General features: G+C 73.0%; 46 protein-coding genes, 4 pseudogenes and 1 riboswitch (2 of these 51 cut by a window edge). Of the genes and pseudogenes, 25 read left to right on the top strand and 25 right to left on the bottom strand.

Annotation, left to right across the window (positions count from 1 at the left end; genetic code table 11):
- On the bottom strand, positions 1–1,558 hold the 5' portion of the coding sequence (locus ACF09J_RS19690; protein WP_392306703.1) for a SpoIIE family protein phosphatase. It extends 521 nt beyond the left edge of the window; 1,558 of the gene's 2,079 nt are visible here — the first part of the coding sequence; the start codon lies at positions 1,556–1,558; its stop codon lies off the left edge, out of view.
- A gap of 294 nt (positions 1,559–1,852) precedes the next feature.
- On the opposite strand from ACF09J_RS19690, the gene ACF09J_RS19685 reads away from it, so the two are divergent.
- From ACF09J_RS19685 to ACF09J_RS19675, 3 genes are all read left to right on the top strand, one after another.
- Positions 1,853–2,224, top strand: a complete 372-nt coding sequence (locus tag ACF09J_RS19685) for a hypothetical protein (protein ID WP_392306702.1) — start codon at positions 1,853–1,855, stop codon at positions 2,222–2,224.
- A 78-nt stretch (positions 2,225–2,302) separates the two neighbouring features.
- Positions 2,303–4,318, top strand: a complete 2,016-nt coding sequence (locus ACF09J_RS19680; RefSeq protein ID WP_392306701.1) for an FAD-dependent oxidoreductase — start codon at positions 2,303–2,305, stop codon at positions 4,316–4,318.
- A 39-nt stretch (positions 4,319–4,357) separates the two neighbouring features.
- The gene (locus tag ACF09J_RS19675; protein ID WP_392306700.1) at positions 4,358–4,930 is read left to right on the top strand and encodes a PadR family transcriptional regulator; all 573 of its coding nucleotides are present in this window, start codon (positions 4,358–4,360) and stop codon (positions 4,928–4,930) included.
- Between the two features lie 24 nt (positions 4,931–4,954).
- Here ACF09J_RS19675 and ACF09J_RS19670 read toward each other — a convergent pair whose 3' ends face one another.
- Entirely contained in the window at positions 4,955–5,605 is a 651-nt protein-coding gene (locus tag ACF09J_RS19670; protein ID WP_392306699.1) for a hypothetical protein, read from the bottom strand.
- 232 nt (positions 5,606–5,837) lie between these two features.
- Complete coding sequence (locus tag ACF09J_RS19665) at positions 5,838–6,848, bottom strand: fibronectin type III domain-containing protein (RefSeq protein ID WP_392306698.1); 1,011 nt, start codon at positions 6,846–6,848, stop codon at positions 5,838–5,840.
- Positions 6,849–7,247: 399 nt separating this feature from the next.
- Here ACF09J_RS19665 and ACF09J_RS19660 point away from each other — a divergent pair, with 399 nt between their 5' ends.
- Positions 7,248–8,066 (top strand): glycoside hydrolase family 75 protein, encoded by an 819-nt coding sequence (locus ACF09J_RS19660; protein WP_392306697.1) that lies wholly within the window; start codon positions 7,248–7,250, stop codon positions 8,064–8,066.
- A 124-nt stretch (positions 8,067–8,190) separates the two neighbouring features.
- Here ACF09J_RS19660 and ACF09J_RS19655 read toward each other — a convergent pair whose 3' ends face one another.
- The 9 genes and pseudogenes from ACF09J_RS19655 to ACF09J_RS19615 all read right to left on the bottom strand — a co-directional run bounded on the left by ACF09J_RS19655 (position 8,191) and on the right by ACF09J_RS19615 (position 17,760).
- Complete coding sequence (locus ACF09J_RS19655) at positions 8,191–8,601, bottom strand: PTS-dependent dihydroxyacetone kinase phosphotransferase subunit DhaM (protein WP_392306696.1); 411 nt, start codon at positions 8,599–8,601, stop codon at positions 8,191–8,193.
- A gap of 1 nt (position 8,602) precedes the next feature.
- Entirely contained in the window at positions 8,603–9,208 is a 606-nt protein-coding gene (gene dhaL / locus ACF09J_RS19650) for a dihydroxyacetone kinase subunit DhaL (protein ID WP_392306695.1), read from the bottom strand.
- A gap of 44 nt (positions 9,209–9,252) precedes the next feature.
- Positions 9,253–10,245 (bottom strand): dihydroxyacetone kinase subunit DhaK, encoded by a 993-nt coding sequence (dhaK, locus tag ACF09J_RS19645; RefSeq protein ID WP_392306694.1) that lies wholly within the window; start codon positions 10,243–10,245, stop codon positions 9,253–9,255.
- Between the two features lie 343 nt (positions 10,246–10,588).
- Entirely contained in the window at positions 10,589–11,365 is a 777-nt protein-coding gene (locus ACF09J_RS19640; RefSeq protein ID WP_392306911.1) for a ferredoxin, read from the bottom strand.
- Entirely contained in the window at positions 11,362–12,177 is an 816-nt protein-coding gene (locus tag ACF09J_RS19635) for an ABC transporter ATP-binding protein (protein ID WP_392306693.1), read from the bottom strand. Before ACF09J_RS19635 ends, ACF09J_RS19640 begins: the two co-directional genes overlap by 4 nt.
- A 94-nt stretch (positions 12,178–12,271) precedes the next feature.
- A pseudogene (locus ACF09J_RS19630) lies at positions 12,272–13,261 on the bottom strand (iron chelate uptake ABC transporter family permease subunit); the annotation flags it as partial.
- Positions 13,258–14,250, bottom strand: a complete 993-nt coding sequence (locus tag ACF09J_RS19625) for an ABC transporter substrate-binding protein (protein WP_392306692.1) — start codon at positions 14,248–14,250, stop codon at positions 13,258–13,260. The pseudogene ACF09J_RS19630 and the gene ACF09J_RS19625, both read right to left, overlap by 4 nt.
- Before the next feature lie 77 nt (positions 14,251–14,327).
- Positions 14,328–14,553, bottom strand: a riboswitch (cobalamin riboswitch).
- 58 nt (positions 14,554–14,611) lie between these two features.
- Positions 14,612–15,400 (bottom strand): OBAP family protein, encoded by a 789-nt coding sequence (locus ACF09J_RS19620; protein WP_392306691.1) that lies wholly within the window; start codon positions 15,398–15,400, stop codon positions 14,612–14,614.
- A gap of 348 nt (positions 15,401–15,748) precedes the next feature.
- A pseudogene (locus ACF09J_RS19615) lies at positions 15,749–17,760 on the bottom strand (SMI1/KNR4 family protein).
- A 178-nt stretch (positions 17,761–17,938) separates the two neighbouring features.
- Between ACF09J_RS19615 and ACF09J_RS19610 the strand changes: the two are divergent.
- The 8 genes and pseudogenes from ACF09J_RS19610 to ACF09J_RS19575 all read left to right on the top strand — a co-directional run bounded on the left by ACF09J_RS19610 (position 17,939) and on the right by ACF09J_RS19575 (position 23,578).
- On the top strand, positions 17,939–18,730 hold the full coding sequence (locus ACF09J_RS19610; protein ID WP_392306690.1) for an SAM-dependent methyltransferase: 792 nt from the start codon (positions 17,939–17,941) through the stop codon (positions 18,728–18,730).
- Between the two features lie 33 nt (positions 18,731–18,763).
- Positions 18,764–19,134 (top strand): annotated as a pseudogene (locus tag ACF09J_RS19605) (SMI1/KNR4 family protein).
- 144 nt (positions 19,135–19,278) lie between these two features.
- Positions 19,279–19,827 carry a DinB family protein gene (locus ACF09J_RS19600; protein ID WP_392306689.1) on the top strand — a complete coding sequence of 183 codons (549 nt, stop codon included), beginning with the start codon at positions 19,279–19,281 and terminating at the stop codon, positions 19,825–19,827.
- Between the two features lie 25 nt (positions 19,828–19,852).
- On the top strand, positions 19,853–20,494 hold the full coding sequence (locus ACF09J_RS19595) for a PadR family transcriptional regulator (protein WP_392306688.1): 642 nt from the start codon (positions 19,853–19,855) through the stop codon (positions 20,492–20,494).
- Positions 20,495–20,593: 99 nt separating this feature from the next.
- Positions 20,594–21,568, top strand: coding sequence for an ATP-binding cassette domain-containing protein (locus ACF09J_RS19590; protein WP_392306687.1), 975 nt, complete (start codon positions 20,594–20,596; stop codon positions 21,566–21,568).
- Positions 21,565–22,326, top strand: a complete 762-nt coding sequence (locus ACF09J_RS19585) for an ABC transporter permease (protein ID WP_392306686.1) — start codon at positions 21,565–21,567, stop codon at positions 22,324–22,326. Before ACF09J_RS19590 ends, ACF09J_RS19585 begins: the two co-directional genes overlap by 4 nt.
- Positions 22,327–22,399: 73 nt before the next feature.
- Positions 22,400–22,870, top strand: a complete 471-nt coding sequence (locus tag ACF09J_RS19580) for a GNAT family N-acetyltransferase (protein WP_392306685.1) — start codon at positions 22,400–22,402, stop codon at positions 22,868–22,870.
- A gap of 390 nt (positions 22,871–23,260) precedes the next feature.
- Entirely contained in the window at positions 23,261–23,578 is a 318-nt protein-coding gene (locus tag ACF09J_RS19575; RefSeq protein ID WP_392306684.1) for a hypothetical protein, read from the top strand.
- Between the two features lie 115 nt (positions 23,579–23,693).
- Here the strand turns inward: ACF09J_RS19575 and ACF09J_RS19570 are convergent, their stop codons facing one another.
- Both ACF09J_RS19570 and ACF09J_RS19565 read right to left on the bottom strand, forming a co-directional pair.
- A complete protein-coding gene (locus tag ACF09J_RS19570; protein ID WP_392306683.1) occupies positions 23,694–25,070 on the bottom strand; it encodes a glycosyltransferase in 1,377 nt (458 codons plus the stop codon).
- A gap of 185 nt (positions 25,071–25,255) precedes the next feature.
- The gene (locus tag ACF09J_RS19565) at positions 25,256–27,469 is read right to left on the bottom strand and encodes a chorismate-binding protein (protein ID WP_392306682.1); all 2,214 of its coding nucleotides are present in this window, start codon (positions 27,467–27,469) and stop codon (positions 25,256–25,258) included.
- An 851-nt stretch (positions 27,470–28,320) separates the two neighbouring features.
- Between ACF09J_RS19565 and ACF09J_RS19560 the strand changes: the two genes are divergently transcribed.
- From ACF09J_RS19560 to ACF09J_RS19535, 6 genes are all read left to right on the top strand, one after another.
- Positions 28,321–28,767, top strand: a complete 447-nt coding sequence (locus ACF09J_RS19560; RefSeq protein WP_392306681.1) for a MarR family winged helix-turn-helix transcriptional regulator — start codon at positions 28,321–28,323, stop codon at positions 28,765–28,767.
- On the top strand, positions 28,767–31,604 hold the full coding sequence (locus tag ACF09J_RS19555) for an AAA family ATPase (RefSeq protein WP_392306910.1): 2,838 nt from the start codon (positions 28,767–28,769) through the stop codon (positions 31,602–31,604). Before ACF09J_RS19560 ends, ACF09J_RS19555 begins: the two co-directional genes overlap by 1 nt.
- 70 nt (positions 31,605–31,674) lie before the next feature.
- Positions 31,675–34,449 carry an AAA family ATPase gene (locus tag ACF09J_RS19550; protein WP_392306680.1) on the top strand — a complete coding sequence of 925 codons (2,775 nt, stop codon included), beginning with the start codon at positions 31,675–31,677 and terminating at the stop codon, positions 34,447–34,449.
- A 5-nt stretch (positions 34,450–34,454) separates the two neighbouring features.
- Complete coding sequence (locus ACF09J_RS19545) at positions 34,455–37,244, top strand: ATP-binding protein (protein ID WP_392306679.1); 2,790 nt, start codon at positions 34,455–34,457, stop codon at positions 37,242–37,244.
- A 698-nt stretch (positions 37,245–37,942) separates the two neighbouring features.
- Positions 37,943–38,527 (top strand): LuxR C-terminal-related transcriptional regulator, encoded by a 585-nt coding sequence (locus tag ACF09J_RS19540; protein WP_392306909.1) that lies wholly within the window; start codon positions 37,943–37,945, stop codon positions 38,525–38,527.
- 241 nt (positions 38,528–38,768) lie between these two features.
- Complete coding sequence (locus ACF09J_RS19535) at positions 38,769–40,124, top strand: beta-1,3-glucanase family protein (protein ID WP_392306678.1); 1,356 nt, start codon at positions 38,769–38,771, stop codon at positions 40,122–40,124.
- 88 nt (positions 40,125–40,212) lie between these two features.
- Here ACF09J_RS19535 and ACF09J_RS19530 read toward each other — a convergent pair whose 3' ends face one another.
- The 4 genes from ACF09J_RS19530 to ACF09J_RS19515 form a co-directional block, all read right to left on the bottom strand.
- Positions 40,213–40,716: a hypothetical protein gene (locus tag ACF09J_RS19530; RefSeq protein ID WP_392306677.1), complete on the bottom strand. Its 504-nt coding sequence runs from the start codon at positions 40,714–40,716 to the stop codon at positions 40,213–40,215.
- Positions 40,700–41,191: an RNA polymerase sigma factor gene (locus tag ACF09J_RS19525; protein WP_100571186.1), complete on the bottom strand. Its 492-nt coding sequence runs from the start codon at positions 41,189–41,191 to the stop codon at positions 40,700–40,702. The genes ACF09J_RS19530 and ACF09J_RS19525 overlap by 17 nt, the downstream gene beginning before the upstream one ends.
- A 174-nt stretch (positions 41,192–41,365) precedes the next feature.
- A complete protein-coding gene (locus ACF09J_RS19520; RefSeq protein WP_392306676.1) occupies positions 41,366–42,007 on the bottom strand; it encodes a class F sortase in 642 nt (213 codons plus the stop codon).
- Positions 42,004–42,357 (bottom strand): sortase-dependent protein, encoded by a 354-nt coding sequence (locus ACF09J_RS19515; protein ID WP_392306675.1) that lies wholly within the window; start codon positions 42,355–42,357, stop codon positions 42,004–42,006. The genes ACF09J_RS19520 and ACF09J_RS19515 overlap by 4 nt, the downstream gene beginning before the upstream one ends.
- Before the next feature lie 221 nt (positions 42,358–42,578).
- Between ACF09J_RS19515 and ACF09J_RS19510 the strand changes: the two genes are divergently transcribed.
- Together ACF09J_RS19510 and ACF09J_RS19505 are read left to right on the top strand one after the other, a co-directional pair.
- On the top strand, positions 42,579–43,868 hold the full coding sequence (locus ACF09J_RS19510; RefSeq protein ID WP_392306674.1) for a zinc-dependent alcohol dehydrogenase: 1,290 nt from the start codon (positions 42,579–42,581) through the stop codon (positions 43,866–43,868).
- Between the two features lie 11 nt (positions 43,869–43,879).
- Complete coding sequence (locus ACF09J_RS19505) at positions 43,880–44,224, top strand: hypothetical protein (protein ID WP_392306673.1); 345 nt, start codon at positions 43,880–43,882, stop codon at positions 44,222–44,224.
- Positions 44,225–44,242: 18 nt separating this feature from the next.
- Here the strand turns inward: ACF09J_RS19505 and ACF09J_RS19500 are convergent, their stop codons facing one another.
- Positions 44,243–45,358, bottom strand: coding sequence for an amidohydrolase (locus tag ACF09J_RS19500; protein WP_392306908.1), 1,116 nt, complete (start codon positions 45,356–45,358; stop codon positions 44,243–44,245).
- A 217-nt stretch (positions 45,359–45,575) separates the two neighbouring features.
- On the opposite strand from ACF09J_RS19500, the gene ACF09J_RS19495 reads away from it, so the two are divergent.
- Entirely contained in the window at positions 45,576–47,039 is a 1,464-nt protein-coding gene (locus tag ACF09J_RS19495; protein WP_392306672.1) for an aminotransferase class I/II-fold pyridoxal phosphate-dependent enzyme, read from the top strand.
- Positions 47,040–47,063: 24 nt separating this feature from the next.
- On the opposite strand, the gene ACF09J_RS19490 is transcribed toward ACF09J_RS19495, so the two are convergent.
- Together ACF09J_RS19490 and ACF09J_RS19485 are read right to left on the bottom strand one after the other, a co-directional pair.
- Positions 47,064–48,203, bottom strand: a complete 1,140-nt coding sequence (locus tag ACF09J_RS19490) for a PP2C family protein-serine/threonine phosphatase (protein ID WP_392306671.1) — start codon at positions 48,201–48,203, stop codon at positions 47,064–47,066.
- A gap of 155 nt (positions 48,204–48,358) precedes the next feature.
- A complete protein-coding gene (locus ACF09J_RS19485; protein ID WP_392306670.1) occupies positions 48,359–49,522 on the bottom strand; it encodes a hypothetical protein in 1,164 nt (387 codons plus the stop codon).
- 144 nt (positions 49,523–49,666) lie between these two features.
- Here ACF09J_RS19485 and ACF09J_RS19480 point away from each other — a divergent pair, with 144 nt between their 5' ends.
- Positions 49,667–50,695, top strand: a complete 1,029-nt coding sequence (locus tag ACF09J_RS19480; RefSeq protein ID WP_392306669.1) for a 6-phosphofructokinase — start codon at positions 49,667–49,669, stop codon at positions 50,693–50,695.
- A 22-nt stretch (positions 50,696–50,717) separates the two neighbouring features.
- Here the strand turns inward: ACF09J_RS19480 and ACF09J_RS19475 are convergent, their stop codons facing one another.
- The gene (locus ACF09J_RS19475; RefSeq protein ID WP_392306668.1) at positions 50,718–51,578 is read right to left on the bottom strand and encodes a universal stress protein; all 861 of its coding nucleotides are present in this window, start codon (positions 51,576–51,578) and stop codon (positions 50,718–50,720) included.
- A gap of 186 nt (positions 51,579–51,764) precedes the next feature.
- Between ACF09J_RS19475 and ACF09J_RS19470 the strand changes: the two genes are divergently transcribed.
- Positions 51,765–53,498: a GAF domain-containing protein gene (locus ACF09J_RS19470; protein ID WP_392306907.1), complete on the top strand. Its 1,734-nt coding sequence runs from the start codon at positions 51,765–51,767 to the stop codon at positions 53,496–53,498.
- An 82-nt stretch (positions 53,499–53,580) separates the two neighbouring features.
- On the opposite strand, the gene ACF09J_RS19465 is transcribed toward ACF09J_RS19470, so the two are convergent.
- The gene (locus tag ACF09J_RS19465) at positions 53,581–54,033 is read right to left on the bottom strand and encodes a universal stress protein (RefSeq protein ID WP_392306667.1); all 453 of its coding nucleotides are present in this window, start codon (positions 54,031–54,033) and stop codon (positions 53,581–53,583) included.
- A gap of 310 nt (positions 54,034–54,343) precedes the next feature.
- Between ACF09J_RS19465 and ACF09J_RS19460 the strand changes: the two are divergent.
- Together ACF09J_RS19460 and ACF09J_RS19455 are read left to right on the top strand one after the other, a co-directional pair.
- Positions 54,344–54,568, top strand: a pseudogene (locus ACF09J_RS19460) (zinc-dependent alcohol dehydrogenase); the annotation flags it as partial.
- Between the two features lie 5 nt (positions 54,569–54,573).
- On the top strand, positions 54,574–55,440 hold the full coding sequence (locus ACF09J_RS19455) for a universal stress protein (protein ID WP_392306666.1): 867 nt from the start codon (positions 54,574–54,576) through the stop codon (positions 55,438–55,440).
- 2 nt (positions 55,441–55,442) lie between these two features.
- Here ACF09J_RS19455 and ppk2 read toward each other — a convergent pair whose 3' ends face one another.
- Both ppk2 and ACF09J_RS19445 read right to left on the bottom strand, forming a co-directional pair.
- Entirely contained in the window at positions 55,443–56,246 is an 804-nt protein-coding gene (gene ppk2 / locus ACF09J_RS19450) for a polyphosphate kinase 2 (protein ID WP_392306665.1), read from the bottom strand.
- Between the two features lie 67 nt (positions 56,247–56,313).
- Positions 56,314–57,178, bottom strand: the 3' portion of a protein-coding gene (locus ACF09J_RS19445) for a phosphoribosyltransferase family protein (RefSeq protein ID WP_392306664.1). Its footprint extends 476 nt past the window's final position; the window shows 865 of its 1,341 coding nt (coding positions 477–1,341); its start codon lies beyond the right edge, outside the window; its stop codon occupies positions 56,314–56,316.

Below are 57,178 nucleotides of genomic sequence, written 5' to 3'. Positions count from 1 at the left end.
TGCCCATGACGTCGCCGACGACGAGGGCCGTCCTGTCGCGCTCAAGCGGGATCACGTCGAACCAGTCGCCGCCCACCTCGACGGTGGCGCCCGCCGGCTGGTACCGGGAGGCGACCTCCAGGCCGCCCGTGACCGACGGATGCCGGGGCAGCAGGCTGCGCTGGAGGGTGAGGGCGGCGTCGCGGGCGTTCTGGTACCAGCGGGCGTTGTCGATCTGCACGGCCGCGCGGGCGGCCAGCTCCCCGGCCAGCAGCACGTCGTCCGCGCTGAACGGCTCCGGATTGCGGGTGCGCTTGAGGTCCAGCGCCCCCAGCACCTCGCCCCGCGCGGTCAGCGGCACGGCCAGGTACGAGTGCACGCCCGCGAGGCCCAGCAGCACGGCCGCCTCCGGTGACCGGGCGATCCTGGGCAGGTCCTCGTCCCTGACCCGCGCGACCAGCACCGGGCGGCCGGTACGCACACACAGCGTCACCAGGCGTTCGGGGCCGTAGCGGGCGATGTGACCGGGCGGATCGGCCGCCTCCAGGGCGTCCGCCGCGCGGTCGGCCCGTACCGCCAGGGCCCGGATCACCGCCGGTTCGGCCGGTCCGAGGCTGCTGCGGCGCCCCTCCACCACGGGCTCCAGCAGATCCACCGCGGCCACGTCGGCCAGCTCCGGTACGGCGACCTCGGCCAGCTCCCGGGAGGTGCGCTCCAGATCCAGCGTGGTGCCGATACGGGCCGAGGCGTCGGCGATCAGGGCCAGGCGGCGGCGCGCGGCCTCCGCCTCGACGCCCGCCCGGTACTGCTCGGTGATGTCGACGACCGACACGGCCACGCCCAGCACGGTGCCGGAAGCGTCCTCGAGCCGGTACAGGGAGAACGACCAGGCACGGTCCTCGTCGGGGGCGGCCGGGGTCCGGCCCACCGTGGACAGGTCGACCAGCGGCTGCCCGGTCTCCAGCACCCGGCGCGCCGCGGACTCCAGGGCCTCGGCGCCCCACTCGGGCAGCAGCTCGACCGCCGTGCGGCCGACGTGCGCCTCGGCGGGCAGGCCGTTGATCCGCTCCAGGGCCGGGTTGACCGAGACGTACCGCAGCCGGTTGTCCAGCACGGCCAGGCCGATCGGGGACTGCGAGACGATCCGTTCCGACAGCGCCACGTCCCGCTCCAGCCGCCGTACGGTCGACTGGTCGGCGGCGAGCCCGAGCGCGTAGGCCTCCCCGCGGTCGTCCAGCAGCCGCATGTTGCGGAACTCCACCAGCCGGGTACTGCCGTCCTTGTGCCGGACGGGAAACGCGCCCGCCCAGCCCCGACCGGTCCGCAGCACCTCCGAGAACAGCTCGATCACCAGGTCGAGGTGGCGCTCGTGGACCATGAGCTGGGCCGCGTTCCTCCCCAGCGCCTCCCGCGCCGAGTAGCCGAAGAGCTCCGCGGCCTGCGGACTCCACAGCACGATGCGTCCCCGGGCGTCGAGGACCACCGAGGCGACGCCCAGCACGTCGAGCAGCCCGCTCGGCCGTGCCGGGCGTCCCGCCGGTTCCTCGCCCTCGGCCGGGGAAGCCCCGGAAGCAGTCATCCCACGCACCGCCTTCACCGTCCGCGGCGGCCCGTCGTCCCGGTGCGGGCACCCCTGCCGTACCGTGCCGCACCCGTCTTCGAGGCGGTCCGTCGCTTCCCTCCACCATCCCGCACCGCGGGGGCACCTTCGCGCCGAATCGGCAGAAGGACCGATGCCCCCGGCCGGAGGGCGAGCGGGCAGTCGGCGGCGGTGGTGTTCCGCCGGGAAACGGTGCTTTGCTGGATTCTGCGAGTGGAGCGCCGCGCGGAGGGAACTTCGTTCGGTACCCAGGCCACGAGAGGAGTGATCGCGATGGCGAGCGAGCCGGAGCACCCCGAATCCGTCTCGGTGGAGCTGAGCGGATGCACCAAGGAAGACGCCCGGACCGTGTTCGACGCCCTGTGTGCCTGCTTCTCCTCCGACCGGTGCGCGGACGACGTGCCCCGGGACTACCACGAGGTGCGCCCGACCGTGTGGCTCGGCACGTTCGACGTGGCCGAGGAGCACGGGGCGGACTGCCGGCCCACCCGGCTCGGCGCGTCCGTCACGGCCGACGTACAGGGCGGCTACTGGGCGATCGACCGTTTCCGCACCACCCTGGGCTCCCTGTTCACCGTGGACGACCTGAGCATGGCCTCCGGAGACCAGGAGCGCGAACTCCACGTCCGTCTGCAGAGCGGCTGACACCGGACGCCGAGAGGACCCGGGGCCGTTTATGCAACTAGTTGCATAAACGGCCCCGGGTCCTCTACAACTACAGACATGAGCCGTTACCCCCATCTGCTGCGCCCGCTCGACCTGGGCTTCACCACGCTGCCCAACCGCGTCCTCATGGGCTCGATGCACGTCGGCCTGGAGGAGGCCGAGCGCGGCTTCGAGCGGATGGCGGAGTTCTACGCGGCCCGCGCCCGCGGCGGAGTGGGACTCATCGTCACCGGCGGCATCGCCCCCAACGAGGAGGGGAGGCCGTACGAGGGCGGCGCGAAGCTCACCACCGAGCAGGAGGCCGAGCGGCACACGACCGTCACCGCCGCGGTGCACCGCGAGGGCGGCCGGATCGCCCTGCAGATCCTGCACTTCGGCCGCTACGCCTACCACCGCGACCTGGTCGCCCCCAGCCCCCTCAAGGCGCCCATCAGCCGGTTCGAGCCCCGCGAACTCACCGACGCCGACATCGAGCGGACCATCGACGACTACACCCGCACCGCCCTCCTCGCCCGCCGGGCCGGCTACGACGGCGTCGAGATCATGGGCTCCGAGGGCTACCTCGTCAACGAGTTCATCGCCGCGCGGACCAACCACCGCACCGACCGCTGGGGCGGCTCCTACGAGAACCGGACGCGCTTCCCGGTCGAGATCGTGCGCCGGGTCCGCGAGGCCGTCGGCGAGGACTTCATCATCATCTACCGGCTGTCCATGCTGGACCTGGTGCCCGACGGCTCGACCCTGGACGAGGTCGTCACACTCGCCCGGGCGGTCGAGGCCGCCGGGGCTACCCTCATCAACACCGGCATCGGCTGGCACGAGGCCCGCATCCCCACCATCGCCACCTCCGTACCGCGCGGCGCCTACGCGTTCGCCACCAAGAAGCTGATGGGCCGGGTCTCCCTCCCCCTCGTCACCACCAACCGCATCAACACCCCGGAAGTCGCGGAGCAGTTGCTCGCCGACGGGTACGCCGACATGGTGTCCGTGGCCCGCCCGATGCTCGCCGACCCCGACTTCGTCGCCAAGGCCGCCGCCGGCCGCCCCGAGGCCATCAACACGTGCATCGGCTGCAACCAGGCCTGCCTCGACCACACCTTCAGCGGGCAGATCACCTCCTGCCTGGTCAACCCGCGCGCCTGCCACGAGACCGAGCTGGTCCTGTCCCCGACCCGGCGGCGCAAGCGGGTCGCCGTCGTCGGCGCCGGACCCGCCGGGCTCGCCTGCGCGGTCTCGGCCGCCGAACGCGGCCACCAGGTCACCCTGTTCGACGCGGCGGGCGAGATCGGCGGCCAGCTCGACGTGGCCCGCAAGGTCCCCGGCAAGCAGGAGTTCGGCGAGACCCTGCGCTACTTCCGCCACCGGCTCGACGCGCACGGCGTGGACGTACGGCTGAACACCCGGGTGAGCGCCGGTGACCTCGCGGACTACGACGAGACCGTGGTCGCCACCGGCGTCACCCCGCGCATCCCCGACATCCCCGGAGTCGGCCACCCGAGCGTCCTCGGCTACCTCGACGTCCTGCGGGACGGCGCACCCGTCGGCGAGACGGTGGCGATCCTCGGCGCCGGCGGCATCGGCTTCGACGTGGCCGAGTACCTCACCGACGGCGGTGACGGGGCGAGCGAGGACCCGGCGGCGTACTTCCGGCTCTGGGGAGTCGACATGGACCAGCGCGAGCCCGGCGGACTCACCGCGCCGCGGCGGCCCGCGCCGCCGCGCACGGTGCACCTGCTCCAGCGCAGGACCACCAAGGTCGGCGCCGGACTGGGCAGGACGACCGGCTGGATCCACCGCACCGGACTCCGCCGGCGCGGGGTCACCATGGTGCCCGGCGTGCGCTACGACCGGATCGACGACCAGGGCCTGCACATCACCGTCGACGGCACGAGCACGGTCCTGAAGGTCGACACGATCGTGCTGTGCACCGGGCAGGAGCCCCGGCGCGACCTCTACGAGGAACTGGTCGCCGCCGGGCGCCGCGCGCATCTGATCGGCGGCGCGGACGAAGCCGCCGAACTCGACGCCAAGCGCGCCATCAAACAGGGCACCGAACTGGCGGCGGCGCTCTAGGGACGGGCCGGCGTGCGGGCCGTCCCTAGGATGATCCCCATGTCACTTCCGCACGCGATCCTCACCGCGCTGCTCGAAAAGCCGTCGTCGGGGCTCGAACTGACGCGCCGCTTCGACAAGTCCATCGGCTACTTCTGGTCGGCGACGCATCAGCAGATCTATCGCGAGCTGGGAAGGCTGGAGGCCGGCGGCCTGATCCGCGGCCTGCCGGCGAAGGAGCCGGCCCGCGGGCAGAAGAAGGACTACGAGGTGCTGCCCGCGGGCCGCGCGGAACTGGCCCGCTGGACCGCCGCCTCCCAGGAGCCGAAGCCGTACCGCGACGCCCTGCTGCTGCGGATGCGCGCGGCGGCCGTTGTGGGCACCGCGGGCCTTCGCGCCGACCTGGAGCGCCATCTGGAACTGCACGAACGGCAGTTGGCGGAGTACCGGGAGATCGAGGAACGTGACTTCCCGCCCGGCAAGGACAGTCCCGAGGACCGGCTGCGGCACCTGGTCCTGCGGGGCGGTGTCGACCTGGAGACCTTCTGGATCCAATGGCTCCGGCGCGCGCTGGAGGGGTTCGCCGAAGTGCCGGGCCGGGCAGCGGAATTGCCCGGCCAGGATCCGGAATGAGGACAGCGGGGCCCGGAGGCGCGGTCAGTACCGGTGCGCCTTCGCACGCGAACGGCGGCGCAGCACCCACCCGGTGGCGACCACAGCCGCCCCGACCAGCGTCCCGCCGGCCGCGAGCGTGAGAGTTCCGTAGTCCTTGACGCCCCCGCCCAGGCCGCCCAGCACACCGCGGGTCGGCGCCGCCGTGGGCACGCCGTTCGGTACGTAGGTGGGTACACCGTTGGGCGCGTAAGTGCGTACGCCGTTCGGTGCGTATGTGGGAGCGACGTTCGGCGCGGGCGTCTGCCGGTACGTGGCCGCCGCCGTCGGAGTGGCGCGGCCGCCGGAGACGACGACGGACTGCGTGCCCGCCGTGATGTTGTTCGCGCAGACGACGGCCACCGTGTAGGTGCCCGGGCTCACGCTCTGCCAGGCGGCGGACTGGCCACTGGCCGTCCCGGTGAGCGCCACCTGGCGTCCTTGGGTGAAGCTCGTCTGGCCGGCGGAGAGCAGCGAGGCCGTGCCCCAACTGCCGTTGACCTGGCTGCAGACGCTGGTCGTCACGGACACGGTCGAACCGTTGGCGGTCACGGAGATACCGGCGGCCTCGGCCGTACCGGTGGCGAGACCGAGTGAGAGCGCGGCGGCCGTAGCGGCCACGGCTATGGAGCGGGAGGGTGGCTGAGTGTGGCGCATGGGACTGTCCTCCGGCGGCACGGTCGGCGGACCATCCCATGTGCCGCCGGAGATAGGGGAATCGCCCGTGCTGCCTCGGAGCCAGCCAACGTCTCCCGGCCGCCGCCCGCATGCGGTGCGCGGCCGTACGGGTGGGCACCGCCCGGGCGGCCGACACCCGGTCGGGTGCACGGGGCGTCCGCGCCCGACCGGGTGCGCGGGGCCGCCCGGTTCGTCGCCGCCCTGTCCGTGCTCAGGGCTTGCCGGTCGTCATCGACCGTTCGGGTGAGAAGCCGCCCCAGGTGCCGTCCGGGAGCATCGCCCGGATCCGCACCCGGTGGCCCACCCCGGCCTCGCGCCCCAGGTAGAAGCTGTACGAGGCCTTTTCACGCGGTGCCGTGCCGCCCCAGACGAGCGAGGTGGCCGGCTGTCCGTCCAACTGGATCTGGTACTGCGTCACCACACCGTCCGTGTGCGGCGGGACCCAGCTCAGGTCCAGGTAGTACGCTCCGTCCGCCCGGTGGGTCGTGGCGCGGAAGGAGGACGGCGCGGTGGCCCGGCCGTCGTCGGAGCCCGGCGCGGTGGTGAGCCGGACGGCGGAACCGGCGGGGGAGAGGTTGTCGGCCGCGTCGCGGGCGCGCACGGTGAACGCATAGGAGGTGCCCGGCCGCAGGCCGGTGACCACGGTGGCGGTCTGGCTGCCGCCGACACTGTGGATCTTCGTACCGCCCTGGTAGACGTCGTACGACGCCACGCCCCGGTCGTCCGCCGAGGGGGACCAGGTCAACTGGACGGCCCGGCTGCCCACCACCCGGCCGCGCACGTCGAGCGGGCGGCTGGGAGCCGAGCGGTCGGCCGCGACGGCGGCCGGTGTCGTCGCCCGCACCGGTCGGCTGCGAGGGCCGAGCCGGCCGTCGGTGCCGCGCGCCCGGACGGTGAAGACGTACGTGGTCGACGGACTGAGCCGGGTGATGTCCACCATGCGCTCACGGGCCGGTACGGCCGTCACCTTCGTGGCGTCGCGGTACACCTCGTACCCGCCGATGCCCGAGGCCGCGGGCATCGCGTGCCACATCACGTGCACACTGGTCGCGCTCCCCGCGGCGGCGGTGACGCCGGTCGGCGCGCCGGGCAGCCGGCCTCCCTCCCCGTCGTCCGCGGCGCTCCGGCCGCAGGCGGCGAGCAGCGCCGCCGCCGCGCACAGGGCCACGACACGCCCGGGCGCGCGGAGACGGCGGGTAGCGGGGGCGGGAACGCGTCGCACGGGTCTGCCTCCCCAGGAGCTGCGGCGTGGGCGGCCCCGCACACCGCACGGACAATGGTCCGGACCAATATGGCGTGTTGACGGGGGCGCATCAAGAGGGCCGGGGTTGGTGGGAGGCCCGGGGCGTTACGTATGCTGAAGTTCCTTCCGGGCTGAACTCCCCTGTGTCTCAGGTGAGTTCACGCTGTGGCGCGGGTAGCTGTCGTCGCTGTCTCCCGCGTCGCCACGGGCGGTCCGGGGGCCGGTCCGGTAGGGGACCGGGCCCCCGGCCGTCCGATGGGCGGTGCGGGCCATGCGCCCTCCGTTTCCCCTAACGTGGGCCGCGCGACCGATTGCTCCGCAATTCACCTCACGTGGGGTGAATGCCCGTCATGTCCCCGAGGAGAGGGGCCCCTCATCGTGCGTGCCCAGTCGCTGACGCTCGTCGCGGCGAGCGCCGCCCTGCTCGCTCCCACGACGCTGCCGACGCCCACCGTGCCGTACGCGTACCGCACCCGCGGGGAGCCCGCGGCCCACGGCGACGGTGCTGTCCAGGCCGCCGACCTGCTGGCCAGGGTGCGTGACTGCAGACCGGTCTCCCGCGGCCGCTACCGCCCCGACGCCGGGCACCCGGCCACCGTCCCGGTGTGCGGACTGCCCGGCGCCGTCTTCTGGAAGGCCGACATGGACATCGACTGCGACGGACAGCCCACGGTGCGCTGCAACCGCCGCACCGATCCGCAGTTCTCCCCGACCGCGGCCTATGAGCAGTCCAACGGCCACCGCCTGGACGCCGCACGGCTGCCGTACGTCGTCCTGCCCGCCCCGAGCCGCATCTGGGACCACCGCGCCCACGGCGTGGGCGGGGGATCGGTCGCGGCCGTCGTCTACCGGGACCGCGTGCAGTACGCGGTCGTCGGCGACATCGGGCCGCGCGAGCTGATCGGCGAGGCCTCCTACGCCACCGCCCGGCGCCTCGGCATCCCCGCCGACCCGCACGGCGGCGGTGTCCGCTCCGGCGTCACCTACATCGTCTTCCAGCACTCCCGGATCAGCGCCATCGAGGACCACGCGGCCGCCGTCGCCACCGGCGAGCGGCTGGCACGCCGACTGGTGAACGGCGGGACGGCGACGGGGCAGGCGGACGACCCGCCGCGCCCGCCTGTGGCGAACGGCGGGACGGCGGGGCCGCGGGCGGACGACCGGCCTCTGGTGAGCGGCGGGACGGCGACGCCGTAAGCGGGCGACCCGCGACGGCCCCCTGTGGTGAGCGGCGGAAGGGCGAAGCCGTAGGCGGGCGGCCTGCCCGGCCCGCCGGCCTGCCTCGCACCGCCCGGGCCTCTCACACGGCCCTGCCCGCCCCTCACACCTTCCGGTAGCCGTACGCCTCCGAGGCCGCCGCCTCCACGGCGTCCAGGTCGGCTCCCGCCGCCGCCGTGACCACCGCGGCGACCGCGCCCTCGACGAACGGGGCGTCCAGCAGCCGTGTGTTCTCGGGCAGTTCGTCACCCTCGGCCAGCAGCGCCTTCACGGTGAGCACCGCGCTGCCCAGGTCGGTGAGCAGGGCCACCCCGGCACCCCGGTCCACGGCCGCCGCGGCCGCGGCGACCAGTTCGGCACTGGTGCCCAGCCCGCCGTCCTCCCGGCCCCCGGCGGCGGCCACCGGCACGCCCGCCGCCCCGCCCGCCAGTCCCTTCGCCAACTCGACCACCGAGGACGCCACCTCGGCGCTGTGCGACACCAGCACGATCCCGACCGCCTTCTCACCACTCATGTCACGCCTCCGCCGCGGCGGATTCGGCCAGTGCGGCGATCAGCAGGGCGGACGAGGTGGCCCCCGGATCCTGGTGCCCGATGCTGCGCTCGCCCAGATAACTCGCCCGGCCCTTGCGGGCCAGCAGCGGTGTGGTCGCCTCGGCGCCCGCCTCGGCGGCGGCGCGGGCCGCCGCGAAGCCGTCACCGAGCGCGTCCACCGCCGGCACCAGCGCGTCGATCATGGTCTTGTCGCCCGGGGCGGCCCCGCCCAGCGTCATGACCCCGTCCACCCCGGCCCGCAGCGCCTCGGCGAGCTGCTCCTCGCTCACCTCGGCGGCGTCCCCGAGCGCCTTGCCGGTGCGCCGCAGCAGCGTCCCGTACAGCGGCCCCGACGCGCCGCCGACCGTGGAGATCAGCTGCCGCCCGGCGAGGACCAGCACCGCGCCGGGCGTCCGCGGGTCCTCCTTCTCCAGCGCGGTCCGTACGGCCGTGAACCCGCGCTGAAGGTTGCTGCCGTGGTCGGCGTCCCCGATGGGCGAGTCGAGGGCGGTGAGCCATTCCGCCTCGCGGGCCACGGACACGGCGGTCGCCGTCATCCAGCGGCGGAAGAAGTCGGCGTCGAGCACTGGATCTCCCTTGCGTGGTAGGTACGGTCGAGGCGCTCGCTGACTCACCTGCCCCAGCGCAGGCCCGGTGTGCTCACCGGTGCGTCCCACAGCCGCAGCAGTTCCTCGTCGATCTGGCACAGGGTGACCGAGGCGCCCGCCATGTCCAGGGAGGTGACGTAGTTGCCCACCAGCGTGCGGGCGACCGGCACGCCCCGCTCGGCGAGCACCCGGTGCACCTCCGCGTTGAAGCCGTACAGCTCCAGCAGCGGGGTCGCGCCCATCCCGTTGACCAGCAGCAGAACGGGGTTGCGCGGGCTCATGTCCTCCAGGATCGCGTGCACCGCGAAGTCGGCGATCTCACGCGAGGTCATCATCGGCCGCCGTTCCCGGCCGGGCTCGCCGTGGATGCCGATGCCGAGCTCCAGCTCACCGGCCGGCAGGTCGAAGGTGGGGCTGCCCTTGGCCGGGGTGGTGCAGGCGCTCAGCGCGACGCCGAAGCTGCGGGAGCTCTCGTTGACCTGCCGGCCGATCGACTCCACCCGCTCCAGCGGCTGCCCCTCGTCGGCCGCGGCGCCCGCGATCTTCTCCAGGAACAGGGTCGCGCCGGTACCGCGCCGCCCGGCCGTGTACAGGCTGTCGGTCACCGCCACGTCATCGTTGACCAGCACCTTCGCGATCTGGATGCCCTCGTCCTCGGCGAGTTCGGCGGCCATGTCGAAGTTGAGCACGTCGCCGGTGTAGTTCTTCACGATGAACAGCACACCCGCCCCGCTGTCCACGGCCGCCGCGGCCCGCAGCATCTGGTCCGGCACCGGCGAGGTGAAGACCTCCCCCGGACAGGCCGCCGAGAGCATCCCGGGCCCGACGAACCCGCCGTGCAGCGGCTCGTGCCCGGATCCGCCGCCGGAGACCAGCGCGACCTTCCCCGCCACCGGCGCGTCCCTCCGCACGATCACCCGGTTCTCCACGTCGACCGTCAGCTCGGGGTGGGCCGCCGCCATACCACGCAGCGCGTCCGCCACGACGGTCTCGGCGACATTGATGAGCATTTTCATCGATACCTCCTGCAGAGCTTGAAAGCGGCTTCCGGCGGTACTGGTGACGGGGCGGCCAAGGTCGGGGAGCTGCGACCCGGGGCGGCCGCAAGGCTCCTATCGGCAGTATCGGCCCTACCCCGGCGATGGTCACCTGTGGCGACCAGTCAGGCGAACGAGGGAATGCGCACCCACGGGCTCCCGGCCGTTCCGCTTGGCCGGCCCGCACCTGTCATACCGGCACAGGGGGAGGCTGGTCGAGTGGTGGATCCGGGCGCAGTGGAGGGGGCTCTTTCGCGCTGGACCACCGCAAGCGGCTGCCGAAGCGGCCTGGCAGAAGGTGTGGACGTGGCGGTGGCCGTGCTCAGTCCTCCTCGCGGTCAGTGCGGTCCTTCCGGCGCCGCGGGAGCCGGTGCGCCGCGACCGGCCGGCCGGCTACGAGGTGGTCGGCCACGATCGTGGCGGCCGCCGCCGGGTCCACGTGCCCGTACCAGACGTCGTCGGGCTGCACGCTGACCACCGGCGCCTGGTTGCAGGGGAACTGGCACCCCGTCTGCACCACGAGGACGTCGTCGTCGCCGAGCCCGTGCTCCGCCAGCCGCCGCGCCAGCGCGCGCACGCTGTCGTCCGCGCCCTTGGCCGTGCAGCGCGGCCCGCGGCACACCATGACCTGGTGCCGGTGGCCGGTGACCTCCTCCCAGGCCGGGGAGGTGAGGCCGGGTTCCTCGCCGCTGATCGGCTTGACGGACTCCGCGGCCGCGGCCACGGAGTCGGCAGAGTCGGCGAGCCGGGTGGCGACGAGCAGCGCGGGGCGGTGGCCGGCGCGCTCCCGCCACCAGTACGCCGCGATCCGCCGCAGCCAGGAGTGGCCCGGACCCGAGGCCCCGAGGCGGACGCCGATCAGGACGACGGTCTCCGTGCCAGCGTCGGCCAGCCTGGTCAGCTCGGCGGACAGGGACGGCTCGCCCTGCTGCAGGAACGCCGTCGTGGCACCCGACGGCGCGGCAGCTCCGAGCAGTTCGGCCCGGCGGTTGGCCTCCGTGAGGGACATGCCGACCAGCACCGTGGCACGGCCCGCGACTCGCGCCGGGAGGGCTGCCGCAGGGGCCGCCGAGGGGGCGCCCGTACGGTTCTGGCTCATGACGCGGGCCCCTCGGGAAGCAGTCCGTTCCACCGGATGTGCGGCCTGTCGTGCCGGGGGTGCCGCTCCACGGTCGCGTCGACTCCGTAGGCGCGCGCGATGGTGGCCGAGGTGAGCACCTCGGAGGCGGGTCCGTGGGCCACCAGGCGGCCGTCGAGCAGTACCGCGACGTCGTCGCAGTAGGCGGCTGCGAGTTCGAGGTCGTGCAGGGCCGCGACGGTGGTGACACCGAGCCCGCGTACGGTTTCGAGGAAGCCGAGCTGGTAGCGCAGGTCCAGGTGGTTGGTGGGCTCGTCCAGCAGGAGCACCCCGGGCTCCTGTGCCAGGGCCCGCGCGAGCTGGACCCGCTGGCGCTCGCCGCCGGACAGGGACGACCAGGCCCTGTCGAGCAGCCCGCCCACGTCGGTGGCGGCGACGGCTTCGGCGAGCACGGACTGCTCGTGGTCGGCCACGGCGCCCGCCAGAACGGGCCACCGGCCGCGGTGGGGCGTGCGCCCCAGGTCGACGACCTGGCGGGCCGTCAGCGGCAGCGCTGTGTCGGCCTGCTGCTCCATGAAGGCCAGCTGCCGCGCGCGTTGGCGGGCCGTCAGGGCGTACAGGTCGCCGCCGTCCAGGAGGACCCGGCCCGTCTGCGGCCGGCGCAGTCCCGCCAGCGCCCGCAGCAGCGTCGTCTTGCCGGCCCCGTTCGGCCCGAGCAGGCCGGTCGTCCTGCCGGGGGCGAAGCCGAGCGTCACGTCCGTCAGCAACGTGGCGCCGTCGACACGCACGCCGACGCCCTCGGCACGCAGCCCCACCGGGCTCGCGGCGATCACGCCGGCCTCGCGTGGCCGACCTGCCGTCTGCCCGGCGCCACAGCAGCCACGCGAAGAACGGCGCGCCGAGCCCGGCGGTGACGACGCCGACGGGGATCTCCTGGTTCGGGAGCATCGAGCGCGCCACGATGTCACTGCCCACCAGCAGCGACGCACCGAGGAGTGCGGACAGGGGCAGCAGGAGGGCGTGGCGCGGGCCGCAGATCAGACGGACGACGTGCGGCACCACCAGGCCGACGAACCCGATGACGCCGGTGTGGGCGACCAGGCACGCGGTCACCAGCGCGGCCGCGGCGACCAGGGCCCAGCGGGTGCGTTCGACGTGGACGCCGAAGGAGCGGGCCGCGGTCTCGCCGAACGCGAACGCGTCCAGGTCCCGGGCGGCCGCGACCATGACCACCGTGCCGACGACGGTCACGGCGCTCAGGAAGACGGCCGTGTCCCACCGGACCCCGGCCACCGAGCCCAGCGTCCACTCCATGACACCTCGGGCGGCGTTGCGGTCGCCGAGGACGAGCACGACGAACGACGTGTACGCGCCGCACATCTGCCCCACCGCGATGCCGGCCAGCACGGTCCGCGCGGCCGGCAGGGACCGGGTGCGCGCGGCGGCCAGTGCCAGTACGACGACCACGGCGAGCAGGGCGCCGGCGAAAGCGGCCGCCGGGAGCGCGCTGATCGCCGCGGCGCCGGTGGCTCCGACGCCGAGGACGATCACGGTGACCGCGCCGACGGCGGCACCGTTGGAGATCCCGAGCAGGTAGGGGTCGGCCAGGTCGTTCCCCGTCAGGGTCTGCAGCACCGCGCCGCAGACCGCGAGCCCGGCGCCGGTCGCGGCGGCTCCCAGGACCCGGGGCAGCCGCAACTGCCAGACGATCTGGTCGTCCAGCAGCGTGACATGGGAGCCGCCGAGGCCGAGCCGGCGCAGAACGACGCCGGCCACGACGTGCGGCGGCTCGTGGACCGAACCCACGGCGAGGCCGAGCAGGACGGTGACCAGCAGCAGGACCGCGGCAACGGTCAGGCCCGCCGCCGCGCGACTCGCTCCCGCGGGCCGTGCGGCGGGACGATCCGCCACGGTCATGAACGCGGGCGCAGCTTGCTCAGGCCTGCCGAGACCAGGGCGGCACCGTCGGCGAGGCGCACGCCGGGCGTCGTCTCGGAGAACGGCACGACCACGAAAGCCCGGTGCCGGACGGCGGTGAGCTTGCTGAGCACCGGGTCGTGCTCCAGGTAGTCGATCCTGGACTGCGCGGTGTCCCAGCTGGCGTCCGCGAGCACGATGACGTCCGGGTCCGCCGCGGTCACCTTCTCCCAGCTCACGGTCTTCCAGCCACCGGGCAGCGCGCCGAAGACGTTGTGGGCGCCGACGGCGTCGAGCACGAGCTGGGGTCCGCCGTGGCCGGCGCCGACGAACGGGGCCTTGGTGTTCGAGTCGTACCAGAGCACGTTCAGGCCCTTGCCCGCCGCCTTGGCCTCGAGGTCGGCAAGCTGATGCTTCTGCTCCTTCTGGAGGGCGGCGGCACGCGGTCCGACACCGAACACCTCGGCGATGTCGCCCACTTCGTCCCACACCGCCTGGAAGGACACCGGCGGCACCTGCTTGCTGTCGGCGCAGCCGAACGGCGACAGGTAGGACTCGATGCCCTTGGAGCTCAGCTCCGCCTGCGTGCCCGCCACCTTGCCGCTGAACGCGCTGGAGTAGGAGGCGTAGAGGAAATCCGGACGCGACGCGAGGAGCTTCTCCGCGGTCGGGTACTCCTTGGAGAGCACCGGGACGGCGTCGTAGGCCGCCGTCCACTTCGCCGGGACCGCGTCGTCGAGGAACGCCGTTCCGGCCATCCGGGACTGCAGACCGAGGGCCAGGGCCACCTCGGTGGCGCCCTGGTTGAGGGTGATCAGCCGGCTCGGCGGTGCGCTGACGGTCGTGGTGACGCCGCAACTGCTGACGCTCACCGGCGCGGGGCGGCTGCTCCCGGTCGCCGCGGCGGGCTTGTCGGCCGCGGGCGCACCCGTACAGGCGCCGAGCGCACCGACGAGCAGGAGTGCCGTGGCGGCGAGGCTGGAGCGCACGGCACGCGCGCGGCGTATGGAACGCTGAGATCGAAACGGACGCAGGGGACCGCGGGGCATGTGCTCTCCAACCCTCGTGGAACATGTCGCGCCGTGGCCGGTCTCCTGGCTTCCGCATCAACGTCACGAGGCCGGCCTTCCCAGGTGGTTCGTTCCCGATCCACCCAGTGGCCCTGACCGCTCCGGGAGCCGTCAGCGAGGGCCGCGGGACTCCGCGACTACAGTGGCGAGGGCCGCACCGGCTTCCCACCGGTTTCCCGTACACCACGGCAGCCACACGGTACCAAGCCGCTGGTGGCGCAGCCGCGAGGAGCGTCCCGCAGGAGAGGCGGTCCGGAGTCCCGGAGTTCAGCCGTGACGGTCAGCGCTTGAACTGCGTCTCCTCGATGCGTGTCTGCACCGTCCGGCCGCTCTCCCACGCGTTGGCGCCCGGCGCCACTTCCGGCATGGGGATGTCCGCCCGGTTCTGCCGCTTGTGCGAGGTCGAGATGCCGAGCCGCTCGTCGCGGGCCTGGATCATCTCGTCCGCGGCCTGCCCGTCCTGGGTGAAGCCCATCATCAGTTGCGGGATCCCGTAGGGGAAGTCGTCGCGGTCGTACTGCCACGTGTGGAACGTCTTCCCGTAGGTGGTCACGAGGTCCTCGAAGTAGGCGTGTTCGGCCAGGTCGGGAATACCGGGGGCGGTGAGGCTGCCGGACTTGACCTCGTAGTGGTGGCTGTGCCACAGCCGCTTCTCGTCCTCGGGCAGGTCGCGGAAACGCTCCTCGCTGATGATGTACTCGATGCCGATCAGACGGGCGTCGGGCGCGTTGCGGTCGAAGATCACGCACTGGTGCAGGTCGTGCTGGAGATGGATGCAGAAGTGCGTGGCTTCCACCTGCCGGCCCATGTCGTCGGCGTACAGGTGGAAGCCGTTGAGATACGTGCTCATCGCATCGAGCGGATACTTCGGCTGCATCGCGCCGGCCGCCAGATCCAGCGCGCGGTGCTTGAGCGGGTGCCCCTTGCCGACCTTGCTGATCGTCGCCACCTTGCGGCCGAACAGCAGGCCGGCCGCGGCCGTCACCCCTGCCGCGACCCCGATGCCGAGGGACGCGGCCGATCCCCGGCCAGAACCGCGCGTGCGCTGCATGCCCTGCACGAGTGCCATGCCTGGCGAGTGCCCTGTGCCCGGTGGCTGTAACGGGGCACCGGTGGTGCTCCGAAACGGGCGATCCCCTGTCCCAGCGCGCGGCTAGCCCGGGGGCCGAGACCCAGGGCCGATGACGTCCCCGGCCTTTGCCGAAGAGAGCCCGAGCGCAGTCAGACGTGCCGCGCCCACGGACAGGACGCCCTGGGGTGTCGTACACGGTGAACGCCCCGGAGGCCGAGACCCGCTGCGCCACCATGTGCAGCAGCGCTTCCGCTTACGAGGCCGGAGCCCAACCGCGGCCGGACACGAGACACGTGAACGCCGACCGCGGTGACCCATGCCGCTGCCTCCGACTGCACCCCGGGATTACGACTCCGGGACTGCGGGGCTGAGCGGTCCTGGAGGGTCTGTGCGCGGCCCAGCAGGCCTCCAGCCGCTTTCCGGCCCCTCGTCCTCCGCCCGCCCGCCGCCCGGCGGGCGGACGGCGCCATGGTGCTTGCGGATCACCACGTATGTCTCGCCGTCCCCCGGCGGCCGCCTCCAGGAACGGGTGGTCAACGTGTGCAGCCGCCCGTTCACGATGGCGTGACGCGGCAGATGGGCACCGAACTCCCCGGTCACCGCTTTCAGCAGCGACCGTTCCGCCTCGGCGCCGTCCCTCAGGTCGCCGAAGAACCGGCTCGGGTCCAGCGTCCGCGGTATCTCTCCGCTTCTCCGGATCTCTCCGTCCGCGTAGGTGAACGCGTACTGCTCGGCACCCTCTCGCGCCACGGAAAGGTGGAAGAACGGCTCCCCGTGCCGTGTCCGCAGGCCGCTCCACACCACTACCGCGCGGGTGCCCGCGGCGGCCGCGGCCGGGGAGACGAACCGCTCCCGGTGGAACGGGCCAGGGTCGCCCTCGAAGGCGAAGCTCCAACCGGCGCCGGCCCGGCCGACCGTCATGAGAGCCCTGTCGTCGTAGGAGGAGAACTCCCTCTGGGGGTGCAGCGACTTCTGGCGCGCCTCCCAGAAGGTCATCGGTTCGTTCAGCACGGTGCCGTCCCCGTCCGCGAGATGTCCGGGCAACTCCTGCGGCGCCACCCCCTCCACCAGGACGAACCGGTAGGACGTGCGATGGTTGCCCGGGTCCGGCTCCGCGAGCCACGCCAGGTCGCCCGGGTCGAGCGAGGCCGTCGGGCTCGGTGCCTCACCCGTCTGCCCGCCCCGTGGCGTGGACAGCAGTTCGCGGCCCCGCTCCGGGGTCAGCAGTGGCCCGAGCACGGGGTCGGCCACCCACCCCAGCGGCGCCAGGTGGTCCGGTCCCAGCGGCTCCCACAGGGGCAGAGCGTTCATCAGTGTCAGCCATGCCCCGTCGGTGTCTCCCCACCGCGCCAGCTCCCGCGCCCGCTCGACCGCCTCCCCGAACGGTCCGTCGGCCGTGTACCGGTACGTGCCCTTCCGCACCTGATCCAGCGTCGCGTAGGCCAGTTCCACCAAGTCGTCGTCGGCGCCCCGCAGATGGAACGTCAGCGTGGAGTCGTCCCGGTACGAGTGCGCCGCGTGCTCGGCGACCAGTGGTGGCAGCAGCTCGGGCGCGTACCGCGGGTCCGTCACCAGACCGTCGAAGTACACCATGGAGGTCTGTCCGAGCAGGCGGCGTATCTGGTCGCCCAGCCCGGCGGCCCGCGGCCTGCCGTACCCCTTGGCCTCGTCCAGCGCCGTCCCGGCCCGTTCCCAGCCGCCGCGCAGCGCCTCCAGCCGGGCCTCCGCCACCTGGGCGTCCAGCTTTCGCGTCGTGTCGTTGACGAACACCGGCTCCGCGTCGCGCGGGTGCGCCCGCAGGCTGTGGAACTCCCGGTACATGTCCCGCATGAACTCGAGGAAGTTCGCGTGCCGTTCGGGCGGCGCGGCCCGCCAGCTCGCCCATGTGTACACGGCCCACTCACCGTCCTCGTCCACGTCCTCGGGATCCATGAGGACGTGGGTGATGTCGGACTCGACGTCCAGCTGCAGCCCGCGCCGCCAGATGTCCGCCTCCCGCCGCTCCTCGGGCCCGGCGTCCTCGTCCAGGTATTCCTCGAAGACGTCCGCGAGTCCCGACTCGTCGTTGTGCCAGTGCGCGTCCGCGGTCCCCGCCAGCAGCCACACGAACCCGCCCGCGTGCCGCCACCCGTCGCTGACTTCGAGGAACTTCCGGTACGACGCGGCATTCGCCGGCCGAGACGCTCCTCCATGGCCGCGATCCGCTCTTCGGACGCGGGCGGGAGCCCCAGCCACCGTGCCCGCCGCGCGGCCTCGTCGTCACCGCCCCGCGTCTCGTCCTCCGGCAGGGAGTCCGCCCACTCCCCGCTCCACCTGAGCAGGAAGGACCGCCAGTCGAATGCCGTTGTGTCCGTCATGAGTCCGATGCTGCCACCCGCCACTGACAGCGCCCCCGCTCCGGCCCGCACGCGGAACGCGGTCCCGGCCTCCGAAGTGCCCGCCGTCGCCGCCCCGTTCGGCAGATGGCTCGGAACGCCACCGAGTACGATGATCAAAAGGCGGCCGAGCTTCAACTCCCGGACGACGGAGTCTGCTATGACGACGGACCAATCGCAGCCTCATCGCATCGACACCAGCCGGGCTCACCCCGCGCGGGTCTACGACTGGCTGCTGGGCGGCAAGGACAACTACCCCGTCGACGAGGCGGTCGGTGAGACGCTGCCGCCCGAAGCGCGCGACGCGGCGCGGCAGAACCGCGCGTTCATGCACCGGGCGGCGGCCTACCTGGCCGCACAGGGCCTCGACCAGTTCCTCGACATCGGCACCGGCATCCCGACCGAGCCGAACCTTCACCAGATCGTGCAACGGACGGTGCCCACCGCCCGGATCGTCTACGCCGACAACGACCCGATCGTGCTGCGGCACGCGGAGGCCCTGCTGGTCAGCTGCCCCGAGGGCGCCACGGACTACATCCAGGCCGATGTGCGCGATCCGGACGAGATAGTGCGGCACGCCCGGCAAGTGCTGGACTTCGACCGGCCGATCGCCCTCTCGCTGATCGCCCTGATGCACTTCATCCGCGACGACCAGAACGCCCACGGAATCGTCAAGGGCCTGGTCGACACCCTCCCGTCCGGCAGCCACCTGGTCCTCTCGCACGCCGCGATCGACCTCTTCCCCGATCTCGCGGAGCAGGTGATCGCCCAGTACGCCAAGGGCGGCATCCGCCTCAGCTTCCGCACCCGGGAGGAGGTGGCCCGCTTCTTCGACGGACTGGAACTGGTGCCGCCCGGCCTGGTCACCGCCACCGAGTGGCACGGCGCCGACCAGGAGCTGCCCTCGCCGGAGGAGAGCGGAATCTACGCGGCTGTGGCCCGCATTCCCTGACCGGATGTCGGCAGGCGGTGGTACCTGTGTCGTATGAATATCGATCAAGCCGATCCTGCTGATCTGGCGGCGCTTCGAGCGGCGTTCGACGTCGATGGCGGTGGTGGGTCGGCTCTCGGCTGGGAGGCGGTCCGCGCCTTCGAGGCAGACCACGGGATCGTGCTGCCTGAGCCGTATCGAACCTTCGTCGCCGAGCTGACGGACGGCTCGTACTCCGGGCCGCCGGAGTACGGACTGCTGCCGGTGACGGAGCTGCCGGACGACTGGGGCGGTGATGAGCGGGATCGTGATCTGAGCGAGCCGTTCCCTTCGGAGCGCGGTTCGGCTTCACCACCGGTGCACCTGGCTTTGCCGGCTGGGTCCGGCACTGGGCGGCGAACAAGCCCTGGCACGACGCTGAGTGACCACGTCACCCGTCCCGGGCCGGGCCGGTCCGCGGGAATTCTCCTGTGCCGGGCTATTGAGGACAGAAGCTGTCCTCAATGGCCCGTAGCGTCGTTCGGGTCGGGGCAGAAGTCCCGGTGTGAATCGACGAAAGGCGGCCGGAAATGGTCACTCACGTTTCAGCAGAAGCGCACGGTGACGAGCGGGGAGCGCTGCTGGCGTTCATCGAGGAGCAGCGCGGCGGTATCCGCCGGTCGGTGCTCGGCCTCACGGAGGAGCAGGCCGCGGCGCGGCCCACGGCCGGCGAGCTGTCGCTGGGAGGGCTGGTCAAGCACGTCGCCGAGGTCGAGCAGAGCTGGATCGCGCGCGCCCGGGAGGAGGCGCCGGCGGTCGAGCGGGACGCGTCGAACTGGCACGAGTGTTTCCAGTTGGTCGGTGACGAGACCGTCGCCTCGCAACTGGCGTACTGGGAGAAGGTCGCCGCCGAGACCGAGGCGTTCTTCCGCGCGGTGCCCAGTCTCGACGACACCTTCCCGCTGCCGGACCAGCCCTGGTTCCCGCCCGAGGGACGTGTCTCCATGCGCTGGCTGGCCCTGCATCTGATCCGCGAGTTCGCGCGGCACGCCGGCCACGCCGACATCATCCGCGAATCCCTCGACGGGGCCACGGCCTTCGAACTGGTCGCCAAGGAGCAGGGCGGTTCCGGCGGGTGAGCCGTGGCGACCTAGGCTGGACCGCATGTCAGCGATCCGTCTCCTCGTGCTCGGCGCGGTGCGCCAGCACGGGCGGGCCCACGGCTACCAGGTGCGCAACGACCTGGAGTACTGGGGCGCGCACGAGTGGTCCAACGCCAAGCCCGGCTCGATCTACCACGCCCTGAAGCAGATGGCGAAGCAAGGGCTGCTGCTCGCGCACGAGATCGCGCCCTCGACGGCCGGCGGCCCCCCGCGCACCGAGTACGAGCTCACCGCGGCGGGCGACGAGGAGTACTTCACGCTGCTGCGCGAGGCCCTCGTCGCCTACGACCAGAAGATGGACGTGAAGTCGGCGGCCATCGGCTTCGTCGTGGATCTGCCGCGGCAGGAGGCGACGGCGCTGCTCAGGGAGCGGACCCGGCGCATCGAGGAGTGGCGGGCCACGGTCACCGAGCACTACGTGCCCGAGGGCGGCCCCGAGCCGCTGGGCCACATCGGCGAGATCATGAACCTGTGGGTGCACACGGCCGACGCCGAGGCCGAGTGGACCAGGGGGCTGATCGGGCGGATCGAGGCCGGCGCCTACACCTTCGCCGGGGAGGGCGAGCCGTTCGTCGGCGTCCTGGCCGACGGCGAGGAGAACCCGTACGCGACGGGGGAGCGGCACCCGGGCGACGAGCGCTGAGGGGCTCGCCCCGGGGTGTTAATCAAGTTTGACTAATGGGCTCGGGGGTGCTTATCTTTCGCAGGCCTGTAGTCAAGTTTGACTAGCGAGGGGGTTTCAGTGGCCGACGCGGCGATCGTCGTCGAGGAAGCACGCAAGACATACGGCGGGAAGAACACGAAGAACGGCAGGCCCGCGCTGGACGGGCTCGACCTCACGGTCGCGCGCGGCACGGTGCACGGAGTGCTCGGCCCGAACGGCGCGGGCAAGACCACCCTGGTGCGGATCCTGGCCACCCTGCTGCGGCCCGACGCGGGCCGGATCGAGGTGGCGGGCCACGACGTGGTGCGCGAGGCGTATGCGGTACGCCTGCGCATCGGCCTGCTCGGCCAGCACGCGGCACTCGACGAGGAACTCGGCGGCCGGCAGAACCTGGAACTCTTCGGCCGCCTGCATCACCTGGGCGGGCGACGCGCACGCGCGCGTGCCGACGAACTCCTGGTGCGCTTCGACCTCGCCGAAGCCGGCCGCAAAGCGGTACGGCAGTACAGCGGAGGCATGCGGCGCCGCCTGGACCTCGCCGCCTCCCTGATCACCGAACCGGAGGTGCTCTTCCTGGACGAACCGACCACCGGTCTCGACCCGCGCGGCCGCGCGGAGGTATGGGACTCGGTCCGTTCCCTGGTCGACGGCGGTACCACCGTCCTGCTCACCACCCAGTACCTGGACGAGGCCGACCAACTCGCCGATCGCATCTCGGTCGTGGACGCCGGCCGGGTCATCGCCGACGGCACGGCGGACGAGCTCAAGGCGGCCACCGGCGGCGACCGCGTCGACGTGGTCCTGCGCGACGCCGGGCAGTTGGGCGCGGCCGCGGCGCTGCTGCCCGTACCGGAGGAGCTGATCACCGTGGACGCCGACCGCCGGCTGCTGAGCGCTCCGGTCGCCGACCGTATGGCGGCGCTGGCCGGGATCGTCCGCGCCCTGGAGGGGGCGGGCATCCAGGCCGAGGACATCGCGCTCAGGCGTCCGACGCTCGACGAGGTGTTCCTGCGCCTCACCGGACACGACGACCGAGTGGAGGAGACCGCGTGACCACCTACGCACTGACCGACTCCTGGACCATGACCCGCCGCGAACTCGCCCGCTGGCGGCGGCAGCCGGTGGCGGTGGTGGTGAACCTGGTCTTCCCCGTGATGCTGCTGCTGATGTTCGGCTACCTGGTCGGCGGCGGCCGGGGCGTGAGCGGCGACTACCTCGACTACCTGGTCCCCGGCATGCTCGCGCTCACCATGGCCTTCGGTCTTGAGGGCACGATGATCGCCGTGACCCAGGATCTGAACAAGGGCGTCGTCGACCGTTTCCGCTCGATGCCCATGGCCAACGGCGCGGTCCTGGTGGGACGTTGTGCCGCCGACATGCTGCAGTCGGCGATCGGCCTGGCGGTGCTCCTGGCCGTCGCCGCCGCGCTCGGCTGGCGCGGCGCCGGCGGGCCGGCCGGATTCCTGGGCGCCGTGGGACTGCTCCTGCTGTTCCGGTTCGCGATGCTGTGGATCGGCATCCACCTGGCACTGGTCGCGGGAAAGCCCGAGCTGGTGCAGGCGGTGCAGATCCTGGTCTGGCCGGTGGGTTTCCTGTCCAACGCCTTCGCCGCGCCCGAGTCCATGCCGGGCTGGCTCGGCACGGTCGTCCAGTGGAACCCGATGTCCCACACGGCCACGGCCGTACGCGACCTGTTCGGCGGCCCCGGCGGAGAGCCGGGGCACGCGTGGGCGGCAATCGCCTGGCCCCTGGCACTGCTGGCCGTGTTCTTCCCCCTGGCGGTACGGAGATTCGCGCGGCTGAGCCGCTAGGCCGGCCGCGGGCGCGGCCTTGGCGGTGATCCGGTTGTAGCGGGGGAGCGCAGGGCGGTGTGAGGATGGCGCGATGTTGATGGTTTCTTCCTGTGTGGCGGATGACCCCGCTCTGCGCGCATTGGTCGACGCGATGACGGCGGAACTGATTGCCGTGTACGGGCTTCCTTCCGATGCCCGGCCCGCTCCGTTGGCATCGGATAGCCGGTATCTGCTGGCTCGGAAGGACGACCGGGCGGTGGGCTGTTGCGCGGTGCAGCCGATCGGTTCGGAGACCTGGGAGCTCAAGCGGATGTTCGTGTCCCCGGCCGTCCGGGGAACGGGAGTCGCCGACCTGCTGCTGACCGAGGCCGAGCAGCTCGCCCTGGAGCTCGGCGGCCGGACGTTGCGCTTGGAGACGGGCGTGCGGCAGCCCGCCGCGATCCGCCTGTACGAGCGGACCGGGTACCGCAAGATCGCGAACTATGCGCCGCACGACCAGGATCCGCTGTCGGTGTGCTACGAGAAGGCGTTGCCCGCCCGGCCGGAGCTGATGCGCCTGTGACGGTGGAGACTGCCGGACGCCCCTCCGCGTAACGCGATCCGGTTCGTTCACGGGGAACGCGCCCAGAACCCCTCCCGGTGTCTGGCCCCGGGCGACCGTGCCGCACGGTTTTTTCCGTCAGAACCGCAATCCGAATGGGCCCTGCTCACGTACCCGATGTAACGGCTGCAATCTGGGCATGTGTCCCTGGTCGGCCCGCTCCCGTGCAAGCGGGATCCTGGATGCGAGACGTGCTCCTCGAACACGCGGAGTGACGCCTCCGGCCGTGCCGCTCCCCTGCGGCCGCGGTCCTCCATTTCGTGCCGCCAATACCGCCCAGGCCCGGGCACGGGCCGACGCGGCAGAAGGAAGAGTGCATTCACCATGCGAGTAGAAGTGGCCAGGCGTCTCATGGCGACGTCGGCCGCCGTTCTGATCGCCGGCGGCGCTTCGATCGGCGTAGCCGGTACGGCCGCGGCAGCAGCCCCTGCCGCGCACACTCATGTGACCACCAGCCGGTGCTTCGGCGACGACTGGCGGTGCTTCGACCATGGCGGGTTCCGCTTCGACCATGGCGGGTTCCGTGACCATGGCGGGTTCCGCTTCGACCATGGCGGGTTCCGTGACCATGGCGGGTTCCGCTTCGACCATGGCCGGTTCCGCGACCATGGCGGATTCCGCTTCGACCACCGATTCGACGGCGGACCCGTCGTGATCGTCGTGCGCTAGTAGCGGGCGCCGCTGGACCCGAAGGGGGCGCGCGCATCGCCGGCGTGCCCCCTTGCCGGACCCGCTGACGGCCGAAGGCGCCGCACCCCGGACGGCCTGTCCGGGGCGCTGTCCGTCAGACGAGGGCCGGCAGGCCGAGGATCAGGTCGGCGGCGGCCGTGCGGCCGCCCGCGGCACGTTGCAGCGCGCCGATCCGTTCCGCGTTCTCGTGGAAGCACGGCTCGGTCAGCACCCGGGTGAGCTTGTCCACGACGTCGTCGACGACGATGGTCTCCGGGTGGTCCAGGGTCAGGCTCACCCTGGAGTCCCGGCCGCGTACCGCCTGGTCGTAGCAGTTCACCCACAGGGGGCGTACGACCAGCGGCTTGCCGAAGTAGAGGCCCTCGTGGAAGCCGTTGCCGCCGCCGTGGGTGAAGAACGCCTTGACCGCCGGGTGGGCGAGGACGTCGAGTTGGGAGGGCACCCAGCTCTCGATGCGCAGGTTGTGCGGCAGTTCACCGGCCGACGGCAGCAGGTGCTGCTGTTCGGCGGGCAGCTTCCACAGCACCTGGTGCTCGTCCGCGAGCCGGCGGGCCACCTCCACCAGGGAGCCGGCCTGCTCCCGGGTCAGCCGGGTGATGGTGCCGAAACCCATGTAGACGACGGACGACTGGTCGTCGAGCCACTTGCGCACCGGATCGTCTCCGTCGGTCTCCGGCAGGGGCGGCAGCACCGCGCCGACGAGCCGCACCTTCTCCGGGATGTCGAACGGATAGTCCAGCTCCGCGACCGAGTTGCACAGCACCAGCTCGGCCCTGTCGATCCGGGTCATCGGGTTGGGCGGTGGAAGCCCCAGCTTCTTGCGGATACGGGCGTCCTCCTGGAGCACCCTGCCCATGGCCGGGTTGAGGAACATGGCCAGGGTGCGGAACTTGAAAAGCTGGTTGGCCACCCGCTGCGCCAGGTTCATCCGGCGCGGAAGCCCCGAGTGCGGGACGGGGAAGTCGCGCGGGGTGTGCCCCTTGGTGAGGGGATGGTGCGAGGTCAGCACGTTGCTGGGCAGGAACGGCACGCTCAGCACGAAAGGGATGTCACGTGCCACCGCCAGGTCCACGGCGAAACCGCTCATGCAGTCGACGACCATGAGCGTCGGCCGGACCTCGTCGACGATCTTCCGGAGCCGACGGAACTTCTCCGCCTGGAGGACGGGCTTGTAGGACTGCCTGATGACGGCGCGGTGGGCCCGGAAGCGGGAGGGCTGCGTGACCTCACGGTAGACGTCGTCGGGCCAGGTCACGGCCGACAGCTCCGGCATCACCTCGCCGAGGGAGGCGAACCGGACCGGTGTGCGGTGCGCCGTCCCGCGCACGTCCTCCCTGCGGGGCTCGTCGGTGGCGAACCACAGGTCCTCCACGCCCTGGCGGGAGAGCTCACCTGCCAGGACCAGCAGCGGGTTCAGCAGACCGCTCTCGGGGAGACTGACGAAGAGGATCGGCCGTCGGGCAGATTCCATCAAGTGCCTTGTACCTTTCGTCGGTGACCGCAGGTCGGGGAGCACCTCCCCGGGCGATCCGCATCGCCCGGCACTGTGATCTCATGCCGGATGCCGGAAGATCCTTAGACCTCCCGGCGGGCGTCGGACGGGGGTTGTCGCCGGAGCCCGCGCCCGTGCTCAGCGCCCGTCCTCGGCGCCCGTGTTCAGGAAGCGGCGCCCGGAAAAGCCCTGGAGACGACGCCGCGCGGGCCGACGCCCGAGGGCTCCGGTGTGCCATGGCCGGGGAACCGGGCACCCAGGAGCGACAGCAGCGGCCCGGCCTCGCGTGCCGTCTCCTCGAACACGGCGTCCGGGTCGCACGGCGCGGTGACGGCGGCGCCGACTCCGTAGCGCAGCCGGTGGCCGTTGAACACCGCGGTGCGGGTGGCGAGGCCGAAGTCGGCGGCTCCCGAAAGGGAGAAGTAGCCGATCGCCCCGGTGTGGAGGCCGCGCGGCCCGCTCTCCAGCCGGTCCAGGACCCGTGTCGTCCCCGGCTTGGGAACACCGGTCACCGCGCCGCCCGGGAACGCCGAACGCAACGCCGCCACGGCCGTGGTGTCCTGGCGCAGCCGCGCCCTGACCGTGCTCACCAGACGGTGCCCCTCGGGGCACGTCACCACGTCGAACAGCGGATCGACGGTGACGGCGCCGGCCTCGGCGCGGGAACCCAGATCGTGCCGCGCCAGGTCGACGAGGGTCAGATGCGCGGCCCGTTCCGGTTCGCTGGTGGCGAGGTCCGCGATCAGCAGGGCGTCCTCCTCCGGCGTACTCCCGCGCGGACGGGAGCCGTTGGTGACCGTGGACTCCGCCCACCCCTGCCGGTCGACGCGCAGGAGACGCTCCCGGGCGGAACTGAGCACGGACAGCGCGCCGAACCCGAGGAACGCCCCGAAGGGTGCCGGGGCGAGCCGCCTCAGGAGGCGGTACGCCTGCCACGGGTCGAGGTCCGTCCTGGCCTCGACCATATTGGCGAGATACAGCCCATGGGCGTGCCCTGAGGTCAGCTCCTCCTGGCAGGCGGCGACGAGCTTGAGGTACCTCTCGCGCTCATGACGCAGCCGCAGACGCTGCCGTGGCTGCCGGACCGGCGACGCGATACGGGCGGCCGGAAGGGCCGGAACGGGCGCCGGGGGCGGGACGGCGAGCCGCGCCGAGGCGGTGGTGAGCCAGGAGCGGGCCGGGCCCTCGTCCCCCTCCTCGGCCAGGGCGAGCAGATGCGTGGTGTCGGTGCCGTGGTCGAGCACGACGGCGCGGTCGGCGAAGACCATGACGGCGTCCGGGGCCGGCGAGCGGTGTGCCCGTGTGCCGCCGCACTCGGCCTTCAACTCGTGGCCCAGGCAGCCGACCCAGCCGAGCGCGAAGTCGAACGGCAGGTCCGGGGTCTCCACCGTCAGGGACCGCAGATCCTCGTCGAGCAGGTGCAGGAAGGGACTGCGGACCACTTCCGGTGCCGTCCCGGCGGCCCGCACGGACACGGTGCCCCTGACCACGTTCGCGGTGGCGACCCGGGCGAGCGGCCCGTCCGCGTTGCCGAGGACGGACACCCGGCCACGTCCGCCGTCCGCCCTGCCGCTGTCCAGCCAGAAGGGATGGTCACCGGAGCGGAACAGGTGGTCGAAGACTGTCTCCGCCTCCCAGCGTGTGTCCAGCCGTTCGGCCAGGACCCGCAGCCGGCGGCGTGGCCGCCCCGGCCGGTCGGCGCCGGGGAGCCGCGCCGGCGCCTTCGCGGGACTTGTGGTGATCCCCGGTGTGCCGCGTGTTCCGGCGGTGAACAGGGACGGCCCGGTGCGTGAGGCGTGGTGCCGTTCGGTCAGTTCGCGGAACCCGGTCAGCAGTTGATGACCCGTGTCCGTCCCGGCTGACTCCGGATGGAACTGCACTCCCCACAGCGGCAGGTTCCGGTGGCGCAGCGCCATGACCACGCCGTCGTCCGTCGCCCAGGCGGTGGGCTCCAGGGCGGGGGAGAGACCGGTGACCGCGAACGAGTGGTAGCGGACGACCTCGACGGGGTTGGGGAGCTGCCGGAGGAGCCCGGCACCGGTGTGCCGCACGGGTGAGATCCGTCCGTGGCACGGCCAGGGAGCCCGGCCCACCGCACCGCCGTGCAGCAGCGCGATCGTCTGGTGGCCGAGCCCCACGCCGAGCACGGGCAGCCGGCCCTGACGGCAGACCTCGGCACTGACCGCGTTGCCCACGCGGTGGTGCGGGGTGCCGGGGCCCGGGCAGAGCACCACGTTGTCGAAGCCCCTCAGCAGTCCGGGGCGCCAGGAGGGGTCGTCGAAGCGGACGACCTCGGGCTCCCGGCCGTTCACCTCGGCGAGGCGGTGGAACAGGTTCTGGGTGAAGGAATCGTCGTTGTCGACGAGCAGAGTGCGCATCGCGGGTCCTCGCTCCATGTGTGCGGGACCGGGACCAGGGCGTCGGAGGAGGAGCGTCGTCAGCCGGAACACGGGCAGGCGTCGGTCCCCGTGCTGCGGATTGGGTGGCTCGGTTTCCGAAAGGTGGGAGAAGTGCGCTGATTCCGGCCGTGGCAATTCGGTCATGAAGCGGGCGTCGCTCGGGCAGTCCCTATTCTTGACACCAGGACAAGGCGGTTCCTCTGCCTGAGAGGAACCGGGTGGGCGAAATTGCGCTGTTCAAGCGCGGTTCATCCGAAGGTATTTGCTGTCGAGAACGAACGTGCCTATCCGGGGTCGGGATTCAGGGTGTGGAGGCGCACGCAAACCCGAGTGCGGCAGGGGTGGGCCGACGGCCTTGTGATTGTCATCAAACTCCCGCTCCTTCCGGTCCGGGTGTACATCGCCCTCCTATGTGATCTCATGCGCGCCGCCGGAAATTCCCTAGTGTCGAGCGTGGGACGGGGCAGGTGAGGGGGTGTGCGGGCGACGCGTGCGAGGGGTGGGGCGGCCGGCGGGTTCCGGCCCGGCCGCCGCCGGCGCACCGTCGGGGCGTTCATGCCGCCGCCGGGCCGCGGTCCTCCGTGGGCGGCGGGCCCGGTACACATGGTCCGATCGGTCTCGGCGACCCGTGAGTACCGCACGACATACCGCCGCAGAGCGAGCGCGCGACCGTTGACTGTCGCAAAGCAGGCCATGGGACATGAGGGTTGGACTCGTGCGAACACAGACATCGGCGCGTAATGCTGTTCGGCCGGACATTCGCACGTGAACCGCATGCCTCTGACTTGGCAATAGCTGACTGCACAACTGTTCTGGCATAGAATCTTTGAGTGCCTTCCTCGGACCTGATCGACCACCCGCTCATCACCACGTTCGGCCGCCTGGTGGAGACCCACAGTCACCTCGAGCGGCGGCTGGGTACGGCCATGCAGACGGAAGTCGGCCTGCCCCACCTCTGGTTCGAGGTGCTGATACGGCTCGCCCGCGCGGAGAGAGGGCAGTTGACCATGAGCACGCTGGCCGACCAGATCGCCCTGACCACCAGCGGGGTCACCAGGCTGATCGACCGGATCCAGGCGGCCGGCTACGTCGAGCGCTGCCCCTGCCTCAGTGACCGGCGGATCGCCTACGCCGCCATCACCGACGCCGGGCACGAGATCCTCGCCCGCGCCGCGGTCGGACACGTACGCAACCTGCTGGCCTCCTTCGCGAAGTTCAGCGAGGACGACCTGGCCATCCTGGACGATCTGCTCGACCGCCTCCGGAGTACGACGTGATGCACGGCCGCGACAACGAGCTGACCGCCCTCGGCGCCAGAGCGGCCGCCGCGCGCGGTGGCGAGACGGGGTGCGTGGTCCTGACCGCACCGCCCGGCTACGGCAAGAGCGTTCTCCTCGACGCCCTGCTGCGTGCTCCCGCCTGCCGGGACATGACGGTGCTGCGGGCGCACTGCGGCGAGGCGGCCGGCGGCGCCGGGGCCTACGCGGGCCTGAGGGCGCTGTTCACGCCGGCGGGCACCCCTGCCCCGGACCGCCAGGAGCCGGAACCGGGCACGGACAGCCCGGCCATGTTCCTGCCCGGCCCCGGGGACGCCCAGCAGTTCGCCCTCGCCCCCGCCTATCCGGTGTTCCGCCGGCTCGTCGGGCACGTGCTGCGGCTCACGGCGGAGCGGCCGCTGCTGCTGGCCCTCGACGACGCCCACCACTGCGACGAACACTCCCTGCGCTGGCTGGAGTTCCTGATGCGGCGGGCGGCCGGACAACCGCTGCTCGTGGTCCTCGCCCGCAGCTCCGGCACCGAACCGAGCGCTCCCCGGGCCTGGGTCGACCTTCTCGCCCACCCCGCCGTGTCGGTGACGCCCCTCAGGCCGCTCGGCGCCGACGCGGTCGGCGCCCTCGCCGAAGAGGTCTTCGGCCGGCCGGTGCACCCCCGGCTCGCCGAGCGCGTCGCCACGGTCACCGGCGGCAGCCCCCGCACCGCCGTAGGACTGCTGCGCGAGCTGAGGAGACGCGGCGCGGCTCCGGACGAGGCCGGGGCGCACCAGGCGTGGGACCTCGGCGGAGGCATGGCCGCCCGGGCGGTGCGGCGGGTGCTCGACCGCGAGTCGCCCGCGGTCCGCAGCGTCGCCACGGCGATCGCGTTGCTCGGCGGCACCCGGCCGCCGGAGTGCGTCGCGGTGCTGGCGGCGGTGGACCGCGCGCAGGCCGACGAGGCGATCGCCGTGCTGCGCCGGGCGGGAGCTTTCACCTCCGACGGCACGGCGCTGGTGCACGAGGCCGTACGCTCCGCGCTGCGCGAACCGCTCGGCACCGAGCGGACCGCCGAGCTGCACGCCCGTGCCGCGCTGCTGCTCAGCGACGCCGGCCGGCCCGCCGAGGAGGTGGCCCGGCATCTGATGCGGATGCCGGGCGCCCTGGAGCCGTGGATGACCGCGGTCCTGCGGGACGCCGCCGCCCGCGCCGAGCAGCGCGGCGCCTTCGCCGACGCCGCCGACTGCCTGCGCCGGGTCCTGGACGCCGAGCCCGACGACACCGAGACACGGTTGAGGCTGGCACTCGCCGTGGCGCCCGGCGACCCCCTGAGCGCCGTTCCGATGTTCCGCGCGGCACTCGCCGGCACGGCCGACGCACGCGCGCGTGCCGGCATCGCGGTCCAGTACGCCATGGCCTGCCTGTCCGTACCGCTCCCGGCGGTCTGCCGGGCGGAGATCCTGGGGGCCCTGGAGACCGCCTGGGACACCCTGACGACCGGCCCCGAGCGCGCCCCGCACCTGCGCGACCAGGTGGCGGCCGTGCTGCTGTTCATGGGACGGCGCGGGACCGGTGTGGCGGCGCGGGAGCACCGCAGTACGGTGACGGCCTCGTACCGGCTGCGCACCGACCGGCACCAGACGGAGGCCCTGGCCGCGCTGCGCACCGCGCTGGCCGGCCACTCCCGGGAGGAGGCCCTGAAAGGCGCACGGAGCGCGCTGGGGACGACCTCCCTCCAGCAGCCGCCCTGGCTGCGGTTCACGGCCGCCGCCACACTCGTCCTCGCGGACGAGACCACCGAGGCGCACGCCGCGCTGGACACCATGCTGCGAGGCGCCGGCGACGAACCGACGACCTGGGTCCGGGTGCTCGCCGGCTCCCTGAGGTCCCATCTGCTGCACCGTGACGGAGCCCTCGTCGACGCCGCCGCGGAAGCCCGCGCGACGATCGACGCGGTGGGCCGGACGAACTGCGAGGCACGGCTGGTGACGGCACGGGCGGTGCTGGCGTCGGTGCTCGTCGACCGCGGCGAGCCGCAGCAGGCCGAGCGGCTGCTGGACCGGATCGGACGCGGCGAGGCGACCGGCTCGGCCCTCGCCTACCTGGTGTATCTGCACACCCGCGCCCGCACCCGCTGGGCCACCGGCCACCCCCGCCAGGCGCTGCGGCTGATGCGCGAGTGCGGCGCGGTGCAGGAGACCGCCGGTGTGCTGAACCCGGTGCTCACCCCCTGGTGGGTGGACACCTGCCTGATCCTCGCGGCCATCCGGCCCACGGAAGGCAGGGAACTGGCCGAACAAGGGGCTGAACGCGCCCGGCGCTGGGGAACGCCGCGCGCTCTCGGCCTCGCCGCGCTCGCGGAAGGCGTCCTGACACCGGGCAGCGCCGGGCTCGACCTGCTCGCCGAGTCGGCTCACGAACTGTCCCGGTCGCCCGCGGTGTCCGCGTACGCCCGCGCCGAATACGCGCTGGGCCGGGCCCTGTTGGTGCACGGCGACGAGACCGGCGCCCGGGAGCGGCTGCGCAAGGCGGCCGGTATCGCGGGGGGTTGCGGGGCGCTCGCGCTGGCGGAGGCGGCCCGCAGTCTGCTGGTCTCCGCCGGGGGCCGTATGGGCCACGCCGCCGACGCGCCGACCGGAGGCCTGCTCACCACCACGGAGCTCAAAGTGGCCGGTCTCGCGGTGTCCGGGGCCAGCAACCGCCAGATCGCGCAACGGCTGTTCGTCACGGTGCGCACGGTGGAGTCCCATCTGACCAACGTCTACCGCAAGCTCGGGGTCCGTCGACGGGACCAGCTCATGGACGCCCTGCGCGCCGTGCACGGCGGCTCATGGCCGGGCCGGCCGGTGCTGGAAGGGGCGTGAGGATCCGTCCTGCCGGGGACTCAGGCGCCGCAGAAATGGACCGGGGGAAGGAAGACGGGGTGATGGACGGATGACGGGGTGGACCCCCTCTCCCCACGTGTGGGACCGCACACGGTCGGCGGCGGCCGTCGAGGACCCGCCGTCCCGCGTCCGGGCGCGCGAGCGGACGATGATGGCGGCCGTCCTCGACGGGCTCGGCACCTCGGGCCCGGTGCTCGTCACGCTGTCGGGCAGGAGCGGCCTCGGCCAGTCCGCCCTGGTGCGCTGGGCCGCCGACCGGGCCCGCGCGTCGGGCCACCGCGTGCTGCGCGCCCGAGCGGCGCTGTCGGAGTCCGAGCTGCCGTACGGAGTGGTCACCCAACTGCTCGAACCGCTCGACGTCCCGTCCGTGACACCCCCGGGGCCGACCCGGCGCGAGCCCTTTCCGGGGCTGGCCGGGCTGCTGCGCGCCGCGCGCGCGTGTCCCACCGTCCTGGCCGTCGAGGACGCGCACTGGCTCGACCGGGAGTCGCGGCACTGGCTCCAGGCGCTGCTGCGACGATGCGCCGGGACGCCGCTCGCGGTCGTGTGCGGCGGCGACGACGCGGCGGCGGCCGATACCGGATGGTCCGGTGAACTCGGCTCCGCGCCCGGCCCGACCGCCCACCACCTGACCCTGGCGCCGCTGCCCCCGGACGAGGTCGCCGCCGAGGTGGCCCGGGTCTGCGGACGCGCGGACGACGCGTTCACGGCCGAGGCCGGCCGGATCAGCGGCGGACATCCCGCGGTGCTGCACGATCTGCTGCAGCGGTTCGCCGCGCTCGGCCACCGGCCCGCCGCGGCCCAGGTGCCGGTGCTGCGTGCGGCCGGCTCCGCCGTGCTCGGCGACCACCTGATGAGCGCCGTGCGGGCACTCGGCGCCGAAGCGGGCGAGGTGGTGCGGGTGCTGGCGGTCTGCGGAGACCTGCTCGACTTTCCTCTCGTGCGCACGCTCGCCCGCGCGGGCTCGCTCAACGAACGCCGGCTGCGGGCGGCCCTGGCCCGGACCACCGGAATCCGCGCCCTGCCGGACGGCCGCCTGACGGTCGACCCGGTCCTGCGCGTCCGCGTGCTGGAGGAGATGACCACCGACGACCGCACCGATCTGCACGTCCGGGCCGCCGAACTCGCCCATCGCGCCGGAGCCGAGGACCGTGCCGTGGCCGACCTGCTGCTGGCCGCGCGCCAGGCCGGGGCGCCCTGGGCGATCCACACGCTGCGACGCGACGCGGACCACGCCGTACGGGAGGGCGAGCACGACCGCGCCGCCGCGCTCCTCGCCCGCGCGGCGGAGGAGGAACAGGACCCCGCGGAGCGCGCCCGCCTCGGCCTCGAAGTGGCCGCCGTCCACCTGGTCACCGAACCCGAGGCGGGCGACCTGCGGATCGAGCGGCTGATCCGCACCCCGCAGACTCCCGCCGCCGTACGCCTGCACGCCGCCGACCTCGGCCTCACCGGCGGCGGAGCCGACGTGGTGCGCCGCTCGCTCGCGGACGCGCTGACGACCGCGGACGGGGCCGAACGGGACGACCTGCTCGCGCTCTTCTGGGCCGCCGACCCGACCGGCCAGGCGATCGGCGCACCGTCCGTACCCGCGGTGCCGCCCCTGCCGCAGCGCCCGGCCACACCCGCGCAGGCCGCCGTGCGCGCCTGGCAACTCGCGCTGTACGGCGAGAGCCTGGACGAGGTCGGGAGCCTGGCCAGGGCCGCCCTCGCCGACGACCGGCGGCCGGACGGCCCGCTCATCCAGCCCGCCCTGGCGGCCTGCGGGGCCCTGTGCCTCACCGACGCGCTGGACGACGCCGAGTCCGGCCTGAACCGGCTGCTCGGCGCACTCGACGGCAGCCGGCTCCGGCTCGCCGCCCCCCAGATCCTCGCCCTGCGCGGCGAACTCAACACCCGCCGCGGCCGGCACGCCCAGGCCGAGCGGGACCTGGAGGCCGCCGAGCAGGGGGCGGGCGCGCTCGCCAGGTCGGACGCCCTCCTGCCCCATCTGTACGGCATCCGCATCATCGTGGACGTGGAGAGCGGCCACGAGGACGCCGCACGCGAACGCGCCGCCACCCCCCTGCCGCCCGCGGCGGAGGACAGCGAGCACTGGCCCCGTCTGCTGTTCGCGCGGGGCGTGATCGCGCTGCGCGCCGGCAACCCCGTTGAAGCACGTGACCAGTTCCGGGAGTGCGGCCGTCGGCTGCTGAGCCGTCATCACCTCAACTCCGCACTGGTACCGTGGCGTTCGCTGACGGCACTGACCTGCCACACCCTGGGCGAGTCGGTCGAGGCGCGGCGGCTGAGCGAACAGGAACTGGCGCTCGCCCGGCGCTGGGGAGCGGGCAGCACCCTCGCCTGGGCCCAGCTGACGGCTGTGCTGGTGGCAGGACGGGAGGACCGTCTGAACGGCGTCCGCTCGGCCATGGGAGCGGTGCGCTCGGCGCCCACCGGCCCGGAGTACGCCCGGGTCCTCGCGGAGTACACCGCCCTGGAGATGACCGAGAGCGGCGGCGACCGGCGGATGGCCGCACGGTCGCTCGCCGAACTGTGCGCGCTCACCGCCGCTCACCCGGCCGCCCCCATGGCGGTCAGGGCCCGAGCGCTGGCCCGAGCGGCCACCGGCACGGTGGCGGTTCCGGGCTGGGACGCCCTCTCGGAGGCCGAGCAGCAGTCGGCGCTCCTCGCCGGCCGCGGCCGCAGCAACCGCGACATCGCCGCGCTGCTGGAGATCTCCAGCCGAGCGGTCGAACTCCGGCTCGCCCGCGTCTACCGCAAGCTGCGGATCAACGGGCGCCAGGAACTGCGGGAACTGGTCCGCGCGATGGAAGGACACTGAACGGGATGCTGCTCGAACGAGGTGTCGAGCTCGCGGCGGTGCGACAGGCCCTGCGCGCCGCCGCCGGGGGACGCTCCTCCTTCATGGTGCTGGCCGGCCCCCTCGGCATCGGCCGCTCGGCGCTGCTGCACGAACTGCCGCGCTGCGCCGGCGAGGACATCGTGCATGTGCTGCGGGCCAGCGCCGCGCCGACGGAACAAGGGCTCGCCCACGGTGTGGTGCGTCAGCTCTTCGACAGCCTGCTCACCACCGCGTCCGGGCCGGACCGGGAACGGCTGCTCGCCGGCGCTGGAGCCGCCCGGCAGGTGCTCGGCGACGACGTGGCGCCCGACAGCGACGCCTCGGACGGAACGGTTCTGCGTGATCTGCGGGCCCTGCTGGCCACGTTGAGCGCCACGGCGCCCCTGCTCGTCCTCGTCGACGACCTCCAGTGGGCGGACTCCTGGTCGCTGCGCTGGCTCGCCCGGCTCGCGCCCCGGCTGGACGGACTGCGGCTGCTCCTCGTATGCAGCCTGCGCGACGGGGACCCCGGCTCGCGCGACCCCCTGGTGCAGGAAGTGGTCAGCGCGTCGGCCCGCATCCTGCGTCCCGCGCCCCTGTCCCCGGCCGCCACCGGGGAACTCGTCCGCACGCACCTGGGGGAGCCCGCCGACGAGGACTTCGTCCACGCCTGCCACGACCTGTCCCGGGGCCGACCGCTGTTCCTCCGGTCCGTGCTGTCCGAAGCCGCGCTCACGGGCTGCCCGCCCGCGGCCGCGAGCATCGGCCTCCTCCCCACGATCCACCCCGCGCAACTGCGCGACCGGTTACTGAACTGCCTGCTGCTCCAGCCGCCGCCGGTCCGGGACACGGCGGCCGCGATCGCCACGCTGGCCGGGCACGAGGACCCCGCGCTTCTCGGCCGCATCGCCGGACTCGACGACGTCGACCTCACGACGGCGCTGCGGGTCCTGCGCGAACTGGGGCTGACCACCGAGGAGGACGACACGCGCTTCGTCCATCCGTCCGTCCGGGAGGCCGTCGAATGCTCGTTGAGCGCCACCGAACGTCAGCGCCGGCAGGAGGCCGCCGCGGGGGTCCTGTACGACAGCGGGCTCCCGGCGGAGCAGGTCGCCGACCAGCTGATGGCGATCCCGACGCCCCGGTACGCGTGGGCCGTACCGGTGCTGCGCAGCGCGGCGGACAGCGCACGGCGCAAAGGGAGGCCGGAGTCGGCCGCCCGGTATCTGCGGCGCGCGTTGCTGGAGGCCGTCGAGCAGGACCGCACCAGGGCCCAACTGCTGGTCGAACTGGCCTCTGTGGAGCTGTCCTTCGACCCGCCGGCCGCCGAATCCCACGTTGCGCAGGCGCTTCCCCTGCTCCCCACGGTCCGTGACCGGGCCGCCGCCGTGCTGCGGCTCTCGCCCAGTGTGACCAGCCCCATGACCCCGTCGGCCGCCGCCCTGCTCAGGCGCGCCGCCGACGACCTTCTGGACCCGTACGCGGGCGACGACTTCGGCGGCGAAGAGGCGCTGAGCCTGGAGGCGAGGCTGCGGTACACGGGGCTCGACGACTACGCCCAACTCGCCGACGCCGTCAGCAGACTGCGCGTCCTCGACCCCCCGGTCCGGTCGCGCGGCGGCAGGGAACTGCTGGCCGTGCTCCTGCACGCGACGACGCTCAACGCCGACGGCGAGGCGTCCGAGGTCGTGCGTCAGGCCCGCGCCGTCCTCGACTGGGAACCGGCGACCACCTCGGGAGGTGGTTCGGTGATGCAACTGGTGATGTTCTCCCTGGTGGGCGCCGACGCCCTGCAGGCCGCCGAGTCCTGGCTGAACGCCGCGGAACGCGGCGGCCCCGGAGACGACGGCGGGGCCGATGCCGTGACGCACGCGCGGCGCGCCCTGTTCCACATCGCGCGCGGCCGGCTTCCCCAGGCCCGGGAGCAGGCGGAACGCATCGTCGAACTGGCCGGCACGATCGGCGAGGAGAGCCGCTGCTTCGTCTACGGTGTGCTGGGCGCACTGGCGCTGTCGGCGCGCGACGCGCAACTGGGTTCCCGCATCGTGGGCGACGCGGCCGACCGGTCGCTCCCGCCCATCCCGGCCGCACTGCTGAGCCTGCTCCGGATGGCGGAACAGGCCCAGGAGGGCGACGCCGACACGGCCCTGGAGACGGCCATGGAATGCGGTCGGCAACTGGAGTGCGCGGGCTGGCGCAACCCCGTTCTGTTCCCCTGGCGCCCCTGGGCGGTCTCCCTCTCCCACCAACTGGGCGACCACCACCTGGCCCGGACCCTGGCGGCGGAGGAGTACGCGCGGGCGAAGGAATGGGGAGCGCCGGTGGCCATCGGCCGGGCACTGCGGCTGCGCGCCCGCACCGACGGGGCGGACGAGCGGGTCGATCTGCTGAGGGAGGCCGTGGGAACACTCCGCGACTCCGTCAACGAACTCGAACTCTTCATGGCCGTAAGAGACTTGGGGCGGCTGCTGGGTGACGGCGCCGAGGCCCGGGAGTCCTTGCGCGAGGCCGGTGAACTGGCGGAGTCCTGCGGCGTTCCCTGGCTGCCCGGGCCGGTCACCGCGGAGGGCCGGCCTCTCGCCCCGGCCGCACGGACGGCACTCACCCGTACCGAGAGCCGGGTGGCATCACTGGTTGTCAGCGGCCTCACCAATCAGGAAATTGCAGCTGAACTTCAAGTGAGTGCCCGCGCCGTGGAAAAGCACCTGACTAACTCCTATCGTAAACTCGGCATTACGGGCAGGCGAGAGCTGGCCGCAGTTCTGCAGGAAACCGGGGTGCACGCCGCCGGCTGAACGGGCATTCGGTCCCCGTGTTCCGGCAATGTGCCCTCTGACCTGGGGTTTAGCAACCGTACCGAACCTTTGGACCGGTGCCCGGGCGAGAGACCGAACCTTCCCCCGCAACTCCACAGAATCGGCGGGATCGGGCCGGTTCACGTTGACCCGGTCGCCGTCAACTCTCTAGAGTTCATGGTGTGGTTCCAGTGGTAATGGAGAATTGAATGGTCAGGAAAACCGAGTTCTTCTCGGCTTTCCTCTTCCGTGAGGGAGGAGAGAGGGAAGCCCTGGAGGGCCGGTGAGTTTCCCGACCGGCAAGGCAATGGAACCCGCTACCTGTTCACCCATCTCATGAGTACCAACCGCTGCGCAGACCGACGGTCCGGTGACGGCGACGAGAGGTCGCTGCCCGGCAACGTTGTCAGACGCGTGAGGCACTGCACGCCGCCATCATCGCCGGCGTGCGCCCCCACGCAGGGACGCCCGGGCGCCCTTGTGCCGAGCCGTCCTGCCGGGCCCGAAGCCATCGGGTCCACCGCGCGCGGCGTACACCCCCCACCGCACGAAGGGCGATTATGCCGCAGGTCACCAACTCACGACGTGTGACGAGTCAGTTCACGTCCACCCTTGCCGCTTCCGGCAAGGGACACGCCCGCGAACTTCCGGAGGACGGCCGATCGCCGCAGACCACGCTCGACGAGGGACGCCTCAACATGGCCCGTCTCGACCGGGCCCTGACCATCCAGCAGGCCAGTGAGGGGTTCTTCTGGCAGTTCGGAGGCTCCTCCGCGGATCTGTGCGGCCGGACCTTCAGCGATCTCGTCCACCCCAGTGTCCAGCAGCCGCTGATGCGGCAGTTCACGGGTCTCATCGAGGGCCGGCGTGACCGCTTCGCCACCGACGTCATCGCGGTGGGACGGGACGACGCCACGTTCACCGTCCCGTTGACCGCACTCATGGTGCGCGGCGGTCTCCCGGACGAGTCCTCGATCCTGGTCATGATGCCCAGCGCGCAGAACGACCCGGCGGACTCGGAGGTCGTCGGCGGGCGCGGCAAGAAGCTCCTGAGCCAGATCGACGCCCGGATACTCGAGGGCATAGCCTCGGGACTCTCCACGATCCCGCTCGCCTCACGGCTGCACCTGAGCCGGCAGGGCATCGAGTACCACGTGACCTGTCTGCTGCGGAAGCTCCGGGTGCCCAACCGGGCGGCGCTGGTCTCCCGCGCGTACTCCATGGGGGTGCTGAAGGTGGGCGTCTGGCCGCCGAAGGTGGTCCCGGACTTCATCAAGGACTGACGGCACGGAACGCACCGGCGGCCGGCCAGGTTCCGGCCGGCCGCCGGTGCGGGCTCGCAGGAGCCGTCCACGGGATCGGGACGGCTCGTGTCGAGTAGTGAAGGCATGCATCGGCAACTCTCGGGATTCCGGCTTCAGTTGTTGACGCCGGCCGGTGGTGGGGATACAACCCGGAGAGAGCGCTCTCACGTCTGCTGCCGCTCCACCCCCACGCTCGCCGAACCGGCTTGAGGAGACCTGTATGCAGCCCTTCCCCGGCGCACTCACCCGCAGACCGGCGACCACCGCCCGTGCCCGCACGGCATTCGGACTCGTCGTCGTCCTGCTCGCCGCCTGCTTCGCCGCTCTGACACCGTCGTCCGCGCACGCCGCGGACCAACTGCTGTCCCAGGGACGCCCCGCCGTGGCGTCCTCGGTCGAGAACGACACCTTCCCGGCCGCCGCCGCGGTGGACGGCAACACCGGCACCCGCTGGTCGTCCGCCTTCTCCGACCCGCAGTGGCTCCGGGTGGACCTCGGATCCGTCCAGCAGTTGACCCGCGTCACCCTCGACTGGGAGGCCGCGTACGCCAAGTCCTTCCAGATCCAGACCTCCACCGACGCGAACACCTGGACCACGGTCTACTCCACCACCAACGCCACCGGCGGCACTCAGAACCTCGCCGTCACGGGCAGCGGCCGCTACGTACGCGTGAACGGAACCGAGCGAGCCACCCCGTACGGCTACTCCCTGTGGGAGTTCCAGGTCTACGGGCCCGGCGGCACCACCACCCCGCCGGACGACTTCTGGGGCGGCACGAGCGACATACCCGCCGCGAAGAACGCCGTCGAGGTGAAGATCCTCAACCACACCAACGGCAAGTACCCCGACAGCCAGGTGTACTGGAGCTTCAACGGCCAGGTCCACTCCATCGCCGAGCAGCCCTACCTCGACATGCCGGCCAACTCGGCGGGCCGCATGTACTTCTACCTCGGCTCGCCGAACGGCCCCTACTACGACTTCATCGAGTTCACCGTCGGCAACACCGTCTTCAACGGCAACACCACTCGCGTCGACGCCTTCGGCCTGAAGCTCGCCATGCGCCTGCACACCAAGGACGGCTACGACGCCGAGGTCGGTGAGAACCGGCAGACCTTCGCCGAGGACCGCGCCACCACGTTCCAGCGCTTCACCAGCGCCGTTCCCGACCAGTTCAAGGTGCTGGCCCAGACCCGGGCCCCGTACCGGATCATCGCCCCCGGCAGCGACCCCAGCTTCCGCTCGGGCGGCGCGAACGCCAACTACTTCACGTCCTACGCCCAGTCCGTCGGCGTCGACGCGGCCACCTCCGACATCTTCGGCTGCGCCGCCTCCCTGGCCGGCAACCCCGACATGTGCGCCGCTCTGAACCGTCATGTCGCCACCCTGCCGGCCTCCCAGCGGTCCGACCCGGCGCAGTACTACAAGGCGGCACCCGCGAACTACTACGCCAAGTTCTGGCACGACAACGCCATCAACCGGCTCGCCTACGGCTTCCCCTACGACGACGTGGCGGGCCAGTCCTCGTTCATCTCCCACGGCAACCCGCAGTGGTTGCTGGTGGCCGTCGGCTGGTAGCCGATGACGAGAGGGTGTCCTGGACCGTCGTGACGGACGGCCGCGGGCACCCTCTCCGCGCGTCCGAGGTCCTGTGAACCGGCAGGCGTCAGCGAGGAGTCGCCGTTTCGGGTGTGGGCACGACCCGGGACCGTTGCGGGGCGGCCGGAATCGTGCGCGCCGGGTCGGGCCCGGCCGCTCCGCGCGTGCCGGCCACCGCGGTGCGGCCCGGCGCGCTGGGGGTACCCCTGGTCGCGGTGTCCTCGCGGGCGTGGGGGGTGGCGGGGTCGGAGGAGCGAGCCGTCCGTGCCGTCGAGGGAGTGGGGGCCGGTGTGGTCGCGGAGGGCGGCGGAGGCGGCGGAGCCAGGGGGACCGTGCGCGTGACGGGATCGGAAGGGGCCGACGGATGCAGCGGCAGTACGACGATGGCGGCCGCCGCGCAGGTCACCACCGCTCCGGCCGCGGCCCGCAGCAGCCTGCGGCGGCCGGCCGCGCGGCGGATCGCCTCGTAGCGGCCGGGGGGCGGGCCGAGACGGTCGGCGGGGGGCCGCAGGATCACCGCCAGCGGGTCGTCGGGCGCGAACTCCGGGTCGTTGTCAAAGCGAGTGGTCAAGGCTTCTCCTGAGGTGGACGCGGAGCAGTTCTCGGGCCGCATGGAGGTCGGCTTTGACGGTTCCTTCCTTGCGTCCGGTCAGCACGGACACCTCCCGGATCGGCATGTCAGCGTAGTAGTGGAGCAGGATCGGGACGCGCAGCCGTTCCGGCAGGGACTGCACGAGCAGGCGTACCGACGGGTCCGTCTGCTCGCTGTGGGGGCGGATCGCGGCCTCGGTGGTGGCGCGGCGCACGGCGCGGCGCTCACGTTCCTGCTTGCGCCAGTGGTCGCGGACGATGTTGGCCGCGGTCACATAGAGGAACCCGTGCGGCTCCTCCACGGACGTCCAGCGGGCCCAGAGCCGGGTGAACGCCTCGGAGGCGATCTCGTGGGCCGTCTCGTCGTCGTCGACGAGCCGGCGGCACCAGCCGGCGAGGCGCGGGTACAGGGCGGCGAACAGTTCGGCCGCTGCCTTGTCGCGGGACCGTTTCAACGCTCTCCAGGGTCGGGGTGCCGTTTCCGGCACGAGTGTGTCGGACGAGGGGCTGCGGGCGGGCGGCGGCTCCTGCGGGAGGATGCCGGGCCGGCGGTATGGCGTTCCGCCGGCCCGGCCACCGTCGCCGTACGGCCCTCGCAGTACGGGCTTTGGCAGGACGGGCCGTCGCCGTCAGCGGAAGACGGCGCCGAGGACGGCGAACACGATCACGTTGTCGCGGTAGCCGTCACCGTCGCGCGGGCCGCCGCAGGTGATGAGCCGCAGCTCCGGGCGGTCCACGTCCCCGTAGACGTCGTCGGTCGGGAAGCGCGCCTTGGCCACCGTCCGGGTGGACGTGACGGCGAACTGCGCCTGTGTGCCGTTCTCCAGGCGGGCGGTGATCGTCTCGCCGGTCCGCAGCCGGTCCAGGTGACGGAAGACCCCGTCGCCGTAGGGGCCGACCGTGACATGGCCGAGGACGACCGACGGCCCGAGCTGGCCCGGCGTGGGGGAGTTCCGGTACCAGCCCGCCCGGTCGTGTGCGGTGACCGGGGGGACCTGCACGGTGCCGTCCTGTTCCAGCCCGAGGCTCAGCAGCGGGGTGTCGACCCCGATGGCCGGGATACGGAGCCGGACCGGGACCGAGCGCGGCAGGGGGCGCGGGGAGACGGCCGCGCCCGGGGCGGCCGGCGTGGTGCCGGCCGGGTCCGGGGTGCCGCCGCGGGCGGCTGCGGGGTGGGAGGTCACGGACCGGTCCCTCCCCGCGCCGCCGCAGCCCGCGAGGAGCCCGGCCAACGCCGCGGTGCCGAACGCGCGCCTGGAGAGCGGTGTCATGCGCCGGTCGTCCGGCGCTTGCGGACGACGAGGACGGCCCCGCCGGCCACGACGAGCGCCATGCCGGCGCCGCCGCCGATCAGGCCGTCCCGGGAGCCGGAGTCCTGGGCCGGGGTGGTGACACCGGTGTCGGGCGCGCCCGCCGGCACCGCGCGGACCTGGCCGCGGGCCGGGGCACGGGTCGGCTCGGCGGCCGGAGCGGGCGTGGCCGCCCTGGTGGGAACCGGGGACGGGGTGGCGGCCCGGGTGGGGACCGGGGAGGGAGCGTCCCCCGCGGCGAAAGCGGGCGCGGTTCCCGCCAGCACGGCGGTACAGGCGACTGCCGCGGCAGTGAGGATGGTTCGGCGCATCGATTCGCTCTCTTTCGTCGGCGCCCGCCGGTCGGCGGGCGGTTGCGGATCGAGCGGAGAGACGAGGCGGGACGGGACCGGGTTGTAAAGGGATGGCAAAGTCGTGAACGTCGGGCCGGCCGGCGCGCGACCACCGGGGCCGCAGGCCGCCGTTTCAGCGGCGTCCGGAGAGGAAACTCCGACCTGAACGCCGAGTCGCCGAGTCGCCGAGGGAGCACCGTATGAAGGCCGTCGTCTGGCACGGACTCGGGAACATCGGTCTCGATGACGTGCCCGAACCAGTGATCAAGGACCCGTACGACGCGATCGTGCGGATCACGACCTCCGCCATCTGCGGCACCGACCTCCACTTCGTCCGCGGCACCATGCCCGGCATGCGGGAGGGCCGCATCCTGGGCCACGAGGCGGTGGGCGTCGTGGCGGAAGTGGGGACGGGGGTGACCAATCTCCGCCCCGGCGACCGGGTGGTCGTGCCCTCCACCGTCGCCTGCGGGACGTGCAGTTACTGCCGCGCGGGCTACTACGCGCAGTGCGACAACGCCAATCCCGGGGGACCGCTGGCGGGAACCGTGTTCTTCGGCGGCCCGCAGGCCGCGGGCGGCCTCGACGGGCTGCAGGCCGAGTACGCCCGTGTCCCGTTCGCCCATGTCGGTCTCGTGCCCCTGCCGGACACCGTGGACGACGCGCAGGCGATCCTGCTGTCGGACGTGTACCCCACCGCATGGTTCGGCGCGCGGCTGGCCGAGGTCGGCGACGGCGACACCGTGGCGATCCTCGGGGCGGGTCCCGTCGGACAGGCCGCCGTGGCCTGCGCGCGCCTCAAGGGTGCCGGGCGGATCATCGTCGTGGACGGCGTCGGCGACCGGCTGGACGTGGCCCGCAGCCAGCACGCGGAGACCGTCGACTTCAACGCCGAGGACCCGGTCGAGGCGGTACGCGACCTGACCGGCGGCATCGGCGTGGACCGGGTGATCGACGCGGTGGGCGTGGACGCGCAGCAGCCGTCCCGGGGCCCGGCCGCCGAGGCCCTGGGCGAGCAGGCACAGGAGTTCGCCCACGAGCGCTCCGAGGCGGCGCCGGAGCAGAACCCCGACGGCGGGACATGGGTACCGGGCGACGCCCCCACGCTGGCGGCGCGCTGGGCGGTGCGGATGGTGGCGAAGGCCGGCACTGTCGGAACGGTCGGCGTGTATCCGCCCCAGGTGCAGCACTACCCGTTCGGTGAGGCGTTCATGAAGAACCTCACCCTGAAGATGGGCAACTGCAACCACCGCCGCTACGTGCCCGATCTGGTCTCGCTGGTCGCCTCGGGGAGCCTGGACCCCACCCCGCTGGTCACGCGCTGGGCGGTCACGGAGGACGCCGTCGAGGCGTACCGCCGCTTCGACCGCAGGGAGACGGGCTGGACCAAGGTGGCCCTCGGCATCTCGGACGACGGAGCGGTGGCTCCCGGCCTCGGCGACGCGGCGGGCACCGGCACGGCCACCACCGCCGGATCGCCGAAACCCTGAGGGACGACGTCATGAGCGGAACGAATCCGGGCCGTCACGAGGAGCGGACGACCCGCAAGGACTCCGGAACGATCGGCCGGCGCTCCCCGCGCACCGGCACGGAACCGGTCACCGCGCAGAGCCCCCTCGGACTGCGCCTGCTCCTGTCCGCCGTGTTCGTCCCGGTCTTCGCCGCGGCGACCGCGTACTTCGCGGTGTGGGCGGCGGACTCGGGCTCCGGGGACAGCCCCGGACCCGGCCCGCTGACCACCATCGCCGTCGTGTACGGCGTGCTCACCCTCCTGGCGGCGATCGACCTGACGGTCGTCGCACGCCGCCTCAGGCGCGAACGAGGCCCCACGCCTGCCGGGCACTGAGCCGCAGGTCCGCGTGGGTCAGTGGTCCTCCTGCCGGTGGCGGGTCCACGCCCTCTCGCGCAGGTCCGCGTTCGACAGTACGTCCGCCGCCGTGCAGGCCAGGGCGCCGGTCACGGCGACGAGGGTGTCGCGGGCGCGGGGGGAGGCGGCGGCCGCGGCGAACTCGGGGGTGTGGTCGGACCCTTCGTCGGTGATGGCCACGAAGGGGTGGATGGCGGGCACGCGCGTGCTGACGTTGCCGATGTCGGACGAGCCCAGGTAGACCCCCGGCACGGGTGGCGTCAGTGCGATCCCGGTCCGTGACAGGTGCTCGGCGAACCGTTCGGACAGGACGCCGCTGTCACGGAAGTGCTCGTAGCGGAGCGTCGTGCGTTCCACCTCGGCCCTGGTGTCCGTGGCCAGCGCGACGCCCTCGGTGCACGCGCGGAGCTGCCCGGTCAGGTCCCCCAGCGCACGGCTCGTCTCCGCGCGCAGGCCGAACAGTCCCTCCGCGTAGTCCGGGACGATGTTGGTGGCCGTGCCGCCGGCCGTGATGATGCCCTGGATGTGGGAGGCCTCCGGGAGGCGCCGGCCCAGGGCGGTCAGCACGTTGAACAGTTCCACGAGTGCCAGGAGCGCGTCGTTGCCTTCGGCCGGGTTGCCGGTGGGGTGCGCGGCGCGGCCGTGGAAGGCCACCCGGTACTGCACCGACGCGGTCAGCGGCGCCCGCGTCCAGCTGCACACCCCCGGATGGAACATCAGCGCGGCGTCGACGCCGTCGAACACACCGGCCTCCACCTCCACGACCTTCCCGCCGCCGCCCTCCTCGGCGGGTGAGCCCACCGCCATCACACACCCGGCCGAGCCGTCGAGCACCGTGTTCAGCGCGAGCGCCGCGCCCAGGCCGGCGGCGGCGATGAGGTTGTGCCCGCAGGCGTGGCCGAGGCCGGGCAGGGCGTCGTACTCCAGCAGCAGCGCCACGGCGGGGTGGCCGTGACCCGTGCGGGCGGTGAACGCGGTCGGCATGTCGGCCACCCCGCGCTCCACCGCGAAACCGGCTCGTTCGAGCTCGCCCGTCAGCAGGGCGGCGGCCCGGTGCTCGGCGAAGGCGTACTCGGGTTCGGCGTGCAGGCTGAGGGCGACCTCCCACAGCATGTCCGCCCGCTCGTCGACCGCCGCGCGAAGCCTGTCGTGGACGTCGGCGCTCACGTCGTCGGGCGTAGGGGCCACCTGATCTCCTCGGGGTGCGGGAGCCGGTCGTGAGGTATCCGCCGGGTGCCACTCTCCGGCACCGCGACACCTACGGGTTTCGACGGCGCCACGGGTGCAACACGTCCGGTGAGTGGCGGCGGACCGTGACCAGGGAGGAACGATGGACCACTCGCGTGTACCCGTGCTGGAGGCGCTGCAGGAGTTCCGGCGTCGTGGGGACGTGGTCTTCGGCCCACCGGGGCACAAGCAGGGCCGGGGCGCGGACCCGCGGGTGGCGGACATCGTCGGGATCGACGTGTTCCGCTCGGACGTCCTGTCCCTCAACGGACTCGACGACCGCCGCCAGTCCCAGGGGGTGCTCGGGCAGGCCCAGGATCTGATGGCCGACGCGGTGGGAGCCGAGCAGGCCTTCTTCTCGACCTGCGGCAGCTCCCTGTCGGTCAAGACCGCCATGCTGGCCGTGGCCGGGCCCGGGGAGAAGCTGCTGCTGTCCCGCAACGCGCACAAGTCCGTGATCGCGGCCGTCGTCGTCAACGGCGTCGAACCGATCTGGGTGCACCCGAAGTTCGACGCCGAGCGGCACCTCGCTCACCCGCCGGAGCCCGACGACGTACGCCGCCGCCTGCGGGAGCACCCGGACGCCAAGGGCATGCTGCTGATCACCCCCACCGACTGGGGTACCTGCGCCGACGTGGCGGGCGTGGCCCGGGTGTGCCACGAGTTCGACGTCCCGCTGATCGTGGACGAGGCGTGGGGCGCCCACCTCCCGTTCCATCCCGGGCTGCCCGCCTGGGGCATGGACGCCGAGGCCGACCTGGTGGTGACCAGCGTCCACAAGATGGGCGGCGCCATCGAGCAGAGCTCCGTCTTCCACCTCCAGTACGACCGGGTCTCGCCCGAGGCCCTCAAGCAGCGGGAGGACCTGCTGGGCACCACCAGCGCCTCGTCCCTGGTGTACGCGACCCTCGACGGCTGGCGCCGCCAGATGGTCGAACAGGGGCACGGCCTCCTGGAGGCCGCGCTGCAGCGCGCTGAACGCGTCCGGACGGCCGCCGGCGACCTGCCCGGACTGCGGCCCATGGGCCGGGAGGTCGTCAAGGAGGGCCTGGTCGCCGACTTCGACCCGCTCAAGATCGTGATCGACGTGCGGGAACTCGGCGTCAGCGGCATGCAGGCGGCCGAGTGGCTGCGGGCACACCGGCACGTGGACGTCGGCGGCTCCGACACCTGCCGGATCAGCGCCTCGATCACGCACGCCGACGACGACGAGACCGAGGAGGTGCTGCTGAGCGCGCTGCGCGCGCTCGCCGCCGGCGCGGACTCGATCGAGAAGCGGCCGCCGGTCCACCTGCCCGGGCCCTCGGACCTGGAACTCGAGCAGGCGCTGCTGCCGCGTGACGCGTTCTTCGCACCGGTGGACCATGTGCCCGCAGAGCGGGCCGCGGGACGGATCGCCGCGGAGACGGTCAGCCCGTACCCTCCGGGCGTGCCGGTCGTCGCCCCCGGCGAGGTCATCACCGACGAGGTGGTCGAATACCTGCGCAGCGGTGTCGAACACGGGGTATTGATCACGGACGCGGCCGACCCGTCGGTCAAGACGTTCCGGGTGGTGGCGCGGGACTGAGGAGAGCGGGTCACCTCCCACCCGTCACCGCTGTTCCGGTCCGGCGTCCCCCAGGGCCGACGGGGGCCGATGCGGCGGCGCGCACATGACCGCGACGGCCGCCGCATCGTCGGTGAGCCGGCCCCCGGCGTACGCGAGGAGGTCGCCGCGCAGCAGGCGGAGCACGTCGTCGGGCGCGCGGTCCCGCCACGCGGCGAGACGTTCGGCCAGCAGGTAGAAGGCGCCGGACCTGTCACGGGCCTCGACGACTCCGTCGGTGTACAGCAGCAGCAGGTCGTCCGCCTCGAAGGGGAACTTGTCGAGGACGTAGTCGCCGCCGTTGAACTCGCCGAGTCCGAGCGGCGGCGCCGACGGGCCGCGGTCGAGCGGCACCACCGTGCCGTGACGCAGCATCAGCGGCGGCGGGTGCCCGCAGTTGACCATGTCGACGCAGCCGCCGTGGTCGGGGAAGTCGAGGAGCACCGCCGTGACGAAGCGTTCCTCGCCGCTGTCCTCGCCTCGGTGCGGATCCCATCTGACGCTGCCGTCCAGGTGGGCTGCCAGGGCGGGCAGGTCCTCCTGGCGGTGGGCGAACCCGTAGAAGGAGCCGAGCAGCATCGCGGCGTCCCCGACCGCCGCCATTCCCTTGCCCCGCACGTCGCCGATGAGCAGCCGGGTGCTGGTGTGGGTGCGCGCCGCGGCGTACAGGTCACCGCCGATCTGCGCCTCGGCCTCGGCGGCGAGGTAGACCGAGGCGACCGTCAGCGGCCCGATCCGGTCCGGCAGCGGCCGCAGCAGCACCTTCTGCGCGGTCTCGGACACGGAGCGCACCTGGCTCAGCACGCGCCGGTGCCGGTCGCGTACCGCCGTGAAGACGACCACCACGATCGTGCCGGCGGCCAGCGCGGCGATCTCCCCGTCCCGGCTCGCGATGCCCACGGTGTGCTGGAGCGAGGCCACCGCGAGCCGGGCACCCACGGCCAGGACGCTGACCAGCGCGGTGAGCCTGGGGCCGGCGAACGCGGCGGTGACGGCGGGCGCCGCCATCAGCAGCGGTCCGAGCTCCACGTACGGCGGAGTCAGCGCGTCCGCGAGCGAGATCACCGCGATCAGCACGAACGGGAGCGCCACCAGGGCACGCCTCGGCCGCCCCCGCACTCCCACGAACAGTCCACTGGCTGTCATGTCCGTCACCCAGCCCTCACTCTGCGGCATTCGGCGCTCGCGCCAGGCTGGTGCCGCCGGAACATAAAAGACTCTTACCAGACCATAAGTGACAAATCCTCAGCCGGGCGACCTGGCCGCCACGGGCGGCGGCCAGGGCCGTGGACCCGGACGTCTCACGCGTCCTCGGTGGTGCCCGACGGGGAAGCGGCGGTGGCACGGTCGCGGGCCTGCCGGTCGCGCTCACGGCGGCTGTAGGTGGCCTGGCGTACGGCTTCCTCGGTGTCAAGGCTCGATCCCAGAGCGCCCGCGACGATGCCCATCGAGGACGACAGCCAGGCCAGCCCGGCGTAGGCGCCGTAGCCGACCGGATGCCCGAGCTGGGAGGAGAGGTATCCGGCGTCGATGACCACGAGCGCGGCCACCAGCGCCAGTGCGTACAGCAGCGCGTACATGCACAGCACGCCGATGAAGACGGTGCACAGGGTGGCCGCGTTGTACAGGACGACCTGCCGCCTGGACGCCTGGCCGGTTCTGGCGTCCCACAGGTGGTTGTACAGCAGCAGCCAGCCGACCATGACGGCGATGGCCAGGAACATGATCAGGACGAGCCGGGCCGGCGCCAGCGCGTCGGCCATGTTCCAGATGCTGGAGTAGAACAGCCCGAACGCCGCCGTGGCGGCGGCGGCCGCGGTCGCGCTGGCCAGATGGGGCACCAGGAGCCAGGGCCGGTTCGCACGCACCATCCCCAGGAGCAGACGAAGGCGCCCGCGCAGGCCGACCAGTGCCAGCGAGGCGTCGATGCCCTCGTCGACCGTGGGGATCTCCCGCACGGGCGAGACCCACTCACCCGGACGCCGCAGCAGCCGGCCCACCGGCCCACGGGCCACCCCCTCCGGGCTCGGCGGCTGCTGGTGGATCCGGCGCACCAGGCGCACCAGCGTCTCGGTCACATGGTGGCGGAGGCGGAACGGCCCGATCGCCGGCAGGCTGATCAGCACCGCCCGGTGGCCGACGCTCACGTCCGCGATCACCGGCTGGGAGTCCAGACGCCGGGGCAGGTCCGTCAGGTACACCAGCACGTCCCAGCCGTTGTCGGGCCTGCGCCGGGCCGCCGACTCCAGCAGCGGAACGGTGCGCTGCTCGTTGAGGGGCAGCGTCTCGTGGAGCAACTGCACCTCCCAGCGCACGTCCGGGCTCACGCGGAAGGCCAGCAGGTCCGTCAGTCCCCGGTTCACCACGTCGGCGGCCACCTTGCTCGGCAGCCCGGGATCGGCCACGACCCCGACACGCCATGTGGCATCGCGCACGCCCTCGTGCCGGGGCCCTCGCTGCTGCACCTCTGGTCTCCTTCGCGTGGATCCGTCGCGGCCTCGCCGCGTCGCTCCTGCGTACCCCGCCCCACCGCCCGCCTCACCTCTGCCGTGCCGTGCGGCAGGCCGCCGGCGGGTCCAAGCTGGAGGGAGATCTGCGAGGGAGTGGCCATGCGGGTGGGAGTGCTGACCGGAGGCGGCGACTGCCCCGGTCTGAACGCGGTGATCCGCAGTGTCGTGCGCAAGGGCGCGCAGGAGTACGGCTGGGAGTTCACCGGGATCGCGGACGGCTGGGGCGGCGCGGTCAAGGGCGTCACCCGTCCCCTGGACGTCGCGGCCGTGCGCGGGATCCTGCCGCTCGGCGGCACGATCCTCGGCTCCTCGCGCACCAACCCGCTCCGGATCGACGGAGGGATCGACCGCATCCGCGAGACGCTCCGCGACCAGGAGATCGACGCCCTGGTCGTCATCGGCGGCGAGGACACGCTCAGCGTCGCGAGCGCGCTGGCCGACGCGGGGGTCGATCTGGTCGGCGTGCCGAAGACCATCGACAACGACGTCGGCGGCACCGACTACACCTTCGGCTTCGACACCGCGGTCGGCATCGCGACCGAGGCCATCGACCGTCTGCACACCACCGCGGAGTCGCACAAGCGCACGCTGGTCGTCGAGGTGATGGGGCGCCACTCCGGCTGGATCGCCCTGCACGCGGGCGTCGCGGGCGGCGCGAACGCCATCCTCATCCCGGAGGTGGAGTTCGACGTCGACCGGGTGTGCGCCTGGGTGGAGCGGCGTTTCGAGATCAACTACGCGCCGATCGTCGTCGTGGCCGAGGGCGCGGTCCCGCGGGCCGGGCAGATGGTCGTCAAGGACGAGTCGCGCGACGAGTTCGGGCACGTGCGCCTGTCCGGCATCGGTGACTGGCTCGCCCGTGAGCTGGAGAGCCGTACGCGGAAGGAGGCGCGTACGACGGTGCTCGGCCACGTCCAGCGGGGCGGCACGCCGTCCGCCTACGACCGGTGGCTCGCCACCCGCTTCGGTCTGCACGCGGTCGACGCGCTCAGGGACGGCGCCTTCGGCACGATGACGGCCCTGCGCGGCACGGATGTCGTACGCGTCCCGCTCGCGGAGGTGGCGGGCACGAACAAGCGGGTCCCCATGGAGCTGTACGAGGAGTTCGACGTCTTCTTCGGCACCTGACGCGCGGTCACCGCACGCGCGGTCACCCGTGGGGCACCACGGCCACCGGGCAGTGGGAGTGGTGCAGCACGGCGTGGGCCACGGGACCCAGCCGCTGCTCGGCCGCCCGCGGGCCCGTACGCCGGCCGACGACGAGCAGGCCCGCCCGCTGCGAGGCGTGCACCAGCGCGTGGGCCGGGTGGAGCAGCACGACGTCGGGCAGCACGGGGACGCCGGGATACCTCCCCCGTGGCTCCCGGAGCACGTCGGACAGCCGCTGGACCTCCTCGTCCTCCCAGGCCGCCCGGTCCTCCTCGGGCACCGCGAGCGCGGTCCACGGCGGGGCGCCGGTGAGGGCCCACGCGTGCACGGCACGCAACCGCGCCGTACGCAGCAGAGCCGCGCCGAAGGCGAAGTCCAGGGCGGGCTCGGCCGCCTTGCGCGCGTCGACACCGACCGCCACCTCCGCCTCGTGCCGTGCGGCGGCGGGCGGCCGGGGCACGACCACCACGGGACAGGGCGCGTGACTCGCCACCGCCAGCGCCGTCGAACCCACCACGAGCTCGTCGAATCCGCCGTCCCCGCGCGCCCCGACGACGAGGAGTTCGGCCGTCCGGGCGACGGAGAGCAGGGCGTCCGGGGCCGGGCCGGTCACCTGCACGCCGCTCATCACCACACCGGGACGCCTCTTTGCGAGAGCGGCCTCGGCGCGTCCCAGCACCTCCTCGCCCGACCGCTGCCAGGAGAGGGCGAACGGGGGTTCGGCGATGCCGTCGGCGGGGTCGGGAACGGCGAGAACCAGCCGCAGTTCCAGACCGCGGCGGTCCGCCTCCCCGGCCGCCCACTCGCCCGCGACGAGGCTCTCCCGGGACGCGTCGATCCCGGCCATGAGGAAACGGGTCATCCGGTCCTCCCCTGCGGGACAGAGGACCATTGTGGACGGGCCGTCACGGCGCCACCAGTGGAACCGGCCGGGCTCGCGGTGCCCCGCCCCTGCCGGGGCCGTTAATGTGGCTGGCAGGTGGGTGAGACGGCTTTCGGTGGTGCGCGGGGGTTTGGAGGGTCACCGGTGGGTGGTTCCGGGGAGTCGATGGAGGCCCGTGTGCGGCTGCCGCAGTTGCGGTTGGACGAGCTGCTGGGGGAGTTGCAGGCGCGTCTCGACGCGGCGCGGGGTACCCGGGACCGGGTGCACAGTCTGCTGGAGGCGGTGCTCGCGGTCGGCCGGGAGCTGGACCTGGAGCAGGTGCTGTACAGCATCGTGGACGCCGCGGCGACGCTGGTGGACGCCGAGTACGCGGCGCTGGGCGTGATCGGTCCGGACGGCAGGCGGCTGTCGGCGTTCCACACCATCGGGGTGAGCGAGGAGCGGATCGCGCGGATCGGCCCGTTCCCCGAAGGGCACGGGATCCTGGGCGAGCTGATCCGGCATCCGGAACCACTGCGGCTGACGAAGCTGTCGGAGCATCCGGCGTCGTACGGCTTCCCGGAGCACCATCCGCCGATGAACACGTTCCTCGGCGTTCCGATCCGGGTGCGGGACCAGGTCTTCGGCAATCTGTACCTGACCGAGAAGCGCGGCGGTCTCGAGTTCGACGAGGACGACGAGTCGGTGCTGGCCACGCTGGCCGTGGCGGCGGGCGTGGCGATCGACAACGCGCGGCTGTACGAGGAGTCGCGGCTGCGGGAGCGCTGGCTGCGGGCGATGGCGGAGATCACGCAGAGCCTGATGTCGGGTGCCGACCAGGCGGAGGTCCTGGGGCTGATAGCCGAGCGCGCGCGGGAGATCACGGGGGCGGCGCTGGCGGCGATGTCGACGCCGGTGAAGGGGACCGGGACGCTGAGCGTGGAGCTGGCGATCGGCCGGGAGGCTGAGGCGCACCGGGGACTGGTGCTGCCGGTGGAGGGCACGCTGACCGGGGAGGCGTTCACCGGCGGGGTGCCGGTGAGCAGCCCGGACATCTCGCGTGACCCGCGGGTCACGGCGGGTCCGCCCCGGTTCTCGGGCCTGGGTCCCGCGGTGGCGGTGCCGGTCGGGGACCCGGGCGATCATGTGCGCGGGGTGGTCCTGCTCGTGCGGGAGGCCGGCGGGAACGACTTCTCCGGCAAGGAGCTGGAACTGCTGAAGGGTTTCGCGGCGCAGGCCGCCGTGGCGATGGAGCTGGCGGGGCGGCGGCGGGACGCGGAGCAGATCGCGCTGCTCGAGGACCGTGACCGGATCGCCAGGGACCTGCACGACCTGGCGATCCAGCGGTTGTTCGCGACGGGCATGACCCTGCAGAGCGCGGGCCGGTTCATCGACCATTCGGGGGCCAAGGAGCGGGTGCTGCGAGCCGTCGACGACCTGGACGAGACCATCAAGATCATCAGGTCGACGATCTTCGGCCTGCGGGCGCACGACGAGGAGGCGGGCGCCGGACTGCGAACGCGGGCGGTGCAGGTGGTCGGGGAGGCCGCGCCGGTACTCGGGTTCGCGCCCGGGGTGCGGATGGAGGGGCTGCTGGACACACATGTGTCCCGGGAGACCGCGGACGAGGTGGTGGCGGTCCTGTCGGAGGCCCTGACGAACATCGCCCGGCACGCGCACGCCGACCGCGCGGAGGTGGCCCTGGAGACCGACGGCCGCAGCGTGCGGCTGACGGTCACCGACAACGGAGTGGGGATTCCCGCCGAGGGGCGTCGCAGCGGGCTGGCCAACATGGCCGAACGGGCCCGCCGGCTGGGCGGCGGCCTGGAGTGGACCACACCCGAGCACGGCGGCACCAGGCTGCTCTGGCACGCGCCGGTGGGCTCGGGGGAGGCCGTGCGGTCTTCGCCGGGGGAGTGACCGGACCCGGGGTCGCCGAGAGCAGGTGCCGCCCCCGGCGTTCGAGGGACTTGGCGCTCTTGAGCCGGGCGTCCGGGGCGGATCAGGCCTGTCGTTCGTGGTCCGGGCGTACCACGACCACCGGGCAGGCCGCGTGCTGGGCGCAGCGCTGACTGACCGAGCCCAGCATCGCGCGGGAGAAGCCGCCGCGGCCCCGGCTGCCCACGACGAGGACGTCCGCCCCTGCCGAGGCGCGGACGAGCACCTCCGACGGATCGCCCTCGACCAGGTACTCCACCAGGTGCGCCGGGCGGTCGTCCCCGAAGACAGCGTGCAGCCCCTCCGCGAAGCGCTCGCGGGCCTGCTCCAGGTCGAACTCGGGATCGATCGCCGGTCCGGTCCAGCCGATGGACGACGGCGTGTCCCAGGCGTGGATCGCCTCGACGACACCGCCGACGAGCCGGGCGTATCCCGCCGCCCAGCGCAGCGCCGCGCACGAGGAGGGCGAACCGTCCACGCCCACGACCACCCGGCGTCGCGGTTCAGAGGGTTGCATGGCCACCTCACTGAGCAGTCGTTGTGCCTACGTCCACGCTGCCCGGCCCGAGGCGACCGTGCCAGCCAGGGACCGTCCCGGTCAGGGGCCGGTCGGCCCTGGTGCGGGACCAGCGGCCCCTGGCCGCCGCGCCGGCCGGCGGCGATTCTCGGAAGCGGATCAACCGATCAGCGGATCACCGAAGTCCCCGTCGCGGCAGCGCCGCAGGAGGTGGGAGTCCATGCCCCGCACCGTCACCGCCGGTCTCGACGGCTCACCCGAGAGCCGGGGCGCCGCCGAATGGGCGGCGCGCGAGGCCGGACTGCTCGGGCTGCCGGTGCCGATCTTCGACACCGTGCTCGGCGGCATCTCGGTGACCGGCTCCGTCGTCGGCACCCGGCAGGACCTCGCGGAGGTCTTCCGACTGCACGCGGAGGGCCGCACCCGGGTCATCCGGGAGAGCCGCCCGCTCGGCTCCGTCGACGAGTCCATCGACGAGGTGCTGCGCGGTCAGGTCAAGGCTCGCATCGTTTTCGACCTCGGAGAGGGAGGCTGAGGACCATGGATCTGCCGGTGGTCGTCGGAGTCGACGGTTCGGAACCCAGTCTGCGGGCCGCCGACTGGGCCGCGGACGAGGCCGCCCGGCGCGCGGTGCCGCTGCGGGTGGTGTACGCCTCGCTCTGGGAGCGCTACGAGGGCGCCGCGCTCGCGCGGGAGCTCGGCAAGCCGGACGACCAGGTGGAGGCCGAGGAGGTGGTCGCGGCCGCCGCCCGGCGCGCCCGCGCCCGCCATCCGGACCTGCCGATCAGCAGGGCCGCGTTTCCCGAGGCGCCCGAGTACGCGCTGGTGCGGGAGGGCAAGAACGCCTCCGCCCTGGTCGTGGGCGCCCGTGGCCGCAGCGCGGTCGTCGACCTGCTGCTGGGTTCGGTCAGCCTGTTCGTGGCCGCGCACGCCGACTGTCCCGTGATCGTGATCCGCGGCAGCCACGACAACCAGGCGCGCACCCCGGTGCGGGGCCGCGTCGTCGTCGGCGTCGGGGACCGGTCCGCGGCGGCGGTGCGCTTCGCCGCCGAGGAGGCCCTGCGCCGCGGGGTCGAACTGGAGGCCGTACGGGCCTGGCGGTGTCCCGCGCACGAGGCCCTCGACCATCCGCTGCTCGGCGGGGAGCCCGAGCGGGTGTACGAGGAGCGGGCCGTCGACGCCCTCGAATCGGCGCTGCGGGACGTGCCGCCGGAGGTGAAGGTGCGCCGGCGCACCGCGGAGGGTCCGGCCCGCCGCGTGCTCCTTGACGCCTCGCCGGGCGCCGACCTGCTCGTGGTCGGAACCCGGCGCCGGGCGGGACGGTTCGGGCTCCAGCTCGGCCGGGTCGCCCATACGGCCCTGCACCATTCGGCCTGCCCCGTGGCCGTGGTGCCCGAACGGGCGTGAGGTCACAGGTCCGCCGTGCGATCGGGGACGTAGGTCTGAAGATCGCGAGGCGGCCGCTCGTAGCCGGTCGACGCCGGCCGCTCGGGCAGCCGCAGCGCCGTCGGTGAGACCTCGTGGTACGGCATGGTGCCGAGCAGATGGGCGATCATGTTCAGCCGGGCACGGCGCTTGTCGTCGCTCTCCACGACGTACCAGGGTGCCTCGGAGATGTCCGTGTGCACCATCATCTCGTCCTTGGCCCGCGAGTACGCCTCCCAGTGTGTGATGGACTCCAGGTCCATCGGCGACAGCTTCCAGCGTCGCAGCGGGTCCTCCAGACGGCGCCGGAAACGTTCCTGCTGGACGGCGTCACTCACCGAGAACCAGTATTTGCGCAGCAGAACCCCGTCCTCCACCAGCATCCGCTCGAAGATGGGGCACTGGCGCAGGAACCGCTGGTGCTCCTCCTTGGTGCAGAAGCCCATCACGTGCTCGACCCCGGCCCGGTTGTACCAGGACCGGTCGAACAGCACGATCTCCCCGGCGGCCGGCAACTGCTCGACGTACCGCTGGAAGTACCACTGAGTGCGCTGGCGCTCGGTCGGCGCGGGCAGGGCCACGATCCGGGCGATACGCGGGTTGAGGTGCTCGGTCACCCGCTTGATGGTGCCGCCCTTGCCGGCCGCGTCCCGCCCCTCGAACACCACGACCAGCCGGGCCCCGGTGGTCCGCACCCACTCCTGGAGCTTCACCAACTCCGTCTGCAGGCGCAGCAGTTCGCGCTCGTAGGTCTTGCGCGGCAGCGCCGCCCCGTTGTCGGCCGTCACAGCAGGACACCGTACTTCCCGGCGGGCGTCGGCGCACCCGGGCGGCCGCGTGGACGACGGGCGCCGCTCATGCCGACGTCAGGGGCCTCGCCGCCCGCTCCGGCCGGGCGTGATGGGTGGTGAACCAGTCCCGGGCCAGCTCCGCCACCGTCTCCACCGTGTCCGGTGCGGTGAACAGGTCGGTGGCGCCGGGAACGGGGACGACGCGGTGGTCGCAGCACATCCAGTCCGCCGCGAGCCGGTTGAGGCCGAGCAGCCGTGTGTCCTGGGCGCCGACGACGAACAGGCAGGGGGCGCGCACCCGGGCCAGCGCGGAGGGCGGGGCCAGGTCGGGACGGCCGCCGAGGCAGACCACGGCGCGGATGTCGTCGTCCGCCGCGGCCTCCACGGCGGCACCGGCGCCCGTACCCGCCGCGCAGTGGCTCACGGGCAGGCCGGTCTCCCGGCGCAGCCAGTCGGTGGCGGCCCGCAGGCGCCGGGCCAGCAGCACGATGTCGAAGACGTTGTGCGGGGTGCGCTCCTCGTCCTCGGTGAGCAGGTCGATCAGCAGCGTGCCCAGGCCCGCCCGGCGCAGGACGGCGGCGACGCGCTGGTGGGGCGGGCGGTGCCGGCCGCTGCCGCCGCCCAGGGCGTAGGCCACCGCCACCGGCGGCGTGGGCGGCAGGGCGAGCCGCGCGGCCAGGCGCACCGGACCGGCCGGCACCTCCACCTCCCGGTCCGGCGAGGGTGCCTCCGAGAGAGGACCGGAGGGCGGTCCGGTGGCGAACGCGGTGGCCTGCCGGCTCTCGCCCAGCAGCGTGGCGACCTCCGCGTCGGTGACGCGCCCGAAGTCCGTGTACCAGGCGCCGACCGAGCCGAGGTGCCGCAGCGGCTGGAGACAGACGACCCGGTCGGCCACCGTGCGCAGATGCGGCAGCGCCGCTTCCGGTCCG

Origin of the sequence: Streptomyces sp. NPDC014889 (genome assembly GCF_043081205.1) — a bacterium.
Taxonomy (GTDB): domain Bacteria; phylum Actinomycetota; class Actinomycetes; order Streptomycetales; family Streptomycetaceae; genus Streptomyces.
Note: the sequence above shows the minus strand (reverse complement) of the source record. Positions and strands in the feature narration are given on the sequence as shown.

Coding starts and splice junctions, on each gene's coding strand:
- ACF09J_RS19685 (WP_392306702.1), top strand. CDS start 1,853: ATGGCGAGCGAGCCGGAGCACCCCGAATCCGTCTCGGTGGAGCTGAGC.
- ACF09J_RS19680 (WP_392306701.1), top strand. CDS start 2,303: ATGAGCCGTTACCCCCATCTGCTGCGCCCGCTCGACCTGGGCTTCACC.
- ACF09J_RS19675 (WP_392306700.1), top strand. CDS start 4,358: ATGTCACTTCCGCACGCGATCCTCACCGCGCTGCTCGAAAAGCCGTCG.
- ACF09J_RS19670 (WP_392306699.1), bottom strand. CDS start 5,605: ATGCGCCACACTCAGCCACCCTCCCGCTCCATAGCCGTGGCCGCTACG.
- ACF09J_RS19655 (WP_392306696.1), bottom strand. CDS start 8,601: ATGAGTGGTGAGAAGGCGGTCGGGATCGTGCTGGTGTCGCACAGCGCC.
- dhaK (WP_392306694.1), bottom strand. CDS start 10,245: ATGAAAATGCTCATCAATGTCGCCGAGACCGTCGTGGCGGACGCGCTG.
- ACF09J_RS19640 (WP_392306911.1), bottom strand. CDS start 11,365: ATGAGCCAGAACCGTACGGGCGCCCCCTCGGCGGCCCCTGCGGCAGCC.
- ACF09J_RS19620 (WP_392306691.1), bottom strand. CDS start 15,400: ATGGCACTCGTGCAGGGCATGCAGCGCACGCGCGGTTCTGGCCGGGGA.
- ACF09J_RS19610 (WP_392306690.1), top strand. CDS start 17,939: ATGACGACGGACCAATCGCAGCCTCATCGCATCGACACCAGCCGGGCT.
- ACF09J_RS19600 (WP_392306689.1), top strand. CDS start 19,279: ATGGTCACTCACGTTTCAGCAGAAGCGCACGGTGACGAGCGGGGAGCG.
- ACF09J_RS19595 (WP_392306688.1), top strand. CDS start 19,853: ATGTCAGCGATCCGTCTCCTCGTGCTCGGCGCGGTGCGCCAGCACGGG.
- ACF09J_RS19580 (WP_392306685.1), top strand. CDS start 22,400: ATGTTGATGGTTTCTTCCTGTGTGGCGGATGACCCCGCTCTGCGCGCA.
- ACF09J_RS19575 (WP_392306684.1), top strand. CDS start 23,261: ATGGCGACGTCGGCCGCCGTTCTGATCGCCGGCGGCGCTTCGATCGGC.
- ACF09J_RS19570 (WP_392306683.1), bottom strand. CDS start 25,070: ATGGAATCTGCCCGACGGCCGATCCTCTTCGTCAGTCTCCCCGAGAGC.
- ACF09J_RS19565 (WP_392306682.1), bottom strand. CDS start 27,469: ATGCGCACTCTGCTCGTCGACAACGACGATTCCTTCACCCAGAACCTG.
- ACF09J_RS19555 (WP_392306910.1), top strand. CDS start 28,767: ATGCACGGCCGCGACAACGAGCTGACCGCCCTCGGCGCCAGAGCGGCC.
- ACF09J_RS19550 (WP_392306680.1), top strand. CDS start 31,675: ATGACGGGGTGGACCCCCTCTCCCCACGTGTGGGACCGCACACGGTCG.
- ACF09J_RS19545 (WP_392306679.1), top strand. CDS start 34,455: ATGCTGCTCGAACGAGGTGTCGAGCTCGCGGCGGTGCGACAGGCCCTG.
- ACF09J_RS19540 (WP_392306909.1), top strand. CDS start 37,943: ATGGCCCGTCTCGACCGGGCCCTGACCATCCAGCAGGCCAGTGAGGGG.
- ACF09J_RS19535 (WP_392306678.1), top strand. CDS start 38,769: ATGCAGCCCTTCCCCGGCGCACTCACCCGCAGACCGGCGACCACCGCC.
- ACF09J_RS19520 (WP_392306676.1), bottom strand. CDS start 42,007: ATGACACCGCTCTCCAGGCGCGCGTTCGGCACCGCGGCGTTGGCCGGG.
- ACF09J_RS19515 (WP_392306675.1), bottom strand. CDS start 42,357: ATGCGCCGAACCATCCTCACTGCCGCGGCAGTCGCCTGTACCGCCGTG.
- ACF09J_RS19510 (WP_392306674.1), top strand. CDS start 42,579: ATGAAGGCCGTCGTCTGGCACGGACTCGGGAACATCGGTCTCGATGAC.
- ACF09J_RS19505 (WP_392306673.1), top strand. CDS start 43,880: ATGAGCGGAACGAATCCGGGCCGTCACGAGGAGCGGACGACCCGCAAG.
- ACF09J_RS19500 (WP_392306908.1), bottom strand. CDS start 45,358: ATGCTGTGGGAGGTCGCCCTCAGCCTGCACGCCGAACCCGAGTACGCC.
- ACF09J_RS19495 (WP_392306672.1), top strand. CDS start 45,576: ATGGACCACTCGCGTGTACCCGTGCTGGAGGCGCTGCAGGAGTTCCGG.
- ACF09J_RS19490 (WP_392306671.1), bottom strand. CDS start 48,203: ATGACAGCCAGTGGACTGTTCGTGGGAGTGCGGGGGCGGCCGAGGCGT.
- ACF09J_RS19480 (WP_392306669.1), top strand. CDS start 49,667: ATGCGGGTGGGAGTGCTGACCGGAGGCGGCGACTGCCCCGGTCTGAAC.
- ACF09J_RS19475 (WP_392306668.1), bottom strand. CDS start 51,578: ATGACCCGTTTCCTCATGGCCGGGATCGACGCGTCCCGGGAGAGCCTC.
- ACF09J_RS19470 (WP_392306907.1), top strand. CDS start 51,765: ATGGAGGCCCGTGTGCGGCTGCCGCAGTTGCGGTTGGACGAGCTGCTG.
- ACF09J_RS19465 (WP_392306667.1), bottom strand. CDS start 54,033: ATGCAACCCTCTGAACCGCGACGCCGGGTGGTCGTGGGCGTGGACGGT.
- ACF09J_RS19455 (WP_392306666.1), top strand. CDS start 54,574: ATGGATCTGCCGGTGGTCGTCGGAGTCGACGGTTCGGAACCCAGTCTG.